General features: G+C 61.6%; 54 protein-coding genes (1 of these 54 only partly in view). 27 read left to right on the forward strand and 27 right to left on the reverse strand.

The window, feature by feature from the left end; translation table 11 throughout:
* Window positions 1-429: the 3' portion of an alpha/beta fold hydrolase gene (locus NKI16_RS23440; protein ID WP_023674795.1), read on the forward strand. The gene continues 339 nt to the left of window position 1, outside the view; only the last 429 of its 768 coding nucleotides appear in the window; the start codon falls outside the window, past its left edge; its stop codon occupies window positions 427-429.
* Window positions 430-562: 133 nt separating this feature from the next.
* Window positions 563-934: a hypothetical protein gene (locus NKI16_RS23445; protein WP_156937280.1), complete on the forward strand. Its 372-nt coding sequence runs from the start codon at window positions 563-565 to the stop codon at window positions 932-934.
* A 42-nt stretch (window positions 935-976) separates the two neighbouring features.
* Here NKI16_RS23445 and NKI16_RS23450 read toward each other — a convergent pair whose 3' ends face one another.
* On the reverse strand, window positions 977-1,591 hold the full coding sequence (locus tag NKI16_RS23450; RefSeq protein WP_023674797.1) for an HD domain-containing protein: 615 nt from the start codon (window positions 1,589-1,591) through the stop codon (window positions 977-979).
* A 159-nt stretch (window positions 1,592-1,750) separates the two neighbouring features.
* On the opposite strand from NKI16_RS23450, the gene cysE reads away from it, so the two are divergent.
* Window positions 1,751-2,599, forward strand: a complete 849-nt coding sequence (gene cysE, locus NKI16_RS23455) for a serine O-acetyltransferase (RefSeq protein ID WP_023717455.1) — start codon at window positions 1,751-1,753, stop codon at window positions 2,597-2,599.
* A 333-nt stretch (window positions 2,600-2,932) separates the two neighbouring features.
* Entirely contained in the window at window positions 2,933-3,136 is a 204-nt protein-coding gene (locus NKI16_RS23460; protein WP_023674799.1) for a DUF3126 family protein, read from the forward strand.
* A gap of 264 nt (window positions 3,137-3,400) precedes the next feature.
* Here the strand turns inward: NKI16_RS23460 and NKI16_RS23465 are convergent, their stop codons facing one another.
* Entirely contained in the window at window positions 3,401-4,132 is a 732-nt protein-coding gene (locus NKI16_RS23465; RefSeq protein ID WP_023674801.1) for a hypothetical protein, read from the reverse strand.
* 119 nt (window positions 4,133-4,251) lie between these two features.
* Here NKI16_RS23465 and NKI16_RS23470 point away from each other — a divergent pair, with 119 nt between their 5' ends.
* Window positions 4,252-4,596, forward strand: a complete 345-nt coding sequence (locus tag NKI16_RS23470) for a DUF6949 family protein (RefSeq protein ID WP_352623266.1) — start codon at window positions 4,252-4,254, stop codon at window positions 4,594-4,596.
* A gap of 18 nt (window positions 4,597-4,614) precedes the next feature.
* On the forward strand, window positions 4,615-5,142 hold the full coding sequence (locus NKI16_RS23475) for a gamma carbonic anhydrase family protein (RefSeq protein WP_352623265.1): 528 nt from the start codon (window positions 4,615-4,617) through the stop codon (window positions 5,140-5,142).
* Between the two features lie 218 nt (window positions 5,143-5,360).
* Here NKI16_RS23475 and NKI16_RS23480 read toward each other — a convergent pair whose 3' ends face one another.
* From NKI16_RS23480 to NKI16_RS23490, 3 genes are all read right to left on the reverse strand, one after another.
* Window positions 5,361-5,960: a transglutaminase-like cysteine peptidase gene (locus tag NKI16_RS23480; RefSeq protein WP_352782751.1), complete on the reverse strand. Its 600-nt coding sequence runs from the start codon at window positions 5,958-5,960 to the stop codon at window positions 5,361-5,363.
* A 261-nt stretch (window positions 5,961-6,221) separates the two neighbouring features.
* Complete coding sequence (locus NKI16_RS23485; RefSeq protein ID WP_352541383.1) at window positions 6,222-6,839, reverse strand: PilZ domain-containing protein; 618 nt, start codon at window positions 6,837-6,839, stop codon at window positions 6,222-6,224.
* A gap of 117 nt (window positions 6,840-6,956) precedes the next feature.
* Complete coding sequence (locus NKI16_RS23490) at window positions 6,957-7,595, reverse strand: PAS domain-containing protein (protein WP_352923728.1); 639 nt, start codon at window positions 7,593-7,595, stop codon at window positions 6,957-6,959.
* Between the two features lie 392 nt (window positions 7,596-7,987).
* Here NKI16_RS23490 and NKI16_RS23495 point away from each other — a divergent pair, with 392 nt between their 5' ends.
* The 4 genes from NKI16_RS23495 (at window position 7,988) to NKI16_RS23510 (ending at window position 11,469) form a co-directional block, all read left to right on the forward strand.
* The gene (locus NKI16_RS23495) at window positions 7,988-8,755 is read left to right on the forward strand and encodes a rhomboid family intramembrane serine protease (protein ID WP_352782715.1); all 768 of its coding nucleotides are present in this window, start codon (window positions 7,988-7,990) and stop codon (window positions 8,753-8,755) included.
* Between the two features lie 100 nt (window positions 8,756-8,855).
* Window positions 8,856-9,287: a CBS domain-containing protein gene (locus tag NKI16_RS23500; protein ID WP_023717464.1), complete on the forward strand. Its 432-nt coding sequence runs from the start codon at window positions 8,856-8,858 to the stop codon at window positions 9,285-9,287.
* Window positions 9,288-9,479: 192 nt separating this feature from the next.
* Entirely contained in the window at window positions 9,480-10,979 is a 1,500-nt protein-coding gene (gene gatB, locus NKI16_RS23505) for an Asp-tRNA(Asn)/Glu-tRNA(Gln) amidotransferase subunit GatB (RefSeq protein ID WP_352782712.1), read from the forward strand.
* A gap of 1 nt (window position 10,980) precedes the next feature.
* Window positions 10,981-11,469 (forward strand): GNAT family N-acetyltransferase, encoded by a 489-nt coding sequence (locus NKI16_RS23510; RefSeq protein ID WP_352782710.1) that lies wholly within the window; start codon window positions 10,981-10,983, stop codon window positions 11,467-11,469.
* A gap of 16 nt (window positions 11,470-11,485) precedes the next feature.
* Here NKI16_RS23510 and NKI16_RS23515 read toward each other — a convergent pair whose 3' ends face one another.
* The 5 genes from NKI16_RS23515 to NKI16_RS23535 form a co-directional block, all read right to left on the reverse strand.
* Window positions 11,486-11,818: a hypothetical protein gene (locus tag NKI16_RS23515; RefSeq protein WP_352782707.1), complete on the reverse strand. Its 333-nt coding sequence runs from the start codon at window positions 11,816-11,818 to the stop codon at window positions 11,486-11,488.
* Window positions 11,819-11,969: 151 nt separating this feature from the next.
* A complete protein-coding gene (locus tag NKI16_RS23520) occupies window positions 11,970-13,181 on the reverse strand; it encodes a hypothetical protein (RefSeq protein WP_352840250.1) in 1,212 nt (403 codons plus the stop codon).
* Between the two features lie 147 nt (window positions 13,182-13,328).
* Entirely contained in the window at window positions 13,329-13,628 is a 300-nt protein-coding gene (locus NKI16_RS23525) for a hypothetical protein (RefSeq protein ID WP_352646745.1), read from the reverse strand.
* A gap of 94 nt (window positions 13,629-13,722) precedes the next feature.
* On the reverse strand, window positions 13,723-15,123 hold the full coding sequence (locus NKI16_RS23530; RefSeq protein ID WP_352782701.1) for an ArnT family glycosyltransferase: 1,401 nt from the start codon (window positions 15,121-15,123) through the stop codon (window positions 13,723-13,725).
* Window positions 15,124-15,331: 208 nt separating this feature from the next.
* Window positions 15,332-16,492: a helix-turn-helix transcriptional regulator gene (locus NKI16_RS23535; RefSeq protein WP_352782699.1), complete on the reverse strand. Its 1,161-nt coding sequence runs from the start codon at window positions 16,490-16,492 to the stop codon at window positions 15,332-15,334.
* A 255-nt stretch (window positions 16,493-16,747) separates the two neighbouring features.
* Between NKI16_RS23535 and NKI16_RS23540 the strand changes: the two genes are divergently transcribed.
* The 3 genes from NKI16_RS23540 (at window position 16,748) to NKI16_RS23550 (ending at window position 18,257) form a co-directional block, all read left to right on the forward strand.
* Complete coding sequence (locus tag NKI16_RS23540) at window positions 16,748-17,146, forward strand: NADH:ubiquinone oxidoreductase subunit NDUFA12 (RefSeq protein WP_352458848.1); 399 nt, start codon at window positions 16,748-16,750, stop codon at window positions 17,144-17,146.
* Between the two features lie 171 nt (window positions 17,147-17,317).
* Window positions 17,318-17,800, forward strand: coding sequence for a DUF2155 domain-containing protein (locus NKI16_RS23545; protein WP_023674819.1), 483 nt, complete (start codon window positions 17,318-17,320; stop codon window positions 17,798-17,800).
* Window positions 17,801-17,885: 85 nt separating this feature from the next.
* On the forward strand, window positions 17,886-18,257 hold the full coding sequence (locus tag NKI16_RS23550; protein WP_352782696.1) for a hypothetical protein: 372 nt from the start codon (window positions 17,886-17,888) through the stop codon (window positions 18,255-18,257).
* 83 nt (window positions 18,258-18,340) lie between these two features.
* Here NKI16_RS23550 and aat read toward each other — a convergent pair whose 3' ends face one another.
* The 6 genes from aat to NKI16_RS23580 all read right to left on the reverse strand — a co-directional run bounded on the left by aat (window position 18,341) and on the right by NKI16_RS23580 (window position 23,688).
* Window positions 18,341-18,958 (reverse strand): leucyl/phenylalanyl-tRNA--protein transferase, encoded by a 618-nt coding sequence (gene aat / locus NKI16_RS23555; protein ID WP_023674821.1) that lies wholly within the window; start codon window positions 18,956-18,958, stop codon window positions 18,341-18,343.
* A 15-nt stretch (window positions 18,959-18,973) separates the two neighbouring features.
* Window positions 18,974-20,317, reverse strand: coding sequence for an acetyl-CoA carboxylase biotin carboxylase subunit (gene accC, locus NKI16_RS23560; protein WP_023674822.1), 1,344 nt, complete (start codon window positions 20,315-20,317; stop codon window positions 18,974-18,976).
* Window positions 20,318-20,336: 19 nt separating this feature from the next.
* Window positions 20,337-20,795, reverse strand: a complete 459-nt coding sequence (gene accB / locus NKI16_RS23565) for an acetyl-CoA carboxylase biotin carboxyl carrier protein (RefSeq protein WP_023674823.1) — start codon at window positions 20,793-20,795, stop codon at window positions 20,337-20,339.
* A 26-nt stretch (window positions 20,796-20,821) separates the two neighbouring features.
* Window positions 20,822-21,256, reverse strand: a complete 435-nt coding sequence (gene aroQ / locus NKI16_RS23570) for a type II 3-dehydroquinate dehydratase (protein ID WP_031211260.1) — start codon at window positions 21,254-21,256, stop codon at window positions 20,822-20,824.
* Between the two features lie 163 nt (window positions 21,257-21,419).
* The gene (locus NKI16_RS23575; RefSeq protein WP_352451092.1) at window positions 21,420-22,223 is read right to left on the reverse strand and encodes a DsbA family protein; all 804 of its coding nucleotides are present in this window, start codon (window positions 22,221-22,223) and stop codon (window positions 21,420-21,422) included.
* 70 nt (window positions 22,224-22,293) lie between these two features.
* Window positions 22,294-23,688, reverse strand: coding sequence for a M48 family metalloprotease (locus NKI16_RS23580; RefSeq protein WP_352923731.1), 1,395 nt, complete (start codon window positions 23,686-23,688; stop codon window positions 22,294-22,296).
* Between the two features lie 145 nt (window positions 23,689-23,833).
* On the opposite strand from NKI16_RS23580, the gene NKI16_RS23585 reads away from it, so the two are divergent.
* Both NKI16_RS23585 and NKI16_RS23590 read left to right on the forward strand, forming a co-directional pair.
* On the forward strand, window positions 23,834-24,982 hold the full coding sequence (locus NKI16_RS23585; protein WP_352623254.1) for a pyridoxal phosphate-dependent aminotransferase: 1,149 nt from the start codon (window positions 23,834-23,836) through the stop codon (window positions 24,980-24,982).
* 11 nt (window positions 24,983-24,993) lie between these two features.
* The gene (locus tag NKI16_RS23590) at window positions 24,994-25,941 is read left to right on the forward strand and encodes a glutaminase (protein ID WP_352593829.1); all 948 of its coding nucleotides are present in this window, start codon (window positions 24,994-24,996) and stop codon (window positions 25,939-25,941) included.
* Between the two features lie 198 nt (window positions 25,942-26,139).
* Here NKI16_RS23590 and NKI16_RS23595 read toward each other — a convergent pair whose 3' ends face one another.
* Window positions 26,140-29,124, reverse strand: a complete 2,985-nt coding sequence (locus NKI16_RS23595; RefSeq protein WP_352623252.1) for an Rne/Rng family ribonuclease — start codon at window positions 29,122-29,124, stop codon at window positions 26,140-26,142.
* Between the two features lie 666 nt (window positions 29,125-29,790).
* On the opposite strand from NKI16_RS23595, the gene NKI16_RS23600 reads away from it, so the two are divergent.
* From NKI16_RS23600 to NKI16_RS23630, 7 genes are all read left to right on the forward strand, one after another.
* Window positions 29,791-31,053 (forward strand): N-acetylmuramoyl-L-alanine amidase, encoded by a 1,263-nt coding sequence (locus NKI16_RS23600; protein ID WP_352623251.1) that lies wholly within the window; start codon window positions 29,791-29,793, stop codon window positions 31,051-31,053.
* Window position 31,054: 1 nt separating this feature from the next.
* Complete coding sequence (locus tag NKI16_RS23605; RefSeq protein WP_156937455.1) at window positions 31,055-31,237, forward strand: hypothetical protein; 183 nt, start codon at window positions 31,055-31,057, stop codon at window positions 31,235-31,237.
* Window positions 31,238-31,267: 30 nt separating this feature from the next.
* Window positions 31,268-33,724, forward strand: a complete 2,457-nt coding sequence (locus tag NKI16_RS23610) for a penicillin-binding protein 1A (RefSeq protein WP_352570914.1) — start codon at window positions 31,268-31,270, stop codon at window positions 33,722-33,724.
* Window positions 33,725-33,891: 167 nt separating this feature from the next.
* Window positions 33,892-35,023, forward strand: a protein-coding gene (prfB, locus tag NKI16_RS23615; protein WP_156948021.1) for a peptide chain release factor 2 whose coding sequence is annotated in 2 segments (ribosomal slippage) — window positions 33,892-33,957 and window positions 33,959-35,023 — 1,131 coding nt in all. Because the reading frame shifts where the segments join, the coding sequence is not laid out codon by codon here.
* A 473-nt stretch (window positions 35,024-35,496) separates the two neighbouring features.
* Complete coding sequence (locus NKI16_RS23620; RefSeq protein WP_031212810.1) at window positions 35,497-35,883, forward strand: hypothetical protein; 387 nt, start codon at window positions 35,497-35,499, stop codon at window positions 35,881-35,883.
* Window positions 35,884-36,060: 177 nt separating this feature from the next.
* Window positions 36,061-36,429 carry a GFA family protein gene (locus NKI16_RS23625; protein WP_352578239.1) on the forward strand — a complete coding sequence of 123 codons (369 nt, stop codon included), beginning with the start codon at window positions 36,061-36,063 and terminating at the stop codon, window positions 36,427-36,429.
* Between the two features lie 174 nt (window positions 36,430-36,603).
* Entirely contained in the window at window positions 36,604-37,251 is a 648-nt protein-coding gene (locus NKI16_RS23630; protein WP_023679922.1) for a YiaD family glycine zipper/OmpA-like lipoprotein, read from the forward strand.
* 89 nt (window positions 37,252-37,340) lie between these two features.
* Here NKI16_RS23630 and NKI16_RS23635 read toward each other — a convergent pair whose 3' ends face one another.
* Both NKI16_RS23635 and NKI16_RS23640 read right to left on the reverse strand, forming a co-directional pair.
* Window positions 37,341-37,613, reverse strand: coding sequence for a DUF2798 domain-containing protein (locus tag NKI16_RS23635; protein WP_023679921.1), 273 nt, complete (start codon window positions 37,611-37,613; stop codon window positions 37,341-37,343).
* 50 nt (window positions 37,614-37,663) lie between these two features.
* Window positions 37,664-38,548: an NmrA/HSCARG family protein gene (locus NKI16_RS23640; protein ID WP_352623250.1), complete on the reverse strand. Its 885-nt coding sequence runs from the start codon at window positions 38,546-38,548 to the stop codon at window positions 37,664-37,666.
* Between the two features lie 120 nt (window positions 38,549-38,668).
* Between NKI16_RS23640 and NKI16_RS23645 the strand changes: the two genes are divergently transcribed.
* Window positions 38,669-39,562 carry a LysR family transcriptional regulator gene (locus NKI16_RS23645; RefSeq protein WP_352636984.1) on the forward strand — a complete coding sequence of 298 codons (894 nt, stop codon included), beginning with the start codon at window positions 38,669-38,671 and terminating at the stop codon, window positions 39,560-39,562.
* 27 nt (window positions 39,563-39,589) lie between these two features.
* Here NKI16_RS23645 and NKI16_RS23650 read toward each other — a convergent pair whose 3' ends face one another.
* Window positions 39,590-39,832, reverse strand: coding sequence for a YjiS-like domain-containing protein (locus NKI16_RS23650; protein ID WP_352641198.1), 243 nt, complete (start codon window positions 39,830-39,832; stop codon window positions 39,590-39,592).
* 175 nt (window positions 39,833-40,007) lie between these two features.
* On the opposite strand from NKI16_RS23650, the gene NKI16_RS23655 reads away from it, so the two are divergent.
* Entirely contained in the window at window positions 40,008-42,020 is a 2,013-nt protein-coding gene (locus NKI16_RS23655) for a BTAD domain-containing putative transcriptional regulator (RefSeq protein ID WP_352623248.1), read from the forward strand.
* Between the two features lie 81 nt (window positions 42,021-42,101).
* On the opposite strand, the gene NKI16_RS23660 is transcribed toward NKI16_RS23655, so the two are convergent.
* The 7 genes from NKI16_RS23660 to NKI16_RS23690 form a co-directional block, all read right to left on the reverse strand.
* The gene (locus NKI16_RS23660; protein ID WP_352623247.1) at window positions 42,102-43,703 is read right to left on the reverse strand and encodes a DEAD/DEAH box helicase; all 1,602 of its coding nucleotides are present in this window, start codon (window positions 43,701-43,703) and stop codon (window positions 42,102-42,104) included.
* Between the two features lie 190 nt (window positions 43,704-43,893).
* Window positions 43,894-44,667, reverse strand: a complete 774-nt coding sequence (locus NKI16_RS23665; RefSeq protein WP_352705043.1) for an NAD kinase — start codon at window positions 44,665-44,667, stop codon at window positions 43,894-43,896.
* Window positions 44,668-45,128: 461 nt separating this feature from the next.
* Entirely contained in the window at window positions 45,129-45,890 is a 762-nt protein-coding gene (locus NKI16_RS23670; RefSeq protein WP_352623246.1) for an MBL fold metallo-hydrolase, read from the reverse strand.
* Entirely contained in the window at window positions 45,887-46,957 is a 1,071-nt protein-coding gene (locus NKI16_RS23675; RefSeq protein WP_352623245.1) for an ABC transporter ATP-binding protein, read from the reverse strand. Before NKI16_RS23675 ends, NKI16_RS23670 begins: the two co-directional genes overlap by 4 nt.
* Complete coding sequence (locus NKI16_RS23680) at window positions 46,954-47,736, reverse strand: ABC transporter permease (RefSeq protein WP_352623244.1); 783 nt, start codon at window positions 47,734-47,736, stop codon at window positions 46,954-46,956. Before NKI16_RS23680 ends, NKI16_RS23675 begins: the two co-directional genes overlap by 4 nt.
* Window positions 47,737-47,738: 2 nt before the next feature.
* The gene (locus NKI16_RS23685; RefSeq protein WP_502894444.1) at window positions 47,739-48,581 is read right to left on the reverse strand and encodes an ABC transporter permease; all 843 of its coding nucleotides are present in this window, start codon (window positions 48,579-48,581) and stop codon (window positions 47,739-47,741) included.
* Window positions 48,582-48,594: 13 nt separating this feature from the next.
* Entirely contained in the window at window positions 48,595-49,701 is a 1,107-nt protein-coding gene (locus tag NKI16_RS23690; protein ID WP_352623243.1) for a polyamine ABC transporter substrate-binding protein, read from the reverse strand.
* Window positions 49,702-49,792: 91 nt separating this feature from the next.
* Here NKI16_RS23690 and NKI16_RS23695 point away from each other — a divergent pair, with 91 nt between their 5' ends.
* The 3 genes from NKI16_RS23695 to NKI16_RS23705 all read left to right on the forward strand — a co-directional run bounded on the left by NKI16_RS23695 (window position 49,793) and on the right by NKI16_RS23705 (window position 55,726).
* On the forward strand, window positions 49,793-50,407 hold the full coding sequence (locus tag NKI16_RS23695) for a TetR/AcrR family transcriptional regulator (protein WP_352472778.1): 615 nt from the start codon (window positions 49,793-49,795) through the stop codon (window positions 50,405-50,407).
* A 237-nt stretch (window positions 50,408-50,644) separates the two neighbouring features.
* Window positions 50,645-55,234, forward strand: coding sequence for an AAA family ATPase (locus NKI16_RS23700; protein ID WP_352923741.1), 4,590 nt, complete (start codon window positions 50,645-50,647; stop codon window positions 55,232-55,234).
* A 69-nt stretch (window positions 55,235-55,303) separates the two neighbouring features.
* Window positions 55,304-55,726 (forward strand): TetR/AcrR family transcriptional regulator, encoded by a 423-nt coding sequence (locus NKI16_RS23705; RefSeq protein ID WP_352623241.1) that lies wholly within the window; start codon window positions 55,304-55,306, stop codon window positions 55,724-55,726.
* The last annotated feature ends 44 nt before the right edge of the window (window positions 55,727-55,770 follow it).

Raw genomic sequence — 55,770 nt, forward strand, 5'->3', positions numbered from 1 at the left:
CTCTCCGACCCGGAGAAGGTGGCGACGCTGGTCTTCGGCGGTCTCGGCATCGGCATGGTCGACGGCGTCGGCGACTGGGATCCGATAGCCGACGCCCTTCTGGCCGACGATCCGGCAGGCACCAGCGATCCGCGCGGCCGCTCGTTCCGCGCCTTCGCCGATCAGACCCGCAGCGATCGCCGGGCGCTCGCCGCCTGCATCGCCACCTCGCGCGAATTGCTGAGCGAGGCCGACCTTGCCCGCATTGCCCAGCCGACGCTGATCGCCGTCGGCAGCAAGGACGACATCGGTGGTTCGCCGGATGAACTCGCCACCCTGATGCCCAACGCCAGGGCTTTTCATATCGAAGGCCGCGACCATATGCTGGCGGTCGGCGACAAGACCTTCAAGCAGCGCGTGCTGGAGTTTTATGCCGAGCATCCGCTTTGATGGATGGTTCCAAAAGCGGCCATAGGGCCTGAAGCTGGGATTCTTAGCGGTTTTGCAACGATACAGGAATTAATAAGAGCGACGTGTGGATCGGTTCAAACCCGCCGCGCGCTGAACGAGGGCAGGGGGTACGATGGCACAATGGGGAAGAAGCGACGCCGCTTTGCCGGGCGTTGTTGCGGAAAGCACGTTCGGCAAACGATCCGTTATTCTAGCGCTGACCGCATTGGCGGCAGGGGCGATTGCGATCACCGCATTGATAGCAATGCCGAGCGACGCGTCCCCACTGCTCCAGAACAGTGCGACAGGCTTCTTCGCCGCCGTATTTTTTCTGGCCGGGCCATTGGCACATCTTACCGGCGTGGTTTTCGGGTTGATGGCGCTCGGTCGTTCGAACGACAGTCGTGTGCTCGGTCTGGCTGGCATCGTAGTCAACGGCGCGTCGCTTGCGGCCGGGGTGTTCATGCTGTGGGGAATGGCATCGACCATCGGCGCGTTTACCTGATTTCGGGCAACTCTCCGGCAGGCAAGCGAGCGACGCGTCGGGCTACGATCGGCGCGGGCTGTGCCCCAGCGCCCTGAGCGAGCGCGTCATGTTATGCCGGGCCTGGGTTTCGAAGCGCCGGCGGAATTCCTCGCTGTGGAAGATATGCGGCCGCGCGAGGAAGCCCTCTAGCACTGCGGCACGGCCGGCCCGCCACATCGGCTCATCGACCCACTTATATTCGCGGCGAACCGCCTGCTCGTAGGCGTCGAACACGTCGGGCGCAGCACCCAGGATCGCCAGGTCCATGTCGAGGAACAGCGCCGCGTCGCGAACCGAATGCTGGTCGCCAAGGGGCGGCAATTCGTGGCCGGCGGTGGCAGTGATCATCGCCGCGATGTGGCCGAGGCGTTGTGCATCGGCGCGACCGGCGAGCTTTTCCTCGGCAAGTTCGGCACTCCTCGCCTCATTGTCCTTGGCGCGGCTGTCGTAGATCGCGTCGTGAAACCAGATCGCTGCCTCGACAGCTTCAGGATCATGCAACAACGCCTTGTAATCATTGGCCAGCGCCAGCATCGCCTCGATGTGGCCAAGGTCGTGGTAGTGGCGATCTTCGGCCTCATAGAGCGCGGAAAGCTCGCGCTTCAGGGTCTCGTCCATCAAGGTTGCGTTTTCCATGGCTGCTTGAAATTCCGCCAACCAAATCCATTTCACGAAGCACTAAGGAAAATTGAGTTCACCCGTGCTATGATCTGGCTTATAGGTGCGGCCGGAGAATAGGCAAGCCGCCAACCGAGACATTGGATGGCCGAGACATTGGATGGCCGGAGACATCAGATGAACAGCGTTACGATTTCCCGTCCCACCAGGGTGCAGCCGGTAGATCCGATCTGGCGTTCGATCCGCGACGAAGCGATGGAAGCGGTCAACCGCGATCCGCTGCTGGCGGCGTTCCTCTATTCGACCATCCTCAATCAGGAAAACCTGGAAGAAGCGGTCATTCACCGGCTGGCCGAGCGCCTCGCCCATCAGGACATCGGCTCCGACCTCATCCGCCAGACGTTCAAGGCGATGGCGGCCGACGACAAGGACTGGTCGACGACGGTGCGCGTCGATATCCAGGCCTATTACGACCGTGATCCGGCATGCGACCGCTTCATCATGCCGGTGCTCTACTTCAAGGGTTTTCACGCCATCCAGACCCACCGGCTGGCGCATTGGCTGTGGAACCAGGGCCGCCAGGACTTCGCGCTGTATTTGCAGAGCCGGTCGTCCTCGGTGTTCCAGACCGACATCAATCCGGCTGCCCGCATCGGTAAGGGCATCTTCCTCGACCACGCCACCGGCCTCGTCGTCGGCCAGACGGCGGTGATCGAGGACGACGTGTCGATCCTGCACGGCGTCACGCTGGGCGGCACCGGCAAGGCCGGCGGCGACCGCCATCCCAAGATCCGCTACGGCGTGCTGATCGGCGCCGGCGCCAAGATCCTCGGCAACATCGAGATCGGCCATTGCTCGAAGATCGCGGCCGGCTCAGTGGTGCTGTCGCCGGTACCGCACAACAAGACGGTTGCCGGCGTGCCGGCCCGCGTCGTCGGCGAGACCGGCTGCGACCAGCCTTCGCGGCAGATGGACCAGCTGTTGCCATCGCAGACGATGGACCACGTCGTCAGCTTCGACATCTGAGTGCTCGGGCAGGGGCTTGTCGCGTCGGACCAACTATCAATGTCGGCGCTGCCCCTCATCTGCCTGCCGGCATCTTCTCCCCGTATAGTGACGGGGAGAAGGGGCTGACTGCGGCCTCGGCACTGTTTCTGTAACGCTGGAGATTGGCGAAATTTTTTGCGAAGGCGGCCTTCTCCCCGTCACTATACGGGGAGAAGTGCCCGGCAGGGCGATGAGGGGCAGCGCAAACCTGAGGCGATTGCCCGTGTTCTCTCGCCGGCTTGCCTTTACATGGCCATTGTCGACGTGCCAGAAGCGCGCTCAAACGAAGAAGCCGACGATCGGAGAAGACTGTTGAAGCCGGACGAAATCAGAAAGCTGGACGCCTATTTCAAGCGCACCTTCCAGAACCCTAAACTCGAAGTGAAGGCGCGGCCGCGCAAGGAAGATTCGGCCGAGGTCTATGTCGGCGACGAGTTCCTTGGCATCGTCTTCAAGGACGAGGACGACGGCGATTATAATTTCTCGATGGCGATCCTCGACATCGATCTGGCCTGAGCTGGGAGTTTAGCTGGCCGCTATGCCTCAAGCGCTGCGGCGGTACGGAACCTTGCAGGACGCCGGCGGGACAGCGCCCTCCTCTGGCCTGCCGGCCATCTCCCCCACGAGGGGGAGATTGGCAGCCTCGGCGCTGCACTCTTCCTGCAACATTGGAGATTGGCGAAAGCCAAGATGACGGCCGATCTCCCCCCTCGTGCGGGAGATGTCCGGTAGGACAGAGAGGGGCGCGAAGGATCGCTACGGAACGGCTCGTTTCGTTGCTTACCGCCCGGTCTTCAGCACACGCGCTGCTTCGGCAGAAATCGCCGCGTCGAGCCCCTGCCAGTCGCCCAGGAATTCCCGGGGGAAGCGGTAGGTAAGGCTGAGATTGTCGCCGACCAGGATGTCGCGTTCGCAGGGCGCCAGCGATTCGTCCGCGCTCGGGCCGCTCAGGCAGCGTGCGACGAACGGATCCTTGCCGGGGCGATCGGCGACTGCCAGCACTTCGTTGAGATAGCCTGATTTTTCGCTGAAGGCGTAAAGCGTGGTGCCGCCAGGGCCGGGCGTACCCGGCTTGGCGATCAGCGCGCTGTAGATCGGCGCGAAGCGGCCGCTCATGTCACGCGACATCATCTGCGGCTCGAACGACAGGAAGACGATGTCCTTGCTGGGTCCGGTGTGGTTGAAGTCGTTGCGGGCACCCTCGCTGTAGCCGTCCATCTCGGGATAGCGCAGATAGAGGTCGAGCCGCGAGGCGATGCCGTCGCGCCGGGCCTGGGCAAAGCGGATGACATTGGCCGGCACGGCGATGACGTTGTTGCCGATGACGACCTTGTGGGCCGTGGTGTCGTCGGTGTACCCGGCCATGGCGATCGAGCGGCCGAACCATTTGCCGCCAAGGCTGATCGCCACCGAAAGCAGCGCCAGCGTCGCGAACGCATAAAACACTCGCTTCATCAGCGTCGAATCGACGACGCTGAGTTGCGGGCCCTCTGTGGCGGCTGCCTGCTTCATCGCGACCCTCGTTTACCGTCCATCGGGTGTGCCTGAGCGGCACATCTCGGCCCGGCACGGCGCTTGCTTCGCAGCTTTTGCGGGCGACTGTGCGATTTCATGGTAAACGGAGGGTAAAGATGGGCCCCGTCGAACAAATCATATTCAGTTTTATGGCTGGGCTGACGGCTTGCGGCCTGGCCGGATCGGCGATGGAGCTGATCGCCGGCCGTAGGCTTGCCTTCGTCCAACCCTATGTATCGTCGAAGCACATGCTGCGCTCACTCGCCGCGACGGCTTGCGCCGGGCCGCTGATGTTCGCCAACGAGGCGCTGGACGCCTGGCGCGAGCGTCGCATCTCGGTGCTGGGGCTGGTCTCCTGCGGCTGCGCGGCGACCATCTGGGCGCTGGCGCTGGGCATGGTGGTGATCGCCATTGCGTCCTGGGCGGCTTCGCTTCTAGGGTCTGGCAGCTTGTCGGTGTGAGACGATCTGGAGATAGCAATGCCGATCTACGCGATTGACGGAAAAGCGCCCGCCTTCGAGGACGCCGACAGCAACTGGATCGCGCCCGATGCCACCCTGATCGGCAATATGAGGATTGGCCGCAATGCCGGCTTCTGGTTCGGCGTCGTCGTCCGCGGCGACGACGAGCCGATCGTCATCGGCGCCGACACAAACGTGCAGGAGCACACAATCATGCACACCGACGCCGGCTTTCCGCTGACCGTCGGCCAAGGCTGCACGATCGGCCATCGCGCCTTGTTGCATGGCTGCACCATCGGTGACAACAGCCTGATCGGCATGGGCGCCATCGTGCTGAATGGCGCGAAAATCGGCAACAACTCGCAGGTCGGCGCCGGCGCGCTGGTCACCGAAGGCAAGCAATTTCCCGACAATTCGCTGATCGTCGGCTCGCCCGCGCGCGTCGTCAGGATGCTCGACGAGGCCGCAGTCGCCAGGCTGCGCGCCTCGGCCGCGCATTATGTGGAAAACGGGAAGAGATTCAGGGCGGGGCTGAGGAAAGTGTAGCGCCAGTCAGTGAAGGCTGCCTATCGCAAGCCCAGAAATGGTGGAGCCGGCCCGGGGACGGGGCCGGCTCCTTAAACCCGGTCGTTGGGGACGGGGAGGGTGGGGACTCGACCGGGTTTCTCCTAAAGCGCGAAGTCATGCGACGCACTTAACCTCTGCTTTATGCATGTCGTTATCTCAAGACCGCTACGCGCTTTGGGCGACATGCCTTGGCGTCCTCAGCGGACGCTGGCGACCGCGTCGGAGCGGCCGTCGTTGATCGTCACCCAGGCGCCGGAATTCCGCTCGGACTGGCGCTTCAGGTAGGTGTAGCCGGTATTGGTCCAGGACAGCACCTTGGGCTGGAGATTGTCGAGGATGAACTCGCCAAGGCTGGTGCGCACGGTCAGCACCGCATGGCCGTCGCCATTGCGCTGGCGCACCACCGTCATCAGCAGATCGCCGGCCGGCACGCCGATGCTCATCAGCTCGCGGCGCTTTTCCAGCGCATAGTCCTCGCAGTCGCCGAAGCCGCTATTGGGAAAGGACCAGACTTCCTCCTTGCCCCACATTTCCATGTCGGTGCGCGGCGCGACCCTGCTGTTGACCGAATTGTTGACCTTGACGATCGTTGCCCACAGCTTGCGGGTCAGCTCGACGGGTGCCCGGCCAGGCGTCCTCTGATTGCATTCCTGCGGAAGCTGCTGGCACAATTCGTAGTGTCCGACCGGCTGCGTGGTGCGGCCGCCGGTGTGCATGAAGACCGGCTCCGCCGCGTTTACAGTCCCCCAACCGAAAAGCTGCATCGCTATTGCCGCCAGCAACAGCTTGCCCCTCATCCTGTTCATTATTCAGTCTCCCCGTTTGAGGAGACAATGACACGGCTGGATTTATTTGACGCAAAAGCGCGAAGTAGACATTAAGTAAAACGCCAATAGAATAAACATAAAATTTGACGCAATTGAATATAGAATTGTTTAAGGATTCCAGCCGGGCATGTTCCCACGCTTCGTCGCACCGTTCGAACAGCTAGGATGGCGGGACAGAGGGGGCGCGAAGAATCGCCAGCCTCTCTTCCCGATAGTGCTAACGCTTCCGCGTCAGCCGCGCGATGAGCTGAATTCGGTATCGAGCGTTTCCGGCCGCTGGATGACGGCGAACTCGATGGCGACGCCATCTTCGAAATGGCGCACTATCTGGCCGCGCATGGTGCCCAGCGTCACCTGGACGCCGATGGCCGGCTTGACGTCGATCTCGATCGCCGCGCCCGACAGCGACAGGTCGATGATGCGGCACTGGTACTGGCGTCCGTCGGCAAGCTGCAGCACGCTCGTCGGGTTGCGCGGCGCGACGCGTTCATGGCGGCGGTCCTCCGGCAGGTCGAGTTCGTGCTTGTTGGCAAGCCAGGTCAGTTGCGCGGCGAGCTTGTCCCTCTTGCGGTCCGACGCGATGACGGTCATCGCAAAGCCATCCTGCAGCGTGCGGGTGATGACGCCTTCGATGCGGCCGATGTGATCGATATAGGCAATGACCTTTTCGCCAGCCAGGCCGGCGCGCTCGGTGCGCAGCGCAACGTTGCCGGGCGACATGTCGACCACCTGGCAGGGATGTTCGGTGCGGTCTTCCAGCATGAAGCGTCCGTAAATTTTCACGCGGACGCGCTGAAAGTTACGCCTTTCAGCTTGGGACGGCGCATGGTCGACCGCCGCTGACCTCATCACTGCCATACCCCGTTCGGCATTCCGCGCATGGATGCGGGGAATTTCAGCGGAAAACTACAACAAAGCAGGTTAACAAAGGGGAAAGCCCGGCGCTGTTGCTTTAAGCTTTGGGCATCATTCCTCGCGTCCGCCGTCGAAGACGACCAGGTGACGGATGCGGCGGGCCTGGCCGAGCGCCGAAATCGTCTCGGGCGGGTCGAATTCCGATGGGGCGAGCGAGGGAACCTCGATCGCCGGCCGGTTCCCCGGGAACATCGGCTCCTTGTCGGGATCGACGACGCGGATCGAATCGATCAAGGCGTCGAGAACCGGGTCGGCACCCAGCCAGAAGGGTTTTTCGACGGCGCTGATCACGCCGAGGCAGCGCCGGCTCTCGACACCGCCGTCGAGCGGCAGCGCGAGCAGCTCGAACCTGTTGGACCGGCCGTTGCGGCTGAAACCCTCATAGGTGATGAGCATCACCGATTTCAGGTCGAAGACGCCATCGGTCAGCTTCGAAATCAGTCGCTGGTCCTTCTCGCGCCACAGCGAAGGGAATGAAAACCCCTTGAGTTCGCGGCCATAGACCGCGCAGAGCCTGGTGCCGGCCAGCCGGAACACCGCTTCGCCGCGCGTGTCCTTTTCCAGGATGAACGTGTCGGCCAGCAGCGACTTGATGTCGGCGGGTTCGACTTCCGAGCGTTTCGGGGCAGGGCGTCCGTCACGCAACCGGTTCCAATAATGGAACAGCGTGATCGATCCGGTCTGGTTCATGCTAATGCTGCTCCGCGCATTCTGTCTTCTGATGTCCCATCGGTGAACAGAAGGGCGCCCTCCGAAGACCTACATGCGTTGCGGAGCAGGATGCGTGCCAGCATCGTTAATACTTGTTCACGGGTCGGGGCGGTTAAGGTTAACAACTGGTTTACGTTGCGCGCCTGCCAGCCCTGTGGCACACCAAAACCACTCCAGAAGCGGTCGTTTTGCGACGATCGGCAGCACTTCAGTCAAGAGTTCAGGGGGAGCAAGGGGGCTCGACCAGCCGTTCAAGGGAAACCTTGGACGGCTTCTTTTTTGATTCGGGGCTGCTGATTCGCCGTTTGTGATTCGGTTGGCCGTGATCTACATGCTCGCGAAGTCCAATCCAGCGACTGAGTGCAAGCCATATGAGCGACCCAGAAAGCCCACCGGAGATCGAGCAGGGCCAGGGTGGGCCGGTCGCCCGCGAACCGGAGCGCCGCGAACCGGTGTTCAACCTGCCGCCCGTGGTGCTGGCGGTGATCGGCATCTGCGTCGCGGTCCATCTGATCCGGGTCTATTGGCTGACCGACGACCAGGACTTCGAACTGCTTGTCCGGGCTGCGTTTGTCCCGATCCGCTATTCCGGCCGCTTCGATCTGGATTTCTTCGCGTTTTCGAGCCCTTTTACCTATGCCTTCCTGCATGGCGGCTTTGCCCATCTTGCCATCAACATGGTGTGGCTCGCGGCCTTCGGCTCACCGTTGGCCAACCGCTTCGGCGCGCTGCGCTTCAGCCTGTTCTTCGCCGCGACCGGACTGGCGGCGGCGGCGCTGTTCTGGGCCATGCACCCGCTTGGCGAGGCGCCGCTGGTCGGCGCCTCCGGCGCGATTTCCGGCATGATGGGCGCGGCGGCGCGCTACGGCTTCCGCATCGACCGCTCGTCGGGCAAGGCCGCCTTTGCCGGCCAGCCTTTGCCGATGGCGGCGGTGCTGCGCTCGCGCGGCGTCGTCACCTTTCTCGCCATGTGGATGGTGATCAACCTCGCGACCGGCCTCTTCGGCCTGGCGCCTGGCATTGACGGCCAGATCGCCTGGGAAGCCCATATTGGCGGCTTTCTTGCCGGCTTCTTCGGCCTGCGGTTTTTTGATCGGCGAGAGCAGGTGCCCCGGCAGGCGGACGAGCCGGAGACCTGAGACCGCCGCACTTGAAAAGCAACCGATCGCGGCGCACGATGTTCATCCCAGGGAAAGCCGGCCAGGGCAGGAGCCGGCAGGAAATGCAGAGGAGGACGCCATGACTGTTAAGGCAATTCTCGAGGCAAAAGGCCACGACGTGGTGACGCTCGGGCCGAACGAAAAGCTCAGCGAAGCCATCCGCATGCTTTCCGAACACAGGATCGGCGCGCTGGTCATCACCAACGGCGATCACAAGATCGTCGGCATTCTTTCCGAGCGCGATGTGGTGCGGGTTCTCGCCAAGGAGGGGGCGGCGGCGCTCGACCTTGCCATCCGCTCGGCGATGACGCCCAAGGTGAAGATCTGCAATGAGAACCACACCGTCAACGAGGTCATGGAGATCATGACCAAGGGCCGCTTCCGCCATCTGCCGGTGGAAAAGAACGGGCTGCTCGACGGCATCGTGTCGATCGGCGACGTGGTCAAGCGGCGCATCGAGGATGTCGAGCGCGAGGCCGAGGAGATCAGGGCCTATATCGCCACGGCATGAGGCTAGGACGGCCGGGTTGCCGGCCATTGAACTTTTTTCAAGCCGCTGTTGCAGTCCATCGCGGCAGGTGCGGGCCTGTGCCGCGTCGGCGCCTGCGGCTTTGCGCTTGTCTCTTTTGGCGGTTTGCACTAGCGAAGTTGCACATCAAAATATGCGTTCTCGCATATCCGCAATTTCAATATGCAGGCCCTTATGAGCATCATCGATACCCGCACGCCCGACGCCAAGCGCCTGGTTCCCGGCGCCACCGGCGACTGGGAGATCATCATCGGCCTCGAGGTCCACGCGCAGGTGACCTCGCAGGCAAAGCTGTTTTCCGGCGCCTCGACCATTTTCGGCGCCGTGCCCAACGCCAATGTCAGCCTGGTCGATGCGGCGATGCCCGGCATGCTGCCGGTCATCAACGAGGAATGCGTCAAGCAGGCGATCCGCACCGGGCTGGGCCTGAAGGCCGAGATCAACCACAAATCGGTTTTCGACAGGAAAAACTATTTCTATCCCGACCTGCCGCAGGGCTACCAGATATCGCAGTTCAAGCAGCCGATCGTCGGCGAGGGCAAGGTGATCGTCTCGGTCGGCCCGGACCGGCAGGGCGAATTCGAGGACATCGAGGTCGGCATCGAGCGCCTGCACCTGGAGCAGGACGCCGGCAAGTCGATGCACGACCAGCATGCGACGATGTCCTATGTCGATCTCAACCGCTCCGGCGTGGCGCTGATGGAGATCGTCTCCAAGCCGGATATGCGCTCCGCCGATGAAGCCAAGGCCTATGTCACGAAGCTGCGCACGATCGTGCGTTATCTCGGCACGTGCGACGGCAATATGGACGAAGGCTCGCTGCGCGCAGACGTCAACGTCTCGGTGCGCCGGCCCGGCGGCGAATTCGGCACGCGCTGCGAGATCAAGAACGTCAACTCGATCCGTTTCATCGGCCAGGCCATCGACTATGAAGCGCGCCGGCAGATTGCCATCCTCGAGGACGGCGGCAGGATCGAGCAGGAAACGCGGCTGTTCGACCCCAACAAGGGTGAGACGCGCTCGATGCGCTCCAAGGAAGAAGCGCATGACTACCGCTATTTCCCCGATCCCGATCTTCTGCCGCTGGAATTCGACCAGGCCTATGTCGACGAACTGGCAAAGGACCTGCCGGAACTTCCCGATGCCAAAAAGGCGCGGCTGATCGCTTCGCTTGGCCTGTCGACCTACGATGCCTCGATCCTGGTATCGGAAAAGGCGATTGCCGATTATTTCGAGAAGGTGGCGGCCGGGCGCGACGGCAAGCTCGCCGCCAACTGGGTCATCAACGACCTCCTGGGGGCCTTGAACAAGGCCGGCAAGGATATTGAAAACGCTCCTGTTTCGCCCGACCAGCTTGGCGCGGTCATCGACCTGATCAAGGAAGGCACCATCTCCGGCAAGATCGCCAAGGATCTGTTCGAGATCGTCTGGAACGAGGGCGGCGATCCGCGTCAGCTGGTCGAAAGCCGCGGCATGAAGCAGGTCACCGATACCGGCGCCATCGAAAAGGCGGTGGACGAGGTGATCGCGGCCAACCCGGACAAGGTCGAACAGGCGCGTGCCAAGCCGACCATGGCCGGCTGGTTCGTCGGCCAGGTGATGAAGGCGACTGGCGGCAAGGCCAATCCGCAGGCGGTCAACGAGCTGGTCAAGGCCAGGCTCGGGATCGAGTAGGATGTTCGTCCGCACCGCCGGCGAGCGCGATCTTGCGGCGGTGCGCGCATTGCTGGTCGAGACATGGCATGCCACCTATGATGCCATCTACGGCGGGCCGCGGGTCACCGAAATCACCGATGAATGGCATTCTATCGCCGCGCTCAAGGCACGGCTGACGCGGCCGAACTCGGAGTTCCTGGTCGCCGACGACGGCAAAAACATCGGCGGCATGGCTTTCGCCGCCGCTACCACGGATGCCAGGATCGTCATGCTGAACCAGCTTTACGTGCATCCGGCCTGGCAGAGGCAAGGCATCGGCCAGGCGCTGCTGGACGAAATCGAGGCCAGCTTTCCGGAGGCCCGGACGCTGCGTGTCGAGGTCGAGGAAGCAAATGCTCCGGCTGTCGCCTTCTACCGCGCGAGGGGGTTCTTGCCCGCCGGCAACACGGCCGATTGCGGCGGCGCCTCGGGATTGCCGGCGCTGGTTTTGGAGAAGGCGATCGGCTAGCTCGTTCGCCTGACGTTCAGTTGCGTTTCTCAGGCAGGTTGGAGCAGCCGGCAGCGAGAAACTCGCACGGCAGGCCGCCCGACGTGTGCGGGGGCGTGGCGGCTTCGATTTTTTCGACCTCGTAATATTTCGAGGTGACACCCCATTTTTTGACGCCCTGGCACGTCGAGCGCACGCCAACCTCCGTCGCCTTTGCCGCGGTCTTGTAATAGGTGGTGATCCGGCAGGATTGGCTGACCGGCAGCGCGTTCGCCGGGCTCGTGACCGGCGGCAGGAAGTTCGGGAAGGCAAGCAGAGAGATTGCCGCAATGATCCTGACGGCGGGCATGGTGTGGGGAAGGTGCAGCATCGTTTGTCTCCATCGATGGCGCCGCTCGCTCGTGGCGCAGCGGCGCGTTTGTTGCGGCAAGATCAGGCCATGATGCCGGCGCTGCCGCATCTGCCGCGCGCGGGAAGGCGGCAGCGGTCTGAACCGCCGCCGTCATCCGCGAGCGGCCGCGTCAGGGCGTTTTCGGCTTGATGAGCGTCTTTATCGGAACGGCGACTTTTGGAGGCCGGACCGTACTGGTTCCACCATCGACGGCCAGCCCGCCGCTGTTGAGATAGCGCACCGTATAGTGCAGCTCGTAGCCGGGAACTCTGATCCATGTAGGCTTGTGATTGAACTGGTCCGGAGGCCTCGAATACCACTTCGGGATCTGCATGATCTTGGAACCGGCACCGAATCCCGCAGTCTTGGCCGCTACCGCGAAGGCGCTGTCTCTGGGGTCGTTCGGCGGCTGGTCGACATTGCCGATGACGACCAGCGAATCGTATTTTCGCGCGTCCAGCCGTACTGCGGGAAGGTTCAGCGCAGCCACGTCGCCTTCGCGCATCGTCAGCGCCTTCTGACGGCCATCCTCATTGGCATAGACGTTGAGGTTTATGGCCTCGGATTCCGCATAGACGACATTGTTGTGGAAGTCGCGGGCTGGCAGGCGTGTGAGGCTGTCGAAGGTCACTTCAACCGTCGGCTTGGCTATGGCGTCCGTCACCACCAGGTTGCGCCGCGGCACCGTCCAGAAGATGAGATCATCGCCGGTGGCCTGCGTGCCGGCATCGGAGCCGTCTATTGCCGAGCATTTCGAATTTGGAACCGGCGTCGTCACCGGCAGAGGTGCCGAAAACGAGCTGCGTACCTGAGCGTCGATGTAATTGCCGACGTTGAAAACGTCTTCGAGGATGTTGCCGCCCTCGAAGCTCGCCGGGCCGGGTTGCGAGCGGATGATGACCTGGCTGGAATCGGTCTGCCAGCCGCTGCAGAAGACGTTGACGTCTATGGGAATGCCGATGTGGCGGTCGGAGGTCACCGGGATCGAGACTTTGATGGTCAGGATGTAAGGAACTTTGACAAACCAGCTGTTCGGCTGGTTCAGCATCTGCGTCGCAAAGCGCGACGGCCGCCATTGCTTCAGCGATTCGATCGATGCGCGTGACGATCGTCCCTGGGCGGCCAGCTGTGCGTTGGTGGCGTCGACCTTGGCTTGCGCCAGGTTGCGGACGGTGTTGGTGATCAGGAACACGCCGAGTTCGGCTTTGCAGGGCCTGTTCGATTGTGTGGCGTTGCATGGGGCAAGTGCCGCACTGGGAACCGGCGGCCCCGAAGGCGGCGGCTGGGCGGCCGCGGTGGCCGCCATCAGGCAGAAGAACAGCATCGTGCAGGTTTTCAACATGGTATCCTCGCTCTGTCGTTGGAAACCACCCTCCGGCTAGACAGCAGCATGTGTTCGATTGCGGTTCATCGCCCGCACGGGGGATGAACCGCGAAACATCGGGCCGGCCCAGCGACGTCGAGCCGCCGTCCTTTTCGGATTGGATATCTACTGCTTCACGACGCCTTTGGTTGTCGCCTTCGGCGCGACGACCTTGGGCTTGGGGGTTTTCGGGCCGGGGTCGACTACCAATGCGGCCGTGCAGGAGCATTTGCCCGAACCGCAGTTCAGGTCGCCCTTGCACATTTTGGAATGCCGCATATCGGTGCAGTCGGCGGTCCCGGAGCAGGAGCAACTGCCTTGCCCAATCGTTCCGGACTGACATTTGAAGCTCCATGCCGGATCGGCGGCAAGGCCGGCCACTGCGAGCGATAAGGCAAAAAGCGTCGTCGAGATGAGCTTGCGCATGAATACCTCCCGGTTCTATCGAGCGATGGAACCACGAAGCAGCAACGCCTTCATCTCCCGCGCGGGGGACGAACTCGCATACCGGTGACGATCGTCAATGCTGTCCCTTCAGCACGACGAGATAGCCGCGTTCGACGCGAAGCCGGAACGCGATTTGCCCTGCAGTGCCGGGATCCTTGGAAACCTTGTCGATGACATAGCCGCTGGGATGCGAGCCAAGCCATTCTTCCGGTTTGTCGGTGGTTTCGAATGGCTTTTGCAACCGGGCCAGGAAGCCGACTTCGCCTTGATAGTCGAAAGCCACGGCCCAGTCCGCATCCTTTCGCTCGTCGATGAAGTTGGCGAGCGGCGTCAGATCATAGCGTTTGAACGCGGTTGCCGATGCTACCGCGTGGCCGATGCCGAAAATGACAAGCATGACGATGGCCGAGCTCTTCAGCCTGGCGAGCGGGATCTCCGCCATGAAATAGCCGAACAGGATGATCACGAACGGCAACATCGGCACGACATAATGAGGCTGCTTGCCGGATATCGCGCTGAACACCAGAAACACGGCAACGAACGAGAATGACAGCAGGCGCAAGGCGCGCAGATCCGGCGACTTCGCGTCGATCAGGCTGCGTATCCGCGTGCGCAGCTTCAACCGCCACACCTCGGGTATGAAGATCCACGGTATGAACATGACCGGCAGCAGCAGCAGATAGAAATAGAACGGCCGGCCGTGCGAATTGCGCAAATTGCCGGTGACGCGCCCCGCCGACTGGTTCCAGACGAGATCATAAACGAAATTGCCTTTTGTCAGGATGGTCGCCGGCACCAGCCAGATCGCCACCGGAATTAGTGCGGCGAGCAGGGCCAGGCCCATTCCAGCGAGGAAGTTCGGTGTCGTCAGTCCCGCCCGCCCGTCGCGCCAGAACGGGTAGAACAGGATGGGCGCGCCGATATGGATCAGCACCACCGGGCCTTTCGTCAGCACGCCCATGCCGATGAACAGCCCGGCCAGGACGGCCTGCCAGCGGTTGCCGCTGCGGGCAAAGGCAATCAACGACAACAGCGCGGCGAGCACAAAGACCGCCAGCAACAGATCGAACAGGATCAGCGTCGAATAGATGACGAACACGCTGCTTCCGGCGACCAGCCAGGGGATGCGCCGCGCGATGTCGTCGCGGCCCGGAAACAGGGTCTTTGCCAACGCCGTCGTCAGCCAGATGACGAGCGAGGAGGCGGCGAAGATGACCAGCATCGCCGCCGGCCGGCTGGCGCCGAAAATATTCCAGACAAGGTCGATAAGCCAAAACAGCAGTGGCGGCTTCTGCAGATAGGGCGCGAAATTCATCGTCGGGACGAAGATCTGTCCGCTCAGATACATTTCCCAGGTGACGCTGAGATATCGCGTTTCGTCGACGGGCAGCAGTGGCCGGAAAGCGACCGCGATTACGATCAGCCCAAGCAGAAAGAGGTAGGGGAGCAGCCGCTCGGTAGATGTCGGTGTCAAAGATCGAGATCCGCGCCAGAAACCATTTTCATTCCAGCCGAGCATAGTGCCGCGTTTCTGGACCGCGAACGACCGCACCATGATTTTGGCCGAATTGCAACGATGCCGGTTTCGTTTCGCAGATTTTGCGGACGATGGTCTCAAGGGCTTGAAAAACTTGCCGGCCGAGTCTTTTGGACCGCTGCCGGTCCGGGGAACCTGAGCAAAATCACCTGGAGCGCAAGGGTGGCGACAATTCGCGCATCAACAGTTCGAGCTCGCGCTGATCGCCTGTACCGGTCTTGTCGAAGATCGTCGCCAGTTGCGACTTGACGGTGCCGTCCGAGACGCCGCCGGCCGTGGCGATTTCCTTTCGCGTCAGGCCGGCGGCAACGTGACCGGCGACGCGCCTTTCTGCCGCGGTCAATCCGAACAGCGCCGCAATGGCGTCCAGCGCCGGGATTGGTGCCGAACCGGCCGCCGCGATGAAGATCGCTGCAGCGGCGCGCTGCGAGATGCGCGCCGAGATCTCACGCCGCGCCAGCGGCATCACATGGGCCACCGCCGGAACGGCCGTCTTGGCCAGGGGAATGTTGATGCCGCAAGGTCCGAGCGCGAATTCGTCGCGCGTGCCGAGCTGGACGGCGCGGCCGATCGCGGCATTGGCATTGGCATAGGTGAAGGAAAGCTGGCCGCGCACGCAAGCAACCGAAATGTTTTCGGCGAGCAGCGCTTCGGCTGATGGATTGGCGAAGATGATGGTCATGTCTTCGGCGACGATCAGCACCGGATGGTCGAGGCTTTCGATGATGGAGCGGAAGATTTCGGCCTTGCGCCGCTCGGCTTCGAACAGGTCGCCGATGGTCACCGCGCGCCGCACATGCGGTGCCAACAGGCAGACAAGCTCGAGATCCTCGCGGGAAATCTGGCGCCTGTCCTTGTCGGTAACCACCATCAGCGTGCCGATCCGGGTCGGCCGCTTCATCAACGCCACCCAGAAGAAATCGTCCAGGCGGTTGGGTTGCACCCATTCGCGCACGATGCGGCTTTCGAGCCATCTCTGTCGCGTATCCGGGCCTTGCAGGGCGTAGATCGAATCGACGGTGAACGGCACGTCGATCTCCATCTTGGGAACCGCCGCATAGAACGGCACTTGCGAGCCGTAGTCATGCTTCAACGGCTCAAGAACTGCGGGATCGCCGCAAGACACCGAAAACCGCGCGGAGCTGCTGATCGTGTCGATGACGGCGAGCATGGCAAGCTGGCCTTCCGCCAGGTTGCAGATAGCCTCGAGTGTCGCCTGCCAGCGGTCGACGTCGGCAATCGAATCGTAGATCGCCTCAACGACCTGCGGCAACGCGCGACCGGCCGTGCCCGCCAGCGATGACATGAGCCCCTCTCATTTGCCGTCCTTGAGGCAACGAAGCTTCAACTCCTAGAATAACGCTGCGTAAGGTTGCCAACAACCCATTTCATCTGCTTCGGGCGGCCGCGAAAATAACATGATCGTTTCGCTTTCCCGCCACCCATTTGCTCCTCGATTGCGGCAAGACGCTTGCCTTCGCAATGCCGTGACGCCATAAGCAGGAACAGGCGCCGCAGCCGCCGCGAGGACTTGCTTCAAGGACTTGCCACGAGGATTTGGATGAAAACTTTCCTTCTGCAGTTTTTCACCTGGTGGAATAGCCAAACATTGGGGACGCGCTTCCACACTTGGCGGCACGGCAAGAAGGTCGGGCAGGACGAGGTCGGCAACGTCTACTATGAGGGCGGCGTCGATTCGGAAGGCCGCACCCGTCGCTGGGTCATCTACCGCAACTATTCGGAAGCCTCGGCGATCCCGCCCGGCTGGCACGGCTGGATCCATCATCGTGTCGACGTTGCGCCGCCAAGCGAAGACTACAAGCCACGCGACTGGCAAAAGCCGCATGTGCCGAACCTCACCGGCAGCCCCGCGGCCTATCGCCCGAAAGGCTCGGTGCTGACCAACCAGCATCGTCCGCAGGTGACGGGCGACTACGACGCCTGGACGCCTGGTTCGTGATCGATCGCCGCGACACGCGCGCGGTCCCCACGGGGGCGGTCCCCACGAGGGCGGTCCCCACGAGGGCGGTCCTTTGTCGCCACAATTGCTGTTTAGCTGTTTGCTGATCCGACAGCAGCAACTAGCCTTGGCGTTAAGAGAATCACCCGGGCGCAAACCACCGGACCTTGCATGAGCATGTTCAGCCGAATTTTGACGGGCGGATTAACCGCGGTCGTTCTCGCTTCTATGGTGGCGCTTGCTACTGCGCAGGAATTGGCGCCGCCTGCGCCGGACGCGTCGGTGGCGCCTGCAGCACCCGCAGTATCCGAGCGCATCACCAATCCGGTCGCTGAATTCGCCGGCATCGACAAGATCACCGGCCGTATCATCACCTTCGATGTCTACATCGACGAGACGGTGCAGTTCGGCGCTTTGCAGGTGACGCCGCGCATCTGCTATTCGCGGCCCGAAAACGAAGAGCCGAAGACGGATTCGTTCGTCGAGGTCGACGAGATCACGCTCGACCGGAAAATACGCCGTATCTTCACCGGCTGGATGTTTGCCGAAAGCCCCGGGATCAACGCCGTCGAGCATGCCGTCTATGATATCTGGCTGAAGGGCTGCAAGCAGAAGTCCGACGTGCCAGCACCCGCCGCCCCCAAAACCAACTAGAATCTGTCAGCGCGCGGCGGATACCGCGTCTTGCGGAACCGCCGTGTTGCCCGAGCGTTGGTGCCTCTCTACGGAGGAGGTTGCCATGATAATGGCCAACAAGAACGAACTTCTCGACATCGAAAGGGGATTCTGGAGCGGCGGCGCCGACTATTTCAAGGCCAATGCCGATACCGAATGCCTGGTGGCCTTCCCGCAGATGGCGCGGGTGATGAGCAATACCGATCTGGCCGCAACTGCCACGGACCCGAACCGCTGGCGCGATCTCGACATCGACCTCAAGGGCATCATCGAGCCGGGCAGCGACATCGTCGTGCTGACCTACGAGGCGCGTGCGACGCGGCAAGATGGCGAAGCCTATGCGGCGCTGGTCAGCACCGGCTATGTCCACCGCGTCAATGGCTGGAAGATGATGTTCCACGCACAGACGCCGCTGGTGACGGCAGCAAAAGGCTGACCGGCCGCAAGAGCAATTCCAGGAAAGTGTGAACGGCTTTCCGTCCGGAATTGCGTTTCTGCGAAACGATGAGCCATTCCAGGTTATGGAAAAAACACGGCCTCGCCCTTCAGCGCCTCGGCCAGCATCTTCTCGTACTTGCCGCGCGGCACGTCGATTGCACCGAAGCGTTTGAGATGCTCGGTGGTGAACTGCGTATCGAGCAGTGCAAAGCCACGCGCCTTCAGGCGTTCGACGAGGTGAACCAGGCAGGCCTTTGACGCGTCGGTCTCCCTGGCGAACATGCTCTCGCCGAAGAACACGCGGCCGAGCGATACGCCGTAGAGCCCCCCGACCAATCGGTCGTTGTGCCAGGCCTCGACCGAATGGCAATGGCCCATCCGATGCAGCTCGATATAGGCTTCGCGGATCGGCGCGTTGATCCAGGTCGACCGCCGTTCCTCGCGCCTTTCGGCGCAGGCCTCGATCGTCGCCTCGAAGTCGAAATCGATGCGGAACTCGAACAGGTTCTTGCGGATCGTCTTTCTCAGGCTTTTCGGTATGTGGAACCCGTCGAGCGGAATGATGCCGCGCGTCTCCGGTCGCACCCAGAATACTTCGGGGTCATTGGCGCTTTCGGCCATCGGGAAGACGCCGGAGGCATAGGCTTTGAGCAACAGGTCGGTCGGGATGCGATAACCGGGTGCGTAGGGACGGGTCATCGCTTCGCCCCTGTGTCACTCGCCTTCGGCCAGGTATTTTTCCAGCCAGTGAATATCGTAGTCACCATTGGCGATGTCGGCGTTGCCAACGAGGTCGCGAAACAGTGGCAGCGTCGTCTTGATGCCGTCGACGACGAATTCGTCGAGCGCGCGCCGCAGCCGCATCATGCATTCGACGCGGTTGCGGCCGTGCACGATCAGCTTGCCGATCAGGCTGTCGTAGTAGGGCGGGATCTTGTAGCCGGAATAGACGCCGGAATCGACACGGATGCCGAGGCCGCCCGGCGTGTGGAAATGGGTGATGGTGCCCGGCGAGGGGGTGAAGGTGCGCGGATCCTCGGCATTGATGCGGCATTCGATGGCATGGCCGTGGAAGCGGATGTCCTCCTGGCGCACCGAAAGTCCGCCGCCCGACGCGACGCGGATCTGCTCGTGCACGAGGTCGATGCCGGTAATCGCCTCGGTCACCGGATGTTCGACCTGCAGGCGCGTGTTCATCTCGATGAAATAGAACTCGCCGTCCTCATAGAGGAATTCGATGGTGCCGGCGCCGGAATAGCCGAGATCGGCGATCGCCCTGGCGCAGACGCCGCCAATATGCGCGCGCTCCTCGGCATTGAGCGCCGGCGAGGGCGCTTCTTCCCAGACCTTCTGGTGGCGACGCTGCAGCGAGCAGTCGCGCTCGCCGAAATGCACGCCGCGCCCGGCGCCGTCGCCGAACACCTGCACTTCGATATGGCGCGGCTTCTGCAGATATTTCTCGATATAGACTGCGTCGTCGCCGAAGGCCGCACCCGCCTCCGAGCGTGCCGTCTGCAGCGCCACCTCGAGATCGGCCTCGCTACGCGCCACTTTCATGCCGCGCCCGCCGCCGCCGGCCGACGCCTTGATGATTACGGGGTAGCCGATCGCGGCGGCAATGCGCTTGGCTTCCTTGTCCTCGGTGACCGCGCCGTCGGAACCGGGCACCACGGGAATGCCGAGGCGTTTTGCGGTACGCTTGGCCTCGATCTTGTCACCCATGATGCGGATATGGTCGCCGGTCGGGCCGATGAAGGTGATGTTGTGCGCGGCGAGGATGTCGGCGAACTTGGCGTTCTCCGACAGAAAACCGTAGCCGGGATGCACCGCGTCGGCGCCGGTGATCTCGCAGGCGGCGACGATTTGGTGGATGTTGAGATAGCTGTCGCGCGACGGCGGCGGGCCGATGCAGACGCTCTCGTCGGCGAGACGCACATGCATGGCGTCGGCGTCGGCGGTCGAATGCACCACCACCGTCTGGATGCCGAGCTCCTTGCAGGCGCGCAGCACCCTGAGGGCGATTTCGCCGCGATTGGCGATGAGGATTTTCTGGAACATCTTTCGCCTGTTCCCGGCTCTACTCGATCACGACGAGCGGCATACCATATTCGACCGGCTGCGCATCTTCAAACAGGATCGCCGTCACCGTGCCGGCGCGCGGCGAGGGGATCTGGTTCATCGTCTTCATTGCTTCGATGATCAGCAGCGTCTGGCCTTCCTTGACCTTCTGGCCGATTTCGATGAACGGCCTGGCGTCGGGCGACGGTGCCAGATAGGCGGTGCCGACCATCGGCGAGGCAACGGCGTTCTTCGACACGTCGGGCGTCGCCGGCGCGGCCGCTGCTGCAGGCTGCGCGGCTGCCGGGGCATAGGCCGGCTGAGCTGTGGCGACGGCATGGACGGCCGGGGCCTGCCGCGAGACGCGCACCTTCAGATCGCCCAGCTCGACCTCGATCTCGGTCAGGTTGGTGTCGTTCAGTATGCCCGCCAGATCGCGGATCAGCTGCTGGTCAACACCGTTCTTCTTTATCGACATTTTCGAGCCTTCTGTTTGTTGGCCGGTCATAGGCGTGCAGCCAGCGCCTGCAGCGCCAGCGTGTAGCCGAGCGGCCCGAACCCGCAGATCATGCCGACGGCGACCGGCGCGACCATGGAGACGTGGCGGAATGGTTCCCGCGCGTGGATGTTGGAGAGATGCACCTCAGCGACCGGCAGCGGCGCGACAGCGCGGATGGCATCGTGAATGGCGATCGAGGTATGGCCGTAGGCGCCCGGATTGATGACGATCGCGGCGGCCTTGTCGGCGGCCTCCTGGATCCAGTCGACGAGGTCGCCCTCATGGTTCGACTGGCGGAAATCGATCTCCAGCCCAAGTGCGGCACCTGCCTGCTTGCAGTCGTCGGCGATCGCGGCAAGCGTCTTGCCGCCATAGATGCCCGGCTCGCGCTTGCCGAGCGCGTTGAGATTGGGGCCGTTCAGGACGAAAACCGTTTTCAAAAAATGCCGACCTTTCCCGGCGCGGCTAAGCCGGCGCGCCGGACCCTCTATAATGGGCATAGACGCTGGCGAAAAGAGCGCAAGTGCGTTCTTTCGCCGTCCACAGCAGCCGGAAAACGGCCGGTGCCGGAAACCCGCAGCCTAATCGAAACCCGAACGCTGATCAGAGCGCGGCCTTCGCCGCCTCGATCTTTTCGGCCAGCACTTCCTGGCCAAGCGCGCCGAACACCACCTCGTTGCCGACGACATAGGACGGCGTTCCGGTGATGGCGAGCTTGGTGGCGAGGTCATAGGTCTTGGAGAAGGCCTCGGTGATGCTCGGGTCCTTCATCTTTTCGCGCAGCGCCGCCTCGTCGGCGCCGAGCGACAGCGCCACCTTGATTGCCGCCGCCTCGGTGGCGCGCCCCTGGCCGCCGAGCAGCGCATTGTGGAATTCGCCGTATTTCTCCGGCTTCATCAAATGGAAGGCCATCGAGACGACGCTCGCCTTCTGCGAATCCGGGCCGAGGATCGGGAACTCCTTGAGTACGAAGCGCAGGTCCGGATCGGCCTTGGTCAGCGCGCGCATGTCGTCGATGGCGCGTTTGCAGTAGCCGCAATTATAATCATAGAATTCGACGATGGTGACCTTGCCGTTCGGATTGCCGACAACACCGTCGAATGAGGAATTGAAGATCTGGTCCTTGGCGTCTTTGATGACGCCGAGACTAGCGACGCGCTGTTCTTCCTTCTGCTTGGCCTCGAGTGCCTGCTGGGCCTCCAGAAGCACTTCCGGGTTCTTCAGCAGATAGTCGCGGACGATACCCTCGACTTCGGCACGGTCGAGCTTGGTACCTGAGGACGTCGTCTGGGCAAGCTGTGCCGTGCCGGCCTTCGCCGTCTGCGGATTGCCGGCGACGAAGCCGAACGCCAGCATGGCGAGAGCCGCTGCCACTCCGGTAGTGCCCAGCAGAATTGCCTTGGTCATGATCCTCGATCCTCTTGCCCGTGTTCCGGTCCGCTCGCTTTGGCTGTGTCGCAGCCTGCGTCCGAAAGGTTCACTTCTTCTTACCTGATGGTGCGTAGTTTATAATGTCCTGCGCGCGAAGCCAGCCCGGCTCGCCCCGCTTCATGCTCTGTTGCGCCCGCATGGCGAAGATCTTCGCATTCTTGTAGTCGCCGGAATAGAAATGCCCTTCGGCGGTTGCAAGCTCGGCGGCCGGGATGTTGCCGAGTTCCCCGTAAGCCTGTGCCAGATAGCGGTATCCGGCGGCGTTTTCGCGATCCCGTCCGAGGCCGGTGTTGATCTGCGCCACCGCCTTCTTCAGCGAATCCTGCGTGCCGATCGCCATCAGCGCCTGGCCGTAAGAGACCGGCAGCAGCCCCGATCGCGCCGGATCGAGGCTGACCGACTTGGCATAGGCGTCCGCCGCATCCTTCGGCCGGTTCGCCTTCATCAGGATGTCGCCGCGTAATTCTTGGAAATAGGGATTTTTCGGCTGTTCCTTGATCAACGCGTTGGTCTTGGTGAGCGCCGACGCCAGATTGCCGAAAAGATAGGTCATCTGCGCGTCGCCATAGCGTGAGGCGAGGCTGCCGGGGTTCTTGCGCGTCAATCGCGACGCCGCCGCCTGGCCCTGCATGTAGGCGGCGATCTTGATGCGCATCATGTCGTGGCGCTGCTGCAGTGCCGGCGGGTCGACCTTGTCGACGTAAGGGCTCTGCTTCACCAGCACTTCGAGATTGGCGATACGCTCCTGCGGCATCGGATGGCTGATCCTGTAGGGATCGACTTGCGCGCCCGAGAGCGACAATGCGTTCTGGAAGCGGCCAAACGTCTTCAGCATGCCCATGCCGGACTGGCCGGTTGCATTGAGATAGGTGATCGCCGAACGGTCGGCGGTCATCTCTTCGGTGCGCTGATAAGCGAGGATACTGCGTTGCGCCATCTCGCCGCCGCCGGCCACCACGCCCATGCCGGCGCCGGCGAGACCGCGGCTGTTGCTGGTGGCGCCGGCCACCATGGCGCCGGCGCCAAGCAGCGTCGCCAGGATCGCCATCGTCTTGGCGCGCTCGAGCTGTTCTCGCAATTTCTGCTGGTGTCCGCCTGCGATATGGCCGGCCTCGTGGGCAATGACGCCAATGATCTCGTTGGGCGTTTCGGCCGTCATCAGCGCGCCGGTGTTGATGAACAGGCGGCGGCCGGCAACAAAGGCGTTGAAGCTCTGGTCGTTGACCAGCACGATGTTGATGGCGTCGCCCGACAAGCCCGCCGCCTTGAAGATCGGCCGCGCGTAATCGCGCACCAGCGCCTCGATCTCGGCATCGCGCACAACCGGCACATTCTGCGCAAAGGCATTGACCGAGCCGGCCATGGCGACCACCGCGGCAAGCGAAAGCGTCGCGAGGGCGCGCGCTGTCCTGGCGATCGTCGATTTGGGTCGGCTCAACATGGCAGGTCCACTGGTAGACGAGTGGGCGAAGGATGAAAAGTCGGCAGCCTAAACTTACCGAACTTGTGATCCCCACACCAATCGGGCATTTGTGCGGCGCGGCCAGCATGGCCGGCACGTGCGGACAAGTGTGGTGGATTGAAAAATGGTTGTTTCGCTTTCGCGCCGCGGCGCGGTCGAACCGTTCCATGCCATGGACATCCTGGCCGAGGCGAATCGGCTGAAAGCCAAGGGCCTGCCGGTCGTTTCCATGGCCGTCGGCCAGCCTTCCGATCCGGCGCCGGCCGGGGTTCGCGAAGCGGCGGCCAATGCCTTGAAAGCAGGCCGCATCGGCTATACCGACGCGCTGGGCCTCGCCGGCCTGCGCAAGGCGATCGCGGCGCATTATGGCGAGCACTACGGGCTTGACGTTTCGCCCGAGCGGATAGCCGTCACCACCGGATCGTCGGCTGCCTTCAACCTCGCTTTCCTGGCAATGTTCGATCCAGGCGACCGCGTCGCCATCGCTGCGCCCGGCTATCCTGCCTATCGCAACATCATGGCCGCGCTCGGCATCGACGTCGCCGAGATCGAGTTGGACGGCGCCGCCTATCTGCATGCCGAGCACCTGCAAGCCGCGCATCGCGAAAAACCGCTGAAGGGCGTGCTGTTCGCCAGCCCGGCCAACCCGACCGGCGCGGTCATTCCCGCCGGCGATCTCGAGGCGCTGGTCGAGATGGCGCAAGAGCTCGGCATCGCCGTCATCTCGGACGAAATCTACCACCGGCTGGCCTATGCGGCGCCCGACACGACGGCGCTTGCTTTCGGCGCGGATGTGACGGTGATCAATTCCTTCTCGAAATATTATTGCATGACCGGCTGGCGCATCGGCTGGATGGTGCTGCCGCAGGAACTGGTGCGGCCAGTCGAGCGCATCGCCCAGAGCCTCTACATCTCGCCGCCCGAACTGTCCCAGATTGCCGCGATCGAGGCATTCAAGGCGACGCCAGAGCTGGAAGCGGTGAAGGCGCGCTATGCCTGGAACCGCGAGCTCCTGATGCAACGCCTGCCGGAGCTCGGCTTTGCTTTGGCCGCGCCGATGGACGGCGCGTTCTACGCCTTCTGCGACGTCACCAGGCACACCAATGACAGCATGGCGTTTGCGCGCCGGATGCTTGCCGAGGCGCATGTGGCGGCGACGCCGGGCCGCGATTTCGACCCGCTGCAAGGCCATCGTACGATGCGCTTTTCCTATGCCGGCAGCCACGACGACATGGTCGAGGCGATGGCGCGTATCGAACGCTGGCTGAAGTAGCGGGTGCGACGATGCCGGAGTTTGATCAGGCGCCCCAACTCGAACATGCGTTGCGCGAGGTCGCTGCCGAAATGGCGGAGCGTACCGATCGCGGCGACGTCGCCAGCTATATTCCCCAGCTCGGCAAGATCGACCCGAAAAAATTCGGCATTGCCGCGGTGACCAATGACGGCCGCGTGCTGACCGCGGGCGATGCCGACGAGGCGTTTTCGATCCAGAGCATCTCAAAGGTGTTCACGCTGACGCTGGCGCTCGGCAATGTCGGCGACGCGCTGTGGCAGCGGGTTGGGCGCGAACCTTCGGGCAATCCGTTCAACTCGATCGTCCAGCTCGAGCACGAGAACGGCATTCCGCGCAATCCATTCATCAATGCCGGCGCCATCGTGGTCTCGGACATCCTGCTTGCCGGCCATCAGCCGCGCGAGGCGATCGGCGAGATCCTGCGCTTCATCCAGTTCCTGGCCGATGACGACACCATCATCATCGACCGCGAGGTCGCGGCGTCCGAACGCGCCACCGGCTTTCGCAATTTCGCACTTGCCAATTACATGAAATCGTTCGGTAATCTCAATCACGCGCCGGAGCTGGCGCTGGGCGTCTATTTCCACCATTGCGCTATCGCCATGAGCTGCCGGCAACTGGCCCTGGCCGGCCGCTTCCTTGCCAATGGCGGCAAGAACCCGGCGACCGGGCATTCCGTCGTCTCGGCAGAGCGCGCCCGCCGCATCGGCGCGATGATGCTGACCTGCGGCCACTATGACGGCTCCGGCGACTTCGCTTTCCGCGTCGGCATTCCCGGCAAGAGCGGCGTTGGCGGCGGCATATTGGGGATCGTGCCGGGCGTCACCTCGCTTGCCGTCTGGTCCCCTGGCCTCAATGCCAATGGCAATTCGAGGCTGGGGTCGATCGCGCTGGAAAAATTGGCGAAGACGATGAACTGGTCGATCTTCGCGCCATAAGCATTTTGCAGCCAAATGGAATCATTTGGCGTCCGCACAAATGCGGCAAAACAAACAGTTAGAGCGGAATGCCCCATTCAATTTGAATGCATTCCGCTCTGGTGCCTGTCGCCTGAATTGGGGCAAAAAAATCCCGCGCAGCCGATCGGCAGCGCGGGATTTTTTTAATCAGAAAGTCTGGCTAATGCACGGAAAGGCTTAGAAAAAGCCCTTCCGTTGCCACCAGCCGGCACGCTTCGGCTTGTCCTCGGCCTTTGCTTCCTCGGTCTTTGCCTCGTCGGTCTTTGCCTCGTCCGGGACGATCGAGGAGACGACCGGCACGACCGGAGCATCCACCGGTACGGGCTTGCGCCGCGACGGCCGGACCTTCGGCGTTTCCTCGGCAGCCGCCGCTTCGGTCTCCTGCGAAGCCGGCGCAGCGGTCTCGCCGGAAGCCACGGAGGCGGCCTCGGCAGCCGATGTCTCGGCGCCCGCAATCTCGGCAACTGCTTCCGCCGCAACCTTCTTCGGCTTGGCGGCACGGCGCGGCTTCTTCGGCTTTTCGGCGCTCGGCATGTCGTCGTTCGCCGGAGCAAGCACCGCAAGCTCTTCGGCCGGCGGCGCACCTTCCGGCTCGCCGATTACGGGCTCTGCTTCCGACACGGCACCTTCCGTCATGGCGGTGGGCTCGCCGGGGGCAGCTTCCAAGCCGTCCTCGCCGTCCTCACGGCGATTGCGCTTGCCGCCGCGCTTGCCGCGCCGGCGCTTCTTGCCGTGACCGTCGTCCGCCGCTTCCGCCGTTTCGGCAACACCGGCCGGCGCTTCACGTTCCGCTTCGGCGCCTTGATCGCCGGCGGCTACGAAGGCATCGTCTATCGGCGCCGAAACGGAAGCACCTTCCACAGCAGCGCCATGCTCGCGATCGCCATGTTCGCGTTCCCCGTGTTCACGATCCCCGTGTTCACGATCCTTGCCGCCGCGCCGTCTGCGGCGCTTGCGGCGCTTGCGATCGCGGCCTTCGCCGTCCTCGCCGGACCTTGGCTGCTGCGGCTGCTGGGCAGGGCGTGGCTGCTCGGCCTGCACCGGTGCCTCGTCTTCCTCTTCGATGACGATCTCGTCCTCGGGTTCTTCCGGCTCGACATAGGCCGGGAACGTGCGCGCCTCGACAAAGCCTTCCGGCTTTTCGGCCAGCGCGCCGCGGAAGATGGCATAGTGTTGTGCACCGACCGCGTCATCGGCTTCGATGGTGATGGTCACGCCGAAGCGGTGCTCGAATTCCACCAGCGTGCCGCGCTTGTGATTGAGCACATAGAGCGCGGTCGCCGCCGGCGTCCGCACCGTGATGTGGCTGCGCGAATCCTTGAGCAGGAATTCCTCGATTGCCCGCACCACCATCAGCGCGACCGACGAATCGGAGCGCACATGGCCGGTGCCGCCGCAATGCGGGCAAGGCTTCATGGTCGATTCCAGCACGCTGGCACGGATGCGCTGGCGCGACATCTCCATCAGGCCGAAATGCGAGATGCGGCCGACCTGGATGCGGGCACGATCGTTCTTGAGGTGATCCTTCAGCCGCTTCTCGACGGAGCGGTTGTTGCGGTTCTCCTCCATATCGATGAAGTCGATGACGATGAGGCCGGCGAGATCGCGCAGCCTCAATTGCCGGGCGACTTCCTCGGCGGCTTCCAGATTGGTGTGAAGTGCGGTGTCCTCGATCGAGTGCTCCTTGGTGGAACGGCCCGAATTGACGTCGATGGCGACCAGCGCTTCCGTCTGGTTGATGATGATGTAGCCGCCGCTCTTCAGCGTCACCTGCGGCTGCAGCATGCGGTCGAGCTGCGCTTCGATGCCGTTGCGCACAAAGATTGGCGTCGTGTCGCGGAACGGCTGAACCACCTTGGCGTGGCTCGGCATCAGCATGCGCATGAAGTCCTTGGCCTCACGGTAGCCTTCTTCGCCGGAAACCAGGATCTCGTCGATATCCTTGTTGTAGAGGTCGCGCACCGAGCGCTTGATCAGGCTGCCTTCCTCATAGACCAGGGCAGGGGCCGTCGATTGCAGCGTCAGATTGCGAACATTTTCCCAAAGTCGCATCAAATATTCGTAGTCGCGCTTGATCTCTGCCTTGGTGCGGCTTTCGCCGGCCGTACGCAGGATGACACCCATGCCTTGCGGCACTTCGAGATCGGCGACCACTTCCTTCAGCCGCTTGCGGTCCTGCGCATTGGTGATCTTGCGCGAAATACCGCCGCCGCGTGCCGTGTTCGGCATCAGCACCGAATAGCGGCCGGCCAGCGACAGGTAGGTGGTCAGCGCTGCACCCTTGTTGCCGCGCTCTTCCTTGACGACCTGTACCAGCAGGATCTGCCGGCGCTTGATCACTTCCTGAATCTTGTACTGGCGGCGCACCGGCTTGCGGCGGTTGCGCACTTCTTCGAGCGCGTCTTCAGCGCCGACCGATTCGATCTCGTGATCGTCCGGATGCGAGGATTGCACCTCCTCCAGCATGCCGCGATCATTGTCTTCGGACGTCGCTTCGCCGCTTGTCTCGGCCCCGCTTGTCTCGACTTGTGGGACGGCTTCGGAGATTACGTCGGCATCGACGCTGGCAGCGATGGAACTCGATCCGCCTTCGGAAGGCTCGGTCTCGCCGCTATCAGCGACTTCTTCAATCTGTCCAGCGGCATCCTCGCTCTGTCCGGCAGTGTCGGACGTGGTGTTGTCGGCAACGGCATCCAGCTTTTCTGCGACGGCATCTTCGCCGTTCTCGCCATTCTCACCGTCGGCCGCGCCTGCCTCGCGCCTGTGCTCGCCGCGGTCGCGGCTCTTGCCGCCGCGCCGGCGTCCGCGCTTGCCACGGTCGCGGCTCTGGCGGTCCTCGCCTTCGGCGGCTTCCTCGTCCTCTTCGTCCTGGGCTTCCTGTGCTTCCGCACGCAGCAGCGCCTGACGGTCGGCGACCGGAATCTGGTAGTAGTCGGGATGTATTTCACTGAAGGCGAGGAAACCGTGACGGTTGCCGCCATATTCGACAAAGGCTGCCTGGAGGGAAGGTTCGACGCGCGTTACGCGGGCGAGATAGATGTTTCCTTTGAGCTGCTTCTTGTCCTGGGATTCAAAGTCGAATTCTTCAATACGGTTACCGCGAACGACGACAACGCGTGTTTCCTCCGGGTGGGAGGCGTCTATCAGCATTTTGTTGGGCATTATTTCGTTTCCTCCCGGCAGCCGTCGGCCGCAGCTTGCAGGACACTGCCCGCTGCCGTGGACCTGGAACATGGGTGCCGGACAATTGAACGTCCGCCGGCCGCTGCCTGAGCGCCATGGCGGTGCCGCCCGCAGCCGTAGTGGCGCGGTTTGTTGCGGACCTTTCCATGATTGCGCTTGAAGCCATCATCACCAGCAGAACCTTTTGAACCAAAGCCCGGAAAAAACCGGACCAGCTTGTTTGCTCATACAGAGCCGGCACGGGACAATCCCGGCCGTTTTGCTCACGCAGGCGATTCCCCCGCCACGGGAGCACGCCTGCGAAAATCGTCGCGATCACCGATGCCTTCTTCGCCTGAAGCGAAAGGAGCCGTCTTGCGTCTGACCTGTAGCAGGAAGCTGCGGAGGAGGACGGTTCCAGGATTGCAGTGATCCACCATCGCTTTTATGATTTGGCGGGTTGGAAGGCAACCCCGATTCCCGATGCCGGCAAAAAGCCGTTCCGCAGCGGAAGCCCAGGTTCCAAGCCTTCCATGAAAAGGCTTGGTTAACCTTCTCTGGATACCAATCGTTAATCGAGTTCGCGGCCTGCCAGCACTTTGACAAGCAATAGGGCACTTCGACAAGCGATCGGGCATGACGCCAACGGGAGCGATTGGTAGAAAGATGGGACTGGCAGGCTTCGCAGACAAGGGCCGTCATCATGGAGGCTGGTTGTTCCGCACCGCCTGCCTGCTGCCGCTGATCCTGGCTTGCCTGGTCTTTTCGCCGCTTTCGCGTGCTGCCGACGTACCGCTCGGCGCCACAAGCTACAAGATGGCCGGCGATGCCACCAAGATGCGCATCGTCATCAATTTCGACCGCGAACCCGACATCAAATGGTTCCTGCTGCGCGGCCCCAATCGTCTGGTCATCGATCTGCCGGCCACCAGATTTGCCCTCAATGCCAAGGATGTGAAGCCGCGCGGCCTTGTCCGCACGGTGCGTTACGGCGAGCTCGGCGAGGGGAAATCGCGGCTGATTCTCACCGGCAAGGGACCGTTCGCCGTCGACAATCTCGACGTGCTCAAGAACGATGACGGCAACGGCTACCGCATCGCCATCGAAATGTCGGCGGCCTCGCAGCGGGAATTCGACGCAGCGCTCGCCAATCAGGCGCTGACCACCGGTTCGACGGTCTCCGCCGACAAGGCCGGCAGGGTCGGTACCGGGCCGGTCTCCAATCCGGGCCATCGTTTCACCGTCGTCATCGATCCCGGCCATGGCGGCATCGACGGCGGCGCCGAGGGCCTGAACGGGACGGTCGAGAAGAACGTGACGCTCGCCTTCGCCATGGAACTGCGCGACAAGCTCGCCGCCGGCGGCAAATACGACGTGTTCCTGACACGTGAGACCGACATGTTCCTGCGGCTCGACGACCGCGTGCGCATTGCCCGCCAGCATGAGGCCGATCTGCTCATCTCGATCCATGCCGACACGATCAGCCTCAAGGGCATTCGCGGCGCAACGGTCTACACCGTGTCCGACAAGGCTTCCGATCCCGAGGCGCAGGCGCTTGCCGACCGTGAAAATCTTTCCGACCAGTTCGCCGGCATGGAGATCAAGGACGACAGCAAGGAAGTGACCGATATCCTGATCGACCTGATCCGCCGCGAGACGCATAATTTTTCGATGAGCTTCGCCCATACTCTCGTCGGACAGCTTTCCACCAGCGTCGGTCTGATCAACAACCCGCAGCGTTCTGCCGGCTTCAAGGTGCTGAAAGCGCCGGACGTTCCATCCGTGCTGGTCGAACTCGGCTATCTGTCGAACGCCAAGGACGAAGCGCAATTGCTCAGCGCCGATTGGCGCAACAAGGCGACCCAGAGCATAACCAACGCCGTTGCCCTGTTTGCTTCGGCCAAGAGCGGAACGGGCGCCGGAGGCTGAAATGTCCGCCGGCGCCCACAACCTGAAGCAGCGTTGCACGGCGACAACACCCTGTGCTTTTATTTCCGGCATTCGAAACCGAAATTCCGCGCTGCCGTATTTTGCCCACATGGTCGCGACATGGATTTTGCGATTACGGTTTGGGATCGTCCCGAAAGCTTGCGTGAAGGGCGGCTTCGTTTAGGAAATTCCCGAACCAAGGACTGGAGCGGGTATGATTCGTCTCATTGGCTATTTCTTCGGCATCGGCACGACGCTGGCCCTTTTGGTCGCGGCGGGCGTGGCGATCTATATCGGCCATTTGTCGAAGGACCTGCCCGATTACGAGGTGCTGGCCAAATACGAGCCGCCGGTGACGACCCGCATCCACGCGTCGGATGGCGCGCTGATGGCCGAATATGCGCGTGAGCGGCGGCTTTATCTGCCGATTCAGGCGATCCCGGACCGTGTCAAGGCGGCCTTCCTGTCGGCCGAGGACAAGAACTTTTACAATCACCCCGGCATCGACGTGACCGGCCTTGGCCGGGCCATTGTCGTCAACCTGCAGAATGTTGGCTCGGGAAAGCGCCAGGTCGGCGCCTCGACCATCACCCAGCAGGTGGCGAAGAACTTCCTGTTGTCTTCAGACCAGACCTACGAGCGCAAGATCAAGGAGATGATCCTCGCCTTCCGCATCGAGCAGGCCTACTCGAAGGATCGCATTCTCGAGCTCTATCTCAACGAGATTTTCTTTGGCTTCGGCGCCTATGGCGTCGCCGGTGCTGCGCTAACCTATTTCGACAAATCGGTGAACGAGCTCACCGTGGCCGAAGCCGCCTATCTCGCCTCTCTGCCGAAGGGGCCGAACAACTACCATCCCTTCAAGCATGCCGATCGCGCCTTGGAGCGCCGCAACTGGGTGATCGACCAGATGGTCGAGAACGGTTACGTCACGCATGAGGAAGGCGAGAAGGCCAAGGCCGAGCCGCTCGGCGTCACGCCGCGCCGCACCGGCAACTATCTCTTCGCTGGGGAGTATTTCACCGAGGAAGTGCGTCGCCAGATCATCGCGCGCTATGGCGAGAATGCGCTCTACGAAGGCGGCCTTTCCGTCCGCACGACGCTCGATCCGAAGATGCAGCTGATTGCCCGCAAGGCCATGCAGAACGGACTTATGAAGTTCGACACGCTGCGCGGCTACCGCGGGCCGGTCACGAGCATCGACGTTTCCGGCGACTGGGGTGTGCCGCTGGGCAACGTCAAGCGGTTGGAGGACGTGCCGGAATGGTCGCTCGCCGTCGTGCTCGACAGCTCGACCACCGGCCTGTCCATCGGCCTGCAGCCGACGCGCCAGATCTCCGGCGAAATCGTCAAGGACCGCGTCGAAGGCACTGTCAGCAAGGAAGACATGAGCTTCGCCATGCGCCACGTGGTCGACGGCAGGACCGTCAAGGCGAAGTCGCCCGCCGACGTGCTGAAGCCGGGCGACGTGATTTTCGTGCAGAAGAACGACGGCTCGGACAACAGCTACAGCTTGCGCCAGGTTCCCGAAGTGGAAGGCGGCCTGATCGCCATGGACCCGCATACCGGACGCGTCCTGGCCATGGTCGGCGGTTTCTCCTACGCGCAGTCGGAGTTCAACCGGGCGACGCAGGCCATGCGCCAGCCGGGATCGTCGTTCAAGCCGATCGTCTATTCGGCCGCCCTCGACAATGGCTATACGCCCGCCTCGGTGATCATGGACGGGCCGATCACCATCCAGAGCGGCAACACGACCTGGACGCCCAAGAACTACGACGGAACGGTGGCCGGCCCGGCGACGTTGCGCTCCGGCATCGAGAAATCGCGCAACCTGATGACGGTGCGGCTTGCCAACGACATGGGCATGAAGCTGGTCGTGGAATATGCCGAGCGTTTCGGCGTCTACGACCACCTGGCGCCGTATCTGCCGATGGCGCTGGGATCCGGCGAGACGACGGTGATGCGCATGGTGTCGGCCTATTCGATCATGGCCAATGGCGGCAAGTCGATCAAGCCATCGCTGATCGACCGCATCCAGGATCGCTACGGCAAGACCGTCTTTAGGCAGGACGAACGCGGCTGCTCAAACTGCAATGCCGCCGAGTGGCAGGACCAGCCAGAGCCGGAGCTGGTCGACAACTCCGAGCAGGTGCTCGATCCGATGACGGCCTACCAGATCACATCGATGATGGAGGGCGTCGTGCAACGCGGTACCGGCGCCACCATCAACGAACTCGGCCGTCACATCGCCGGCAAGACCGGAACGACCAACGACGAAAAGGATGCCTGGTTCATCGGCTATACGCCGAACCTCGTTGTCGGCCTCTATATGGGCTACGATCAGCCGAAAGGTCTTGGCAAGGGCGCGACCGGCGGCGGCCTTGCCGCGCCGATCTTCAAGGATTTCATGCGCGTGGCGCTGGATGGCACGCCCAATGTCGACTTCAAGGTTCCGGAAGGCATGAAGCTGATTGCGATCAATCGCAAGACCGGCATGCGGGCCAACGCGGGCGACGCCGGAACCATCATCGAAGCCTTCAAACCGGGTACCGGTCCCGCCGACAGCTACTGGGTGATCGGCATGGGTGCGGACGGCTCCAACGCCACCGGCGGGGCGCTGTCGCCGCAGGCCAACCAGGCCATCCAGTCGGGCGGCGGCGGGCTCTACTGACAATCGCTACATCGGGTCGGGCCGGCTTGACGATGATGGTCGAGCCGGTCCATTCCGCTTTACAGGGGCCGGTACATTACAGGGGCCGGCGCTTTACAGGAGACCGTGCCGTCCCTATGTATCGCGCCACCAAACCGCCATCCAGCAACAGGACAGAACAGCCAGCCATGCGCGCGGAAACGCAAAACATTGTCGACGAGATCAGGCAGGCGATCACCCTGCTGAGGAGGCATCTTTGACTGGGACCAAGCCATAAAGCGGCTTGAGTACCTGAACGTCCGTGCCGAGGATTCGAGCCTCTGGAACGAGCCGTTGGAAGCGCAAAAGCTGATGCGCGAGCGTCAGGGCCTCGAGGAAGGTATTGCCGCGGTCAAAGGCCTCACCCAGGCCTTGGAAGACAATATCGGCCTGATCGAGCTTGGCGAGGAAGAGGGCGACGAGGGCGTCGTTGCGGAGGCCGAGGCGGCGATCCGCTCGATGCGCGGCGAGGCCAAGGCGCGCCAGATCGAAACGCTGTTGTCGGGCGAGGCGGACGCCAACGATAGCTATCTGGAAGTTCATGCCGGCGCCGGCGGCACCGAAAGCCAGGACTGGGCCTCGATGCTTCTGCGCATGTATACGCGCTGGGCCGAGCGCCGCCGCTTCAAGGTCGAAGTGCTGGAAGTGCATGACGGTGAAGAAGCCGGCATCAAGTCCGCCACGCTGCTGATCAAGGGCCACAACGCCTACGGCTGGCTGAAGACGGAATCCGGCGTGCATCGTCTCGTGCGGATTTCGCCGTATGACAGCAATGCGCGCCGCCACACCTCCTTCGCCAGCGTCTGGGTCTATCCCGTCATCGACGATACGATCGACATCGACGTTTCCGAATCCGACGTCCGTATCGACACGTATCGGTCGTCGGGATCGGGCGGCCAGCACGTCAACACCACCGATTCGGCCGTGCGCATAACCCATCTCGCCACCGGCATCGCGGTTGCCTGCCAGGCCGAGCGCTCCCAGCACAAGAACAAGGCCAAGGCCTGGGAAATGCTGCGCTCGCGGCTTTACGAGGAAGAGCTGAAGAAGCGCGAAGCTGTGGCGAACGCCACCGAAGCGTCGAAGAGCGATATCGGCTGGGGCCACCAGATACGGTCCTACGTGCTGCAGCCCTATCAGTTGGTGAAAGATCTGCGCACCGGTGTCGAGAGCACCAGCCCGTCGAGCGTGCTCGACGGCGACCTCGATGATTTCATGGAAGCCTCGCTGTCGCAGCGGATCGAGGGTGGCGCCGGCGAAACGGTGGCCGATATCGACTGAGGCCGCCGGGCACCAATCCGGCAGGAATGTGGGTTCATCACGCGAGAGTTACGGCCATCGTGCGAGAGTGACGAGCTCTCAATTTGCACCTACCTGTCGTTCTACAACTTTGTTTTTCGTAGAGTTTTTCAAAATCGATTTCGGCTTTTGACGCGGATGCCTCGGGCCTGCCGGTGCCAAGCCTGGAACCAGCGCGAGCCAAATCCCGTTATTGGCGATCCCGCTGCCGGGGTTGACCAGGTTTCGTCAATCAGGACGGCAGGTTGGTTCCAGTTGCAGAGGTCGGCGTTCGGTTGCGACAGCAATTCCTTGCGCCAACCAAGGAATCAGCCCAGCATTCATGCGCTGGGGAGGAAAAAAGCATTTATGGCCGGACGCGGCGTATCTGCGACCTGACGATCCGGCCACTGGGAAGACACGTTCCGGGAACGGGCAAGCGAAATGCTTGACAACCGTTGATAGGAACTGCGCTCATGCCTGCTCTCACAACCAGACCGGCCCCAGTCGCCCGCACGGCGCGCCGACTCCTGAATTCACTTGTCGCGGCAGTGGTTTTGATTGCTGCCGCCATTCCATTTGCGGCGCCTGCTCTGGCGCATGATGCCAAGCCGACCGCGGCAATGCCGCAAGGCTGGAGCTATCCGTTCTCCTGCTGCTCGGGCTATGATTGCCGCGAGGTCTCTCAGACATCGATCAGCGAACGTCCCGAGGGCTATGTCATCAAAGGAACCGGGGAAGTCGTGGCCTATAGCGACAAGCGGATCAAGAATTCGCCCGACGGCGAATATCATTGGTGCTCCGTTGCCGGTGCCAATGACGGAAAGACCATCTGCCTGTTCGTGCCCCCATCGTCCTACTAGCGCATGACACCCAAAAGCTTGCCCACGGGCTGACCCGAGCGTGTGCAGCGGTTTTGGATCGATGGGCCTTCGATCTGTGCATCGCAGGCTCACAAGCCTGCTGACCGGCAGTTGTCAGGAGCGTTTCTTTATGCTGCCTTTGCCGTACGGGGCGGCGGCATTGTGAGGGACCAATTCATGACCATCAAGGCAAGCTGCCACTGCAAGGCGACGACGTTCGAGGTTTCGCAAGCGCCGCAGACAGTGACGCGATGCACCTGTTCCTTCTGTTCGAAACGCGGTTCGTTGTGGGCCTATTACACCCCATCGCAATTCAGACTCACCAGCCCGCCGGAGAATGTTTCGTTCTACCAGTGGGGATCGAAAACCATAAAACACGGTTTTTGCGCCACCTGCGGCTGCGGCACCTTCACCGAGACGCCGGACTGGTCGACAGGCGAGCCGAATTTCGACAATCCGAAGATCAGCGTGAACTCGCGGCTGTTCGACGATTTCGATTTCGACAAGGTCGAAGTGGTGGTCATCGACGGCAAGAATCTCTGGTAGCCGGTCGAATTGGGGTGGTCGCGCGAGCCGCTGCAGGCGTGTGGAATTGAGCCGGGGAAAGCCGCGGCAACGGCTTTTGCTGGTCCGCTTTTCGCCGCATTTCATGTTACAAGTCGCTGGAAGGGCTGATGCGGTGCGCCGTTGCGCGGCCGTGGAATGGAGAGGGACCACCATATGAAAAAGATTGTGCTCGCCGTCGTGGCGACGGCTGTGCTCGTGAGCGCATGCACCACCGATCCCTACACCGGGGAACAGAAGGTTTCCAACACCGCTGCCGGCGCCGGTCTCGGTGCTTTGGCGGGTGCCGGGCTCGGCATGCTTGCCGGCGGTAACGACCGCCGCAATGCGCTGATCGGCGCGGGCATCGGCGCGCTTGCCGGCGGTGCCATCGGTGCCACCATGGACCAGAATGAGGCCGAACTGCGCCGACAGCTTCAGGGCACCGGCGTCAGCGTCACCCGCACCGGCGACCAGATCATCCTCAACATGCCGTCCGACATCACCTTCAACGTCGACCAGGACGCGGTGAAGGCCGGTTTCTATCCGGTGCTGAATTCGGTTGCCCTTGTGCTGAAAAAGTTCCGCCAGACCACGGTCGACGTGTTCGGCCACACCGACTCGACCGGCGGCGACGAGCATAATTTCGACCTGTCGCAGCGCCGCGCCCTGGCGGTCGCCAACTATCTGTCCGGGCAGGGCGTCGATTCCCGCCGCTTCGCCGTCACCGGCTTCGGCAAGACGCGTCCGATCGCCTCCAATGCGACGGCTGCCGGCCGGGCTCAGAACCGCCGCGTCGAGATCCAGCTGTCGCCGCTCACCTGAGGCAAGCACATGAACCGAGAGCGGCCCGTCCGGGGCCGCTCCAATGGTTATGCCGGACCACCGGCCGCCGGCGCCCTTCGTTCGCGATATCAGGACCGGGCCGGCTGATCGACAATTGCGGCAACGATCCGGCGCACGATCGGAAGCACAATCAGCAGGCTGGGAAACGCAACAAGCCATGAAGCGCCCCACGCATAGCTCCAGGCCGCTATGAACCCGTTCGTCCAGCCTGCGCCGATTGCCGTCGAAACCGCCGAGACAATCGAGGACATCAGAATCGAAAGAACCAACGGCATCACCACCGCGCCGTAGGAGGGCGGCAGCTTTCTCAACTTGAAGGCTCGATCCGGTGATGCTTGCATCGAAATCTCCCAATCAGAAAAAATGTGCGTCAGCGTTACTGTGAGGACGATCAGGCGGCATATGCCGCCTGCAGCGCCAATTCCCGAATGAAGCTTCGCAGCGAACGCGGCTCGCGGCCAAGGGCGGCGCGCAACGCCTGGCTGTTCCCGCCGAGGCCGTATTTGGCGTAGTGGCTGTGTACTTTGGCCAGCATCTGCAACTGCCGGTCCGTATAGGGAAGGCGGGCCTTCGCCGCCCAGTCCTGAAATGTCGGCTCGCCCGCCGAAACCGGCCGGCCAAGCGCTTCGCTCATCATGGCGACGACCTCTTCGCGGCTGTGCATACCGTCGGCGCACAGCTCGAGGGTCGCATAGGACAAACGCGCTTCGGTCAGTGCGATTGCCGCAACTTCAGCCACATCGCGATAGTCGACGCGGGCGAGCTTCGCCGTCCTTGGAAACGGCTCGGCGAAAACGCCGTGCTCGACGACGGACGGCCAGGCCGCCGCGATATTTTGCATGAAATTGGCCGGGTGCAGAATGGTGTACTCCATGTTCGTCGAATAGAGGGCAGCTTCAACGGGTACCTTGCTTGCATGGTTTTCCAGCCTCGTATTGGTCGGCTGGATCACCGACGAAAAGACGAACTTTCGAACGCCTGCTCGCGCCGCCGCCTCAACCATGGCAACCCCCATGGCGGCTTCGTCGGGAGCAAAGGCCGGTCCGATGTGAAAGACACCGTCGACACCTTCCACGGCCTGCTCAAGGCTCCGATGGTCGCGCAGATCTCCGATCGCGATCTCGGATGCACCGGCTTTCTGGGCTTTTTCGGCACTCGCGGCGTCACGAACAAGCGCCCGAATCCTGGCATTGCGGCGGACGAGTTCAGGCACCACTAAACCGGCAACGCGGCCTGCGGCGCCTACGATCAGGACCGTTGGACTGGGTGTTCGCATGACGATCTCCTTCCCTCAAGTCTGCCTTTCGGCCTATGCAGGGAAGATAAAATCTAGCGAACTGCGTTACAATTGATCGATTTTGCGATAGTTTCTCCCGATTTTCGGGAGAAAGGAGCGATGAGCCGGATAGATGATTTCGAAGCCTTCATTGCCATTGTCGAGCACGGCAGCCTGACGGCTGCCGCACGCCGGCTGAACCGCTCACTGCAGTCGGTCAGTCGGTCCTTGGCGACATTGGAGGAATCCATCGGGGTCGAGCTTCTGCACAGGACGACACGCCGCTCGACGCCGAGCGAAGCCGGAGCGGCTTTTTTCCAGCGCATCAAACCCGCCGTCGAGGAAATTAACGAAGCCAGGCTTCAGGCGGCCAACCGACGGTCGGAGCCGTCGGGCATCCTGCGTGTGAGTGCCCCGGTTCTGTTCGGCCCGGATTTCCTGATGCCGGTCATCGCCGACTATATGCGGACATATCCCCGCGTCGAGGTTGACCTCCAGCTTTCCGATGAATTTGTCGATCTTGATGCCGAGGGTCTCGATTTGGCGGTCCGGATCGGCAATTTGCCGGATTCCAATTTACGTGCGAAGCGGCTGGGGGCGTTGCGGCGCGTCGTGTTCGGCGCACCTGCCTACTTCCAGCAACGCGGCCGACCGGCCCATCCGCTTGAATTGCGTGAGCACGATTGCATCGTACGAACTGTCGACGGCCGCCCGGGCGAATGGATGTTTCAGATTGAAGGCAAGCCCCGGTCGGTGAAGGTCGCGGGCACTTTCCGGTCGAATTTGATGATATCCATCTATGCAGCCGCGGTTCACGGATTGGGTCTGGGCTACTCGCCGCTTTGGCAGATAAAACACCTGGTGGACGACGGCCGCCTGGAACTGGTTCTGACCGAATTCGAGCCTGTGCCGGTGCCGATACACGCCGTGTGGCCGGAAGGCAGATTATCCTCGGCCAAAGTCCGTGCTTTTCTGGACCTGCTGGCATCCCGCCTGGAACTCAAGAATCTTTAGGGCGCAAAACCATTTTGAGCGCCGATCTTACCTCATCGACATCAAGTTCGTGATCAGAACTGCCTTGGCGGCGTTGACCACGGGTTGATGGACCTCCGAATGACCGATGTCATTCAGCTGATCGTTCGTCAAATCTGCCAGTGCCCTGCGTCTCGCGACGGTCCGCCGCCATCGCGTGAAGGCAGCGATCATCATTGCTGCGCCTTTCAGGCTAGACCCAAGCAACCGTTTGGACATGCTGCGGGCGGCGCGAGGTTCCGTGTGAGCCATTGTTTTGGTCTCCCATTTCCAGTTTGCGGATGGGAGCGTGCCACGAAGGCGTTTTCGGGCTGTTCGGCTGTGCGTGAACAACTGGGAGAAGTCCGACGATCCGCCGTTAAATCGGTGTTAAATCAATCTACCGAGATGCTATTCTGTCGCTGCGGTCAAAGTGTGGAGACGATTTGTGCGCATCCGGTTGCTTGGTGGCCTGGAGGTTACTTCCCCGGAGCATCGGCCTGTCCGGTTCGCCACACGCAAGACTTCGCTTCTTTTTGCTGCTCTGGTTCTTGCAGGCCGCCGCGGCCATCGTCGCGAGCAGCTTTCCGAAGTCTTTTGGCCGGGGCGAAGCAATGGGCAGGCCCGCAATAGTCTGCGGCAAGCGCTGGTCGACATCAGGCGCACGTTCCCCGCCAGCTCGGATGCGACCGTCTACATCGATGGGGATCAGGAAACCGTTGCGCTGATTGCCGGACCGGATGAGGCGGACATCTCGATCTTCGATCGGAAATTAGAGGAGTGCCGAACCACCGATCTCGCCTTCGCCGCCGATCTCTACCGCGGTGAGCTGCTTGCTGGGCAAGCCATTCCTGACGAACTGGACGAGTGGTTTGGACCGTATCTGAGCAAGTATCAGCGCAAAGCGTTGCAATTGGTCGATCGGCTGAGCCTGGCGCTGCCCGCACCCGGCTCAGCGGAAGAGACGGCCTGCGAAGGGCTCGCGGAGAGATTGCTCGCCTCGGATTCGACGGCGGAGGCAGCCCATCGGGCGCTGATCCGCATCCACGCTCATCGGGGCCACGAAAACGCCGCTTTGCGCCAGTTCGAGCTGTGTCGGGCAGCTTTAAAAAAACATCTGAATGCGGACCCAGAGGAGCAGACAAGCTCACTTGCGGCTTCCCTGCAGTCCCGCGAACGACCTGAACGTCAGCGGCCGGAGCCAAGCTCTGGCGCCGTATCACTGGCGCAGGTTCTGGCAGTCCCGACGAGGCGCGACGATCAGCCATCAATTGCGGTGCTGCCGTTTCAGAATCTAAGCGGTGATGTGGAGCAGGAATATTTCGCCGACGGCATGGTGGAAGACATTGTCACCGCCTTGGCTCACTTTCGTCACCTGTTCGTGGTCGCACGGAATTCGAGCTTCACCTACAGGGGACGGTCCATAGACATAAAGCAGGTCGGGCGTGAGCTGGGCGTGCGCTATGTGGTCGAGGGAAGTGTTCGCCGGGCGGGCGACCGCCTGCGCATCGCCGGGCAGCTCATCGACACCTCGACGGGGGCCTATCTCTGGGCCGACCGTTTTGATGGAACGCTCGCCGAAGTTTTCAATCTGCAGGACCAGGTCGCCTCGAGCATCGTCGGCGCAATCACACCGAAAATGGAGGAGGCTGAGATCGAGCGTGCCAAACGCAAACCGACAGAAAGCCTCGATGCTTATGACTACTATCTCCGCGGGCTGGCGGCCTTTGACCGAACGATCACTAGTAGAGCGGCCATTGACGACGCCTTGCGCCTCTTCATGAAGGCGATCGACCGTGACCCGGAGTTCGCGATAGCCCATGCGCGGGCGGCGCGGTGCTACGCTACCCGAAAAAGCAACGGCTGGATGGTCGACCGTGCAGAAGAGATTGCCGAAGCTACTCGACTGGCCAGGAGAGCGGTCGAACTCGGAAGGGACGATGCAATTGCGCTTTCCTACGGTGGATACGTCCTCGGCTACGTAGGCGGCGACCTTGATGATAGTGCGGCTTGCATCGATCGCGCGCTCGCTCTCAACCCGAACTTGGCCGCTGCTTTGGGCGTCAGCAGCTGGGTGAGGGCTTGCTTGGGCGAGCCAGGCAAGGCCATCGAGCACGCCGCGCTTGCCATGCGCCTAAGCCCATTGGATCCACGCCTGTTCGCTTGGCAGTTCAACACCGGGCTCGCTCATTTTTGTGCAGGCCACTACGATGACGCCGTCGCTTGGGCGGGAAAGTCGCTGCGTCACCAGCCGAACTACGTGAGCGCGATGCGTGTAGTGGCGGCGGGTCATGCCCTTGCGGGGCGCCTAACGGAAGCGCAGCAAATGATGGCCCGGCTATGCGAGTTCGATCCCTCGCTGCGGCTTTCGAATCTCGCCGAGGTGCTGCCGCCGTTTTATCGACCGGATGATCGCAGCAGATATATCGAAGGCCTTCGTAAGGCGGGCCTGCCGGACTAACGCAGTATCAGCGCGAAGCGAGGCCGTCTTATGCAGCTTTCGGTGCTTCGCGCGTCGGCGCGACGCGCAAGCCCTGCAGCATCAGACCTTGGCGACGATCCGCATGAAGGCCGGCATGTCGTCGCCGAAGCCGACAGTCGCGTCATTGTCTTCCTGTCGCTGGCGGGCAGGGCGCTCGCGCTGCGGCCTGGTGTCGCCGCGTTCGGGCGCGCGCCTTTCGTTGCGATCCGGCGAAGCCTTCCGTTCAGGTGAAGCCTGGCGTTCGCTGTTTTCCGACCGGATCGCCTCTTTGCGGGTACGCCGCTCGTCGATGTCGGCGACGGTGGCTTCGGCCACGACTGGCTGTTCCTCGCCAACCGCTTCCGGCGCCGCTTCCTCGCTGCGCTTGACGTGGCGTTCACGCGGTTTGCGCTCGCCCCTGTCCTTGGCGTCGGCGTCGTCCTTGCGGCCGGCACGGCGTGGCGCACCGCGGCCACGGCGCGGGGCCTCATCCTCGCCGCCTTCGCTGGCAACGACCGTCGACAAATCGCCGTCATGCCACTCGATCTTCGTGCCGATCAGCCGCTCGATGGCGTCGATGTATTTGGTGTCCGACTTGGTCGCGATGGTGAAGGATTTGCCCGAGCGCCCGGCGCGGCCGGTACGGCCGATGCGGTGGACGTAATCCTCCGCGTGGATCGGCACGTCGTAATTGAAGACATGGCTGACATCGGGAATGTCGAGGCCGCGCGCCGCGACATCCGAAGCAACGAGGTAGCGCAGCTTGCCGTCACGGAAATTGGCCAGCATCTGCATGCGCGCGCGCTGGTCCATGTCGCCGTGCAGAGCGCCGGCGTCGAAATCATATTTCAGCAGCGAGCGGAACAGCTCCGATACCTCGATCTTGCGGTTGCAGAAGATGATGGCGTTCTTCAGCTCGGCATCCTCGGCTTTCATCAGATTGCGCAGCGTCTCGCGCTTGTCCCAGGGTTTCGGGCCGGATTTCACCAGCCGCTGGGTGATGTTGGTGGCGGCCGATGCTGCCTTCGACACTTCGACGCGCACCGGTGCGTGCAGGAATTTCTCGGTGAGCTTGGTGATTTCCGGCGGCATCGTCGCCGAGAAGAACAGCGTCTGCCTGGTGAACGGGATCATCTCGCAGATACGCTCGATGTCGGGGATGAAGCCCATGTCGAGCATGCGGTCGGCCTCGTCGATGACGAGGATCTCGACGCCGTTGAGCAGGAGCTTGCCGCGCTCGCGATGGTCGAGCAGGCGGCCGGGGGTCGCGATCAGCACATCGGCGCCGCGCTCGAGCTTCTTGTCCTGCTCGTCGAAGGACACGCCGCCGATCAGCAGTGCGATGTTGAGCTTGTGGTTCTTGCCGTATTTGACGAAGTTTTCCTCGACCTGCGCGGCGAGCTCGCGCGTCGGCTCGAGGATCAGCGTGCGCGGCATGCGGGCGCGGGCGCGGCCCTTTTCCAGCCGGGTGAGCATCGGCAGGACGAAGGACGCCGTCTTGCCGGTGCCGGTCTGGGCTATGCCCAGCACGTCCTTGCCGAGCAAGGCGTGAGGGATGGCGCCAGCCTGGATCGGCGTCGGCTCGGTGTAGCCGGCATCGGTAACTGCGGAAAGGACCTTCGGCGACAGACCGAGGTCTGCAAAGGTCAACGCTTCTTGAGCGATCTGGGTGTCTGAGGACAAGTTTGGCTGTCTTTGGCTGGTTCGGGGGCGCAACATATGCAGTCGCGGCAAGCGCCGCGCGCCTGCAAGATTGGTATTGCAGGTAGGCGCAAGCCCACGATTTGTCAACACAAACGGGCGGCATTGGCGCGATTGTGAAGTCGTAACCTTAATCGCGATGCTTAATTTGCGCAGTGGCCGCTGCGCCGGCTCAATACCTGAACTGTTCGGCGAGAATGCGCTCGTTCCACGAATGGTTGGGATCGAACAGCAGCGTCGCCGTTGCCGTCGGCGATTCCCTCACCGTGACCGTCGTCACCGCCTTGACCTCGGTGTGGTCGGCGGCGGCATTCACCGGCCGCTTTTCCGGCTCCAGAATGTCGAAACGCACGATCGCCTTGTTGGAGAGCAGCGCGCCCCGCCCGCGGCGCGGACGAAACGGGCTGACCGGGGTCAGCGCCAGCAGCGGAGCGTCGAGCGGCAGGATCGGCCCGTGCGCCGACAGATTATATGCGGTCGAGCCGGCCGGCGTCGCAATCATCACCCCGTCGCAATGCAATTCCTCCAGCCGCTCTTGCCCATCAACGGTGATGCGGATCTTGGCCGTCTGGTACGACTGGCGCCAAAGCGCGACCTCGTTGATCGCGAGCGCCGAAATCGTCTCGCCTTCGGCCGTCACCGCCTGCATCTCCAGCGGACGGATCGTTTCGGCGACGGCAGCCGCGATGCGCCCCGTCAAACCGCTGGCGCGGTATTCGTTCATCAGAAAACCGATGGTGCCACGGTTCATGCCGTAGACCTTCTTTCCCGTGCTCATCGTCTCGCGCAGGGTCTGCAGCAGAAAGCCGTCGCCGCCGAGCGCCACGACGATCCCGGCCTCCTCGACGGATGCCTGGCCGTAGCGTGCCGAAAGGCTTTCCAGCGCCGCATTGGCGTCGGCGGTACCAGATGAGACGAAGGCGAAACGGCTGGCGGTTTTGCTCATGGCTCTCAACGACAACCGATTGGCGACGACCGTCTGGCGACCGATTGGCGGCGACCGGTTGCTGGGCCGCGCCAGCGCCGGGTTAGCATGGGTGGGCATTTCTGCAAAGGGAGGGAGGTGCCTGGAGATGGCGACCAAACAAGCCGCACTCGCGCATCATGTCGGAGGACAAAATGATGTGATGGTTAAGACTCGCCTTAAACTCTCGTAAAGCCATATCGATCATGTTAGCCGGCAGCGGACGGGCGGCGTGGGGGCTAACCAGTCGAGGCCGATCTATTGCCGCTGGCACGCTTGATTATTGTCTTCCTGATGCTGGCAAGTTTTGCCCTGGCTTTCGCGGAACTGGTGCGCCAGTCGGAGGAAAAGAGCTTTAGACCCGAGCCCACGGCCTCACGCTGCGGCGACGCGGCGGGGACACCCTGTCCGCAAAGGGCGCTTTGACGCCACAGCGCCAGTGCTTATCGGGCTTGCAACAGATGGCAGCCGGCCTGGCGCTTTTGCGCGAGATACTCGTCGACAAGCTGGCGATAGCGGACTTTGCCGAAGCTCGGGAAATGGCCGCCGTGCACGACCGAGACATCGAGATCGCGCATGCGCAGCAGCGTTTCGACATAATCGTCGATATCGGAGTGATAGACGTCGTCGATCAGCGGGCCGTCATAGATGATGTCGCCGGAAAACAGGATGCCCGTCCTGTTTTCGTAGAGCGCAATGCCGCCGGGTGAATGGCCGGGCGTGTGGATGACCTCGAAGGCACGGTCGCCGAGATCGACGATGTCGCCTTGCTCGAGCAACCGGCCGGCTGGTGCGGGCAGGATCTGGTAGCGCTTCGTGTCCCAACCTTGCGGCATGCCGTCGAACATCTCGTCGGTGGCATAGCGGTCGGCAACCGTCCATTCGTTGCGCGGGTCGGCGAGGATTTCGGCCTCGGCCGGGTGGACGCAGCGGTCGGGAAATTCGTGATGGCAGCCGATATGATCGAAATGGGTGTGGCTGGCCACGCAGGTGAGCTTGCGCTCCGTGACCAGCTGCACGTGGCGCCGCAAACTGAAATGGCCGAGCCCGGTGTCGAACAGAAGATCGCGGTCGCGGCCGCGCACATGCCAGATATTGCAGCGGAAGAACGGCTTGATCCACGGCTCGTGGATCAGCGTCACGCCATCGCCCACGCGGATAGTTTCGTACCAGTTAGGAGCGTCGATGATTGGAAGCGTGCTCATGTTTGGTCCGCAAGCAGGATGATGTCGCCAGCATCGCACGATACCGCGACAACGTCGCCCGGCTGGACGGCCGATGCCGAGGGAACCTTGGCGATGAAGTGCAGCGCCGGGTCGGTCGTGGAGGTCCCCAGCACACGCTTGAAGCTACCCTGGAAGACGACGTCGTTGACCTTGACCATACCGAGCGCCACAGCACCGCCGGCAGCGCCGAGAACAAGATGCTCCGGCCGGACGGCCAGCGCAACGGTCGAGCCGGCCGGCAATGTGCCGGGCAAAGAGAGCGACCCAAGCTTCGTGTTGACGGTGATTTTGCCGCTCTTCGCCTCGGTCACTGTTCCGGAAATCAACGTGCTTTCGCCCATGAAAGTCGCGGAAAAGCGCGTCGCCGGCCGTGCATAGACGCGCTCGGGCGGTCCCTCGTCCTCGATGCGCCCGTCATTCATCACCACGCAATGATCGGCCAGCGCCATCGCCTCTTCCTGGTCGTGGGTGACGTGGATGAAGGCGGTGCCGACGCGTTTCTGGATCGCCTTCAATTCATCCTGCATCTGCCGGCGCAATTTCAGGTCGAGCGCGCCGAGCGGCTCGTCGAGCAGGAGCACCGCCGGCTCGACCACCAGGGCGCGCGCCAGCGCCACGCGCTGCCGCTGACCGCCGGAAAGCTGGTGCGGCTTCTTGTCGAAGGCAGTAGCCAGCCCGACCAACGCCAGCGCCTCGCGCGCCCTCGCTGCCCGGGTTGCGCCATCGACACCCCGCATGCGCAAGCCGAAGCCGACATTGCTGCCGACGCTCATATGCGGGAACAGCGCATAATCCTGGAACACGGTCGTCGTCGGCCGCTTCGCCGGTGGCACGGCGGTGCAGTCCTCGCCGCGGATCAGCACCTTGCCCTCGCTCGGCGTGACGAAGCCGCCGAGGATGGACAGAAGCGTCGTCTTGCCGGAGCCGGACGGCCCGAGCAGGATCGTGTAGCTGCCCGGCTCGATCGTCAGCGAGACGTTCTTCAGCACGGTGTGCTGGCCGAAGCGATGCGAGACGGAGCTTATATCGACCAGTGGCGCACTCATGCCGGCTTCCTCCGCAACAGCATCAGCTCGAACAATACCACCAGTACGATGGAGACGGCGAAGACCAGCGAGCCGACGGCGTTGGTCTTGGGATTGAGGCCGGAGCGGAGCAGGTTCCAGATCTCGACCGGTAGCGTCGTGTCGAAGCGCGTCAACAGGAACGAGATGACGAACTCGTCCCAGGAGAAGGTCATCGACAGGAAGAAACCGGCGAAGATCGCCGGCGCCATAACGGGTACGGTAATCAAAAGCAGCACCTTCCATTCGGGGGCGCCGAGGTCGCGCGCGGCGCGCTCGATGTTGATCTGGTGATCGCCCATCTGGCTGTAGACGATGGCAAAGCAGAGCGGCAGGTTGATCACGACATGGCCGATGCCTGCGGCAAGTAGAGACTTCGGTACGCCGGTCCAGTTGAACAGCACCAGCAGCCCCATGCCGATGATGAGATAGCTGACGGTCAAGGGCAAGGTGATCAGCCCGCGCATCAGGCCCGAGCCCGGCAAGGCGAAGCGCGCAAAACCCCAGGCGGAGAGAAAGCCAAGCGTGACGGCGACAGCCGAGGAGACGACCGCCACCAGCAGCGAATTGACCAGCGCCGAAGTCAGCCGCGTGTCGGCGAGCACGGCCTCGTACCAGCGCAGCGACGGCCCGGTGAAGGGCGGGATCGGAAACGAGGTTGCCTGCAGCGAAAACAGCACCAGAACGATGACCGGCAGAAAGATGAAGCCGTAGATTGCGATGGCGTAAAGGCCGGAGACGAGGCGGATGAAAGCGCGCATGGTCAGGCCCGCTCGATCTTCAGCCAGCGGGCGCAGGCGAGGTAGGCGACGGTGACCACCGCCATCAGGATGATCGACAGAGCCGAAGCGAGCGGAAAGTCGCCGCGCCGGCCGATCTGCATCATGACGAGTTGCGGCATCAAAAGCTCGTTGTTGCCGCCGAGGATCTGCGGCGTGATGTAGTCGCCGATGCACAGCACAAAGGTGAGGAAGGCGCCGACCATGATACCGGGGAGCGTCAGCGGCAGAACGACATGCAGGAAAGTCCGAACCGGCCCGGCGCCGAGGTCGGCGGCGGCCTTGCGGTAGCTGGGGCTGAGCTGCTTCAGATTGGCGAAGATCGTCAGCGTCAACAGCATGACGAAGAAATGCACGAAGCCGATGACGGTGGCCAGCCGCGTATTGGCGAGCTGCAGCGGTTCGCCGAACAGGCCGGAGCCGGTCAACGCGCGGTTAACGACGCCGTTCTGCGCCAGCACCAGCAGCCAGGAATAGGAGCGCACGACGTAGGAGGTCCAGAACGGCAGCACCGCCAGCATCAGCGCCAGTCGCTGCCAGTGCTCCGGCACCTGCTCGGCCAGGATCCACGCAAACGGATAGGCAAGCAGCACCGAAATCACGGTGACAATGGCGGTGACCTGCAGCGAGTTCACCATCGCCTGCCAGTAAGACGGATTGGCAAAGAACTGGCTGTAGTTGGACAGCGTGAAGCCGCCGCCTTCATGCGCCGTCAGGCTGGATACCGCCATGGCGACGAAGGGCAGCACGAAGAACAGCAACGTCCAGCCGAGCGCCGGCGTGACCAGCGCCCAGGGCAGGGCACGCCCGCTGTTGGCGGCGTTCACGACCAGCAGCCGGTCATTGCGCCTGCAGCATTTCGGTCCAGACGTCCTGCATCTTCTTGTCGAGATCGGCATTCGGCGCCGGATAGGACTGGGCGCGGGCGAGGAATTCCGGCTGCTCGTCGAAGCGCAGGATTTTCTTCTGCTCGTCGCTCAACGCCGCCTTGCTGTTGGCCGGCATGCCCCAATAGCAGGACGAGGTGGCGAGCCGCGCCTGGCCTTCGGGGCTCATAATGTACTGGATGAATTTAAGCGCCAGCTCCTTGTTCTTGGAATCCTTGAACATTGCCAGCGACTGCGACCACAGCACGGCGCCTTCTTTCGGGATAGAGAAATCGAGGGCAGGGTTTTCCTTGGCCAACCCCGCCGTCACCCATTCGCCGCCGCCGACCAGAATGTCGACCTCGCCGGTCGCCAGCGCCGTCTGGCTGGCGGTCACCTCGCCGACCAGCTTGGCGTTGGCCTTCATTTTGAGCAGCTCTTCCTTGATGGCGGGAAGGTCGGCTTCGGTCAGCTCGGCAGTCTTCTTGCCGATCGCCAGTGCGGCCATGCCGATGACCGGCAGGTAATAATCGTAGATGGCGATCTTGCCCTTGTATTTGTCGCCGGTCAGCGCCGCCATCGTCTGCATGTCGGCCGGATCGACCTTGGTCTTGTTGTATCCGATCGTGTTGTAGCCGAACTTTTCGGTGATGCCGTAACGCTTGCCGTCAACGACGGTGGAGCTATCCATCTTCACCTGAGGAAACAGGTCGGCCAGCGGCAGCTTGTCTTCCGGTAGCGGCTCGAACAGGCCTTTTTCGACGCCGCGCGGTACGTCGATGCTGTCGATCACCATCACGTCCCAATCGCCGGGCTGTGATTGATCGACGATGGCCAGGCCGGCGCCGGTGCCTTCGAACTCCTTGACATTGACCTTGACGCCGTTCGCCTCCTCGAACGGCTGCAGCAGCGCCGGATCGGCGTGATCGCACCAGATCAGTGCGTTGAGATCCTGCGCCTGAGCGAGGCTGCCCGCCGCCAGCAGCAGTGCTGCCGCGGCACAGGCGCCTTGGAGATGGCTCTTTAGAACGGAAAGCGGATTCCTGACGGTTGGATTGGGGGTCTTTGGATTGATGGACATCGAGTGTTCTCCCATGCCTTTTTGGCTTGTAGGAAAAAATTGAACCAATTCTAAAATTGAGTCAATTCTGTTTTTGTGGCAAACAGCCGCTATGAGCGGATTGCGGGCAAGGCAGAAGGCGGATCGGCACCGCCGCATCATCGAAGCAGCGGCGGCGCTTTTCCGCGATGCCGGTTATGAAGGCGCCAAGATCGAGACCATCGCCGCGCAGGCCGAAGTCTCGGTCGGCACCATCTACAATTACTACCAGAACAAGGGCGACATCCTCGGCGCCATCGTCTCGATGGAGGTCAACGAGGTGCTGAATGCCGGGCGCGGCGTCGTCGCCAACCCGCCGGCCAATGTCGGCGACGCTCTCGATACGCTGCTCGGCATCTATATCGAGCACTCGCTGCATTATCTCAGCAAGGAGATGTGGCGGCAGGCCATGGCGATCTCGACGCAACTGCCCGACAGCCCGTTCGGCCAGGCCTATACCGGGCTGGACCGCGCCCTGACAGAGCAGATCCGCGCGCTGATCGTCCGCCTGCAGGCGCTCGGCCTGGTGCGCCGCGACATCGACGGGCCGGCGCTCGGCGAACTCATCTTCAACAACATGAACATGATGTTCATCGAATTCGTGAAGCGCGAGGAGGCGAGGATTGCCGAACTGCGCACGGCGATACGCAGGCAGAACAGGATATTGGTGGCGGCGATCGGAGTGTGAGGGGTGAAAAGCGAGCCCTGCGGCGAGTGTCGGCCTCGGACCGACGACCGGACGCTAAAGCCGTGGTCCGGCCGTACGGGAGCGGCTAAAATCAATGACGCTAGGCCTCAGTCAACATCAATCTCGATCGCACGCAGGCTTGCATGTCATAGACATTTCCTAAGCAGTACGCCTACCGTTCCCGATTGATCCGATTCTATTGTTAAAAATAGCGATCATCCTTGCGGACTGTCGTACATGATACCTGGAGGCATCGCGGACAAACTTGGAAATCGCTATGAAGCGAAATGGCTTGTTCGTTCCCTGATGGACGTGCTCAGCGGGAAGGCTGAATGGCTTCAATTCGAAAATATCGATACCGAATTCCACGGCTTCGAATTCGGCATAAGGAGGGATGGTCTCACTGAGTGGCATCAGACTAAGATATCGTCTCCTGGGGGAAATTGGGCGATCGGCGCCCTTGGCCGTGAAGGTATTTTGAGCGCGTTTGCGAACCGCTTATCTAAAGATGCCACGGCTCATTGTCACTTTGTTTCGCAAGATAACGCTGGCACTTTCCATAAGCTGACGGAAAAGGCTCGCTTAGCAAATGGCACGCGCCAATTCCTCGACGCCCTGTCGCAAGACCAAAACGACGCCTTTCAACAGCTCTTGGCAAAGTGGGCGACGACGCCTGACACGGCGTATGAGTGGCTCCAGAGGAGCCATGTAGTAACAATTTCAGAAACAACCTTGGAGTGGACGATCCAGTCGTTCGGCGATCTTTATTTTTTGAATGGCGGAGCGAGTGCTTTTGCAAACCTGCGAGATACTGCCGAGAAAAATTTCAACAAGCTGCTGACAGGCGCATCACTGCGATCATTAATAAGGGAAAACGGTGTTCTGACGATCAAGGATTGGGCGCTTGATCCAACAATCGGAGAAAGGCTCAAAGAAGAAACGGAGGCATATCTTGGCACCTATGTGCCTTTTGGCGCTGGTGGGGAAGTGATTCAACGAAGCGAGAGTCACCTGTTGATCCAGGAAATTCTCGATCCCAGCGGTGCAGAGCTAATATTGCTGACAGGCGTGGCGGGCTCCGGAAAATCCGGAATCGTCCGTTCCGCAATATCCGACTTGGTATCATTCGGGATTCCGCACCTAGCATTTCGGGTCGATCAATGCCTGCATTGTAGCACCAGGGAAGAACTCGGAAGGCACCTATTCGGCCGGGAAGAAGGTCCAGCGAGCACCTTGAAGGGTGCGTTTCCATCTACTCGATCTGTCCTGATTATAGATCAAGTTGACGCTATCAGCGAAGTCTCTGGTCGAGATGGAAAGGTCAAAGAGGTCATATTCCGGCTGATTGCCGATGCTCACAATTTTCAGAGTATCAAGGTCGTGGTGATTTGCAGGACCTTTGACCTCGAAAGTGATCCACGGCTGAAGCAGTTGAAGGAACTGCGGCGAGCCAAGCAAATTGACGTCCCGCTCTTCAGTTGGGGCACTGATGTCGAGCCGATTTTAGTCTCAAAGAATGTCCCTGTTGATCGATTGAGCGGACCTCAGCGTCGCCTCCTGGAGCTTCCCATCAATCTCGCGGTTTTCTTGGAAATCGATGAGAAACATCTCGTTTTCCAATCTCGATCGGCTCTGCATGAAAAGTTAATTGAAAAGAAACAGCGGGTCATCTCCAAAACGCTTAAACCCGCATGGACGGTCGTACAGGCTCTTGGAGCGATGTGCGAATGGATGAGCAAGCGCCAGCAACTTGACGCACCAATCTCGGTCCTCGACCCCTTCCCAAGGGCCATAGATGTCCTGACCTCCGAGGGGCTTATCGTACTGTCGCGTGGCCGAGTGAATTTCTTTCACGAGAGTTTTTTCGATCATATCTTTGCACGATCTTTTGTCTTTCGCGAACAGCGCTTGGTCGACATGCTTCGCGAGACTGAACAGCATCTATTCCGCCGGACTCAAGTCCGGCAAATTCTCGAGGCGCTCCGGCAGAATGATTTCTCGCGTTATGCGGATGAATTGTCATCGCTGCTGTTCGGTGAAAAGATCCGTTTTCACATCAAATTCGCCATTTGCCAGTGGCTAACGACCATCGAAACTCCGACCGACCGTGAGTTTGAAATCGTTCAAGATCTCGACACCTTACCGGATAAATACAACCAGCTGTTTCGCCGCGCGGTTCTATCGAGCCACGTTTGGTTTGATTTCCTCAGCGCCAAGCAATGGATTTATACAGAACTGGAATGCCGATCGGAAAAGCGCACGGATACTCTTCTTTGGTGGTTGTCCAGCATAGCAGGCGAGAGGCCGCGGGAAATTAGTGAACTGCTTCGCAGGTGGTGGGCCGGCGACGCTGCAAAAGCGGAGCAATTGGTAAGCTGGTTCGGATTTGTCCATCGGAAGCAATCCGACGATGATCTCCTTCAGCTTTGTTGCGATGTTGTCGCATCACACCCACTGGAGCTTTTCAAAGACCGCGGGCGTGATCGTATCACGATGCTGCTTCACGTTTGGGGAGAAAAATCACCTGAGAAATGCGGGCAGCTAATTGAGGCCATTTTCGATGCCTGGTATGCCCAACATCCTGGTCAAAATCCATTTGATCGCGATCAGGAGAAGGTCATCGAAGGGTATTCACTGGAGGAGTTACTGAAGAAAGCTCCGAAAGCCCTTGCAATAGGTTTCACTGGCGCTTTGGCACGCGCTGTTGATTTGGTGATAGCTGAAGGGCGAGCCGGCTCAAGCTGGTATTCATTTAACTATAGAAGCTATTCAGGCAATCGCTTTGGCTTTGACCATTTTCTGGGGGTCTACGTCGCGGCCTTAAAGAAAGTGGCGGAGAAGGATCCATCCGACGCGGCCGAATTCCTAGCTCGGTTAGATCCGGACAAGCATGAGTGCTTCATGCATATCCACTTGGAAACCATCCAAGCAAATCCGACCGCTCTGGCCGAGCGACTGCCCAACCTCGTGGCCAACAAGCTTGCCTTTGAATCAGGCTGGCAGGGGGCCGACTGGATGTCGCTGGCTACAGCCTGCCGTGAAATTTTTCCTCACCTTGTCGCTGATCAAAGGTGTCTAATTGAAAATCGTATCTCCCAGCAAAATGAAGAAATCGAATACGCGTCGCGGTTACTGCGTCGCATCAAAGAGGCAGGAGAGACCGGCCCGTTTTGGACAAGAGGGAGCGCACTTCGTGCATTGAACCGCTCTGGCCACAAACGGTGGTGCATTCTGGAAACAATTGGAGAGGACCGCCTAAGCCAGACAAGCAGGCTACAGCTCTCGCAACTCAGGAGGAAATTTCGCGGTTGGCAGGTCGATGAACCATCGCAAGTCGAAGCACATTTTGTTGGCTCTCCGATCAAACGACACAGTTGCGAACGCATGTCCGACCGTCACTGGCTTTCTGCCATTGAGCGTTATGACAATGATGAAGACATGCGGCGCGGTCGGGGATTCGTCGATGGAGGAGCGAGGCAGTTGGCAGGCGAACTCCAGGAAGCAGCCAAGAAAAACCCCCAGCGATTTTCAGCGCTCCTGCTGCAAATTCCTGAAGCCGCCCATAAGAGCTACGCCGGACACATATTGTCAGGTTTGGCCGACGCGGAGAACGCGTTGGACGAATGGTTGATCACCGCTATTCGTCATGCACATCAGCTCGACGGAAGGCCATACGGCAATGAAATCGCCCGTCTCCTCATCAATCATCCGCACTTAGCTGCAACGTCGGATATCGCAGATGCCTTGATCTGGTATGCCATGTATGGCGAAGCCAGCGAGAGTGAAGATGCCGACACAACTAGCGTCGCGCGTGAAACGCTGACCATCGACCATTTGATTCAACGGGGCGGCGGTCTTCATATCCGAGGCATCAACGGCGTGCGCGGTTGGACTTGGGAGGCGTTGGGAGCCGTTCTCTGGCACGTGCCGAAACTTGAGTCTGCAGTTTGGCATGCTTTGGACATCGCCGTTGAGCAAGAAATGCTCATTGGCGTACGCTGCTGCATGATGAAACCGCTGACGCCTTTGTTCAATGCAGACAAAAATCGATTTGAATCGACACTAAGAAAGCTCGTGGGAATAGCTTCTGGTTCACCTATTGAGACCCATATAAATCGCCTTGCGCCCCTTGTTACCCATACGGGTGTCAGCCTGTTCCCCTATGTACTGAGTTGGTTACCTGAGTTGGGCAGAGAGCTCATTTCGCACCTTCTGGGAAGCGGGGATCGGACCAAAGAACTCATAGCGGCCTGGTTCGTTTTTGGTGAAAGCTTCCGGCATCCAGAATTCTCGCAAGATGCGGACGACCTGAGTGCGAAGAGCGTTGACCATAGAAGGTTGATGGCAGACGTCGCTGGAGACGTGCTGACATGGGCGGAACATGCTAATCGAGCCGATATTTTGTTGAGGCGTTTCTTTTCTGATGAAGACAAAGAAGTCCGCAGCCAAGCGGCTGACGCGTTCCGGCGCATTAACCCTGATGAAGTCGCGCGATACCGTGATCTAACCCGCGAGTTTTTACGATCTCCGGCATACGCGGACAGCGGTTTTGCGGTGCTTCACATGCTCGAAGGCGCGACCTGTGATGTCCTCGACCTAGTTGTGGAAGCAGCAGGGCAAACAATAATAGATCTCTCGAAAAATGGTAATCAAAATGGAAGACGGGGCACCGACGTTCATCGTCTGCAGGATATGTTGAAACGAGAGTATGTCTCGTCAGAGAAAAGTCCGGAGGCAAGGACGAAGATCCTTGATATGATCGACCTGATGCTGTCCCGTGAAATCCACGGCGCTGAGAGCATCGTTTCCGCTCACGATCGATGGTAAAGCAATGTTGCCGTAGCTTCATTCCGATACGTCCAGAACAAGGGCGACAACCTTGGCGCCATCGTCTCGATGGAGGTCAACGAGGTGCTCAATGCCGGGCGCGGCGTCGTCGCCAACCCGCCGGCCAATGTCGGCGACGCTCTCGATACGCTGCTCGGCATCTATATCGAGCACTCGCTGCATTATCTCAGCAAGGAGATGTGGCGGCAGGCCATGGCGATCTCGACGCAACTGCCCGACAGCCCGTTCGGCCAGGCCTATACCGGGCTGGACCGCGCCCTGACAGAGCAGATCCGCGCGCTGATCGTCCGCCTGCAGGCGCTCGGCCTGGTGCGCCGCGACATCGACGGGCCGGCGCTCGGCGAACTCATCTTCAACAACATGAACATGATGTTCATCGAATTCGTGAAGCGCGAGGAGGCGAGGATTGCCGAACTGCGCACGGCGATACGCAGGCAGAACAGGATATTGGTGGCGGCGATCGGAGTGTAAGAAGATCAAGGGCGAGTTGGGCCTGCAACACAAATCGCCGCAGC

Source organism: Mesorhizobium sp. M0698, from assembly GCF_040320455.1.
Lineage (GTDB): Bacteria > Pseudomonadota > Alphaproteobacteria > Rhizobiales > Rhizobiaceae > Mesorhizobium.

Excerpts from the sequence above, each read along its gene's own strand:
- gatB (WP_352782712.1), top strand. The coding sequence starts at position 9,480 with ATGAGCATCATCGATACCCGCACGCCCGACGCCAAGCGCCTGGTTCCC.
- NKI16_RS23485 (WP_352541383.1), bottom strand. The coding sequence starts at position 6,839 with ATGAGGTCAGCGGCGGTCGACCATGCGCCGTCCCAAGCTGAAAGGCGT.
- NKI16_RS23600 (WP_352623251.1), top strand. The coding sequence starts at position 29,791 with ATGGGACTGGCAGGCTTCGCAGACAAGGGCCGTCATCATGGAGGCTGG.
- NKI16_RS23475 (WP_352623265.1), top strand. The coding sequence starts at position 4,615 with ATGCCGATCTACGCGATTGACGGAAAAGCGCCCGCCTTCGAGGACGCC.
- aat (WP_023674821.1), bottom strand. The coding sequence starts at position 18,958 with ATGACCCGTCCCTACGCACCCGGTTATCGCATCCCGACCGACCTGTTG.
- NKI16_RS23610 (WP_352570914.1), top strand. The coding sequence starts at position 31,268 with ATGATTCGTCTCATTGGCTATTTCTTCGGCATCGGCACGACGCTGGCC.
- NKI16_RS23665 (WP_352705043.1), bottom strand. The coding sequence starts at position 44,667 with ATGAGCAAAACCGCCAGCCGTTTCGCCTTCGTCTCATCTGGTACCGCC.
- NKI16_RS23495 (WP_352782715.1), top strand. The coding sequence starts at position 7,988 with ATGAGCGACCCAGAAAGCCCACCGGAGATCGAGCAGGGCCAGGGTGGG.
- NKI16_RS23510 (WP_352782710.1), top strand. The coding sequence starts at position 10,981 with ATGTTCGTCCGCACCGCCGGCGAGCGCGATCTTGCGGCGGTGCGCGCA.
- NKI16_RS23705 (WP_352623241.1), top strand. The coding sequence starts at position 55,304 with ATGGAGGTCAACGAGGTGCTCAATGCCGGGCGCGGCGTCGTCGCCAAC.
- NKI16_RS23590 (WP_352593829.1), top strand. The coding sequence starts at position 24,994 with ATGCCGGAGTTTGATCAGGCGCCCCAACTCGAACATGCGTTGCGCGAG.
- NKI16_RS23680 (WP_352623244.1), bottom strand. The coding sequence starts at position 47,736 with ATGCGCGCTTTCATCCGCCTCGTCTCCGGCCTTTACGCCATCGCAATC.
- NKI16_RS23575 (WP_352451092.1), bottom strand. The coding sequence starts at position 22,223 with ATGACCAAGGCAATTCTGCTGGGCACTACCGGAGTGGCAGCGGCTCTC.
- accB (WP_023674823.1), bottom strand. The coding sequence starts at position 20,795 with ATGTCGATAAAGAAGAACGGTGTTGACCAGCAGCTGATCCGCGATCTG.
- NKI16_RS23465 (WP_023674801.1), bottom strand. The coding sequence starts at position 4,132 with ATGAAGCAGGCAGCCGCCACAGAGGGCCCGCAACTCAGCGTCGTCGAT.
- NKI16_RS23670 (WP_352623246.1), bottom strand. The coding sequence starts at position 45,890 with ATGAGCACGCTTCCAATCATCGACGCTCCTAACTGGTACGAAACTATC.
- cysE (WP_023717455.1), top strand. The coding sequence starts at position 1,751 with ATGAACAGCGTTACGATTTCCCGTCCCACCAGGGTGCAGCCGGTAGAT.
- NKI16_RS23520 (WP_352840250.1), bottom strand. The coding sequence starts at position 13,181 with ATGTTGAAAACCTGCACGATGCTGTTCTTCTGCCTGATGGCGGCCACC.
- NKI16_RS23635 (WP_023679921.1), bottom strand. The coding sequence starts at position 37,613 with ATGCAAGCATCACCGGATCGAGCCTTCAAGTTGAGAAAGCTGCCGCCC.
- NKI16_RS23700 (WP_352923741.1), top strand. The coding sequence starts at position 50,645 with ATGATACCTGGAGGCATCGCGGACAAACTTGGAAATCGCTATGAAGCG.
- NKI16_RS23535 (WP_352782699.1), bottom strand. The coding sequence starts at position 16,492 with ATGTCATCGCTGGCGGGCACGGCCGGTCGCGCGTTGCCGCAGGTCGTT.
- NKI16_RS23630 (WP_023679922.1), top strand. The coding sequence starts at position 36,604 with ATGAAAAAGATTGTGCTCGCCGTCGTGGCGACGGCTGTGCTCGTGAGC.
- NKI16_RS23480 (WP_352782751.1), bottom strand. The coding sequence starts at position 5,960 with ATGAGGGGCAAGCTGTTGCTGGCGGCAATAGCGATGCAGCTTTTCGGT.
- NKI16_RS23580 (WP_352923731.1), bottom strand. The coding sequence starts at position 23,688 with ATGTTGAGCCGACCCAAATCGACGATCGCCAGGACAGCGCGCGCCCTC.
- NKI16_RS23690 (WP_352623243.1), bottom strand. The coding sequence starts at position 49,701 with ATGTCCATCAATCCAAAGACCCCCAATCCAACCGTCAGGAATCCGCTT.
- NKI16_RS23650 (WP_352641198.1), bottom strand. The coding sequence starts at position 39,832 with ATGGCTCACACGGAACCTCGCGCCGCCCGCAGCATGTCCAAACGGTTG.
- NKI16_RS23620 (WP_031212810.1), top strand. The coding sequence starts at position 35,497 with ATGCCTGCTCTCACAACCAGACCGGCCCCAGTCGCCCGCACGGCGCGC.
- NKI16_RS23450 (WP_023674797.1), bottom strand. The coding sequence starts at position 1,591 with ATGGAAAACGCAACCTTGATGGACGAGACCCTGAAGCGCGAGCTTTCC.
- NKI16_RS23585 (WP_352623254.1), top strand. The coding sequence starts at position 23,834 with ATGGTTGTTTCGCTTTCGCGCCGCGGCGCGGTCGAACCGTTCCATGCC.
- accC (WP_023674822.1), bottom strand. The coding sequence starts at position 20,317 with ATGTTCCAGAAAATCCTCATCGCCAATCGCGGCGAAATCGCCCTCAGG.
- NKI16_RS23695 (WP_352472778.1), top strand. The coding sequence starts at position 49,793 with ATGAGCGGATTGCGGGCAAGGCAGAAGGCGGATCGGCACCGCCGCATC.
- NKI16_RS23640 (WP_352623250.1), bottom strand. The coding sequence starts at position 38,548 with ATGCGAACACCCAGTCCAACGGTCCTGATCGTAGGCGCCGCAGGCCGC.
- NKI16_RS23445 (WP_156937280.1), top strand. The coding sequence starts at position 563 with ATGGCACAATGGGGAAGAAGCGACGCCGCTTTGCCGGGCGTTGTTGCG.
- NKI16_RS23540 (WP_352458848.1), top strand. The coding sequence starts at position 16,748 with ATGAAAACTTTCCTTCTGCAGTTTTTCACCTGGTGGAATAGCCAAACA.
- NKI16_RS23525 (WP_352646745.1), bottom strand. The coding sequence starts at position 13,628 with ATGCGCAAGCTCATCTCGACGACGCTTTTTGCCTTATCGCTCGCAGTG.
- NKI16_RS23625 (WP_352578239.1), top strand. The coding sequence starts at position 36,061 with ATGACCATCAAGGCAAGCTGCCACTGCAAGGCGACGACGTTCGAGGTT.
- NKI16_RS23645 (WP_352636984.1), top strand. The coding sequence starts at position 38,669 with ATGAGCCGGATAGATGATTTCGAAGCCTTCATTGCCATTGTCGAGCAC.
- NKI16_RS23550 (WP_352782696.1), top strand. The coding sequence starts at position 17,886 with ATGATAATGGCCAACAAGAACGAACTTCTCGACATCGAAAGGGGATTC.
- NKI16_RS23595 (WP_352623252.1), bottom strand. The coding sequence starts at position 29,124 with ATGCCCAACAAAATGCTGATAGACGCCTCCCACCCGGAGGAAACACGC.
- NKI16_RS23675 (WP_352623245.1), bottom strand. The coding sequence starts at position 46,957 with ATGAGTGCGCCACTGGTCGATATAAGCTCCGTCTCGCATCGCTTCGGC.
- NKI16_RS23605 (WP_156937455.1), top strand. The coding sequence starts at position 31,055 with ATGTCCGCCGGCGCCCACAACCTGAAGCAGCGTTGCACGGCGACAACA.
- NKI16_RS23500 (WP_023717464.1), top strand. The coding sequence starts at position 8,856 with ATGACTGTTAAGGCAATTCTCGAGGCAAAAGGCCACGACGTGGTGACG.
- NKI16_RS23490 (WP_352923728.1), bottom strand. The coding sequence starts at position 7,595 with ATGAACCAGACCGGATCGATCACGCTGTTCCATTATTGGAACCGGTTG.
- NKI16_RS23515 (WP_352782707.1), bottom strand. The coding sequence starts at position 11,818 with ATGCTGCACCTTCCCCACACCATGCCCGCCGTCAGGATCATTGCGGCA.
- NKI16_RS23470 (WP_352623266.1), top strand. The coding sequence starts at position 4,252 with ATGGGCCCCGTCGAACAAATCATATTCAGTTTTATGGCTGGGCTGACG.
- NKI16_RS23545 (WP_023674819.1), top strand. The coding sequence starts at position 17,318 with ATGAGCATGTTCAGCCGAATTTTGACGGGCGGATTAACCGCGGTCGTT.